Annotated in this window: 45 protein-coding genes and 1 pseudogene (1 of these 46 running past the window's edge); 19 read left to right on the plus strand and 27 right to left on the minus strand. The window is 56.3% G+C overall.

Annotation, left to right across the window (positions count from 1 at the left end):
* The 4 genes and pseudogenes from C5L12_RS29245 to C5L12_RS22595 form a co-directional block, all read right to left on the minus strand.
* Positions 1-70 (minus strand): annotated as a pseudogene (locus tag C5L12_RS29245) (DUF6429 family protein); the annotation flags it as partial.
* Positions 71-292: 222 nt separating this feature from the next.
* Positions 293-3,703, minus strand: coding sequence for a TIR domain-containing protein (locus C5L12_RS22585; protein WP_105374321.1), 3,411 nt, complete (start codon positions 3,701-3,703; stop codon positions 293-295).
* Positions 3,700-5,316 (minus strand): anti-phage dCTP deaminase, encoded by a 1,617-nt coding sequence (locus C5L12_RS22590; RefSeq protein ID WP_105374322.1) that lies wholly within the window; start codon positions 5,314-5,316, stop codon positions 3,700-3,702. The genes C5L12_RS22585 and C5L12_RS22590 overlap by 4 nt, the downstream gene beginning before the upstream one ends.
* A gap of 327 nt (positions 5,317-5,643) precedes the next feature.
* The gene (locus C5L12_RS22595; RefSeq protein WP_065276820.1) at positions 5,644-5,841 is read right to left on the minus strand and encodes a hypothetical protein; all 198 of its coding nucleotides are present in this window, start codon (positions 5,839-5,841) and stop codon (positions 5,644-5,646) included.
* 232 nt (positions 5,842-6,073) lie between these two features.
* Between C5L12_RS22595 and C5L12_RS22600 the strand changes: the two genes are divergently transcribed.
* Complete coding sequence (locus C5L12_RS22600; RefSeq protein ID WP_105374323.1) at positions 6,074-6,607, plus strand: PIN domain-containing protein; 534 nt, start codon at positions 6,074-6,076, stop codon at positions 6,605-6,607.
* A 175-nt stretch (positions 6,608-6,782) separates the two neighbouring features.
* On the opposite strand, the gene C5L12_RS22610 is transcribed toward C5L12_RS22600, so the two are convergent.
* The 5 genes from C5L12_RS22610 to C5L12_RS22630 all read right to left on the minus strand — a co-directional run bounded on the left by C5L12_RS22610 (position 6,783) and on the right by C5L12_RS22630 (position 11,440).
* Positions 6,783-7,571, minus strand: a complete 789-nt coding sequence (locus C5L12_RS22610) for a hypothetical protein (protein WP_105374325.1) — start codon at positions 7,569-7,571, stop codon at positions 6,783-6,785.
* A 39-nt stretch (positions 7,572-7,610) separates the two neighbouring features.
* Positions 7,611-8,417, minus strand: a complete 807-nt coding sequence (locus C5L12_RS22615) for a metallophosphoesterase (protein WP_105374326.1) — start codon at positions 8,415-8,417, stop codon at positions 7,611-7,613.
* A 75-nt stretch (positions 8,418-8,492) separates the two neighbouring features.
* Entirely contained in the window at positions 8,493-10,397 is a 1,905-nt protein-coding gene (locus tag C5L12_RS22620) for an AAA family ATPase (protein ID WP_105374327.1), read from the minus strand.
* Between the two features lie 60 nt (positions 10,398-10,457).
* Positions 10,458-11,054 (minus strand): hypothetical protein, encoded by a 597-nt coding sequence (locus C5L12_RS22625; protein ID WP_245423000.1) that lies wholly within the window; start codon positions 11,052-11,054, stop codon positions 10,458-10,460.
* A gap of 161 nt (positions 11,055-11,215) precedes the next feature.
* Positions 11,216-11,440, minus strand: a complete 225-nt coding sequence (locus tag C5L12_RS22630) for a hypothetical protein (RefSeq protein ID WP_105374328.1) — start codon at positions 11,438-11,440, stop codon at positions 11,216-11,218.
* A 220-nt stretch (positions 11,441-11,660) separates the two neighbouring features.
* Here C5L12_RS22630 and C5L12_RS22635 point away from each other — a divergent pair, with 220 nt between their 5' ends.
* The 9 genes from C5L12_RS22635 (at position 11,661) to C5L12_RS22675 (ending at position 20,583) form a co-directional block, all read left to right on the plus strand.
* Positions 11,661-13,595 carry a KAP family NTPase gene (locus C5L12_RS22635; protein ID WP_105374329.1) on the plus strand — a complete coding sequence of 645 codons (1,935 nt, stop codon included), beginning with the start codon at positions 11,661-11,663 and terminating at the stop codon, positions 13,593-13,595.
* On the plus strand, positions 13,595-14,521 hold the full coding sequence (locus C5L12_RS22640) for a hypothetical protein (protein ID WP_105374330.1): 927 nt from the start codon (positions 13,595-13,597) through the stop codon (positions 14,519-14,521). Before C5L12_RS22635 ends, C5L12_RS22640 begins: the two co-directional genes overlap by 1 nt.
* Complete coding sequence (gene qatC / locus C5L12_RS22645) at positions 14,518-15,852, plus strand: Qat anti-phage system QueC-like protein QatC (protein ID WP_105374331.1); 1,335 nt, start codon at positions 14,518-14,520, stop codon at positions 15,850-15,852. The genes C5L12_RS22640 and qatC overlap by 4 nt, the downstream gene beginning before the upstream one ends.
* Positions 15,849-16,598, plus strand: a complete 750-nt coding sequence (gene qatD, locus C5L12_RS22650; RefSeq protein WP_105374332.1) for a Qat anti-phage system TatD family nuclease QatD — start codon at positions 15,849-15,851, stop codon at positions 16,596-16,598. Before qatC ends, qatD begins: the two co-directional genes overlap by 4 nt.
* Before the next feature lie 194 nt (positions 16,599-16,792).
* Positions 16,793-17,026 carry a DUF3892 domain-containing protein gene (locus tag C5L12_RS22655; RefSeq protein ID WP_105374333.1) on the plus strand — a complete coding sequence of 78 codons (234 nt, stop codon included), beginning with the start codon at positions 16,793-16,795 and terminating at the stop codon, positions 17,024-17,026.
* 352 nt (positions 17,027-17,378) lie between these two features.
* Entirely contained in the window at positions 17,379-17,747 is a 369-nt protein-coding gene (locus tag C5L12_RS22660; protein ID WP_157949103.1) for a hypothetical protein, read from the plus strand.
* Between the two features lie 15 nt (positions 17,748-17,762).
* Positions 17,763-18,716: an MvdC/MvdD family ATP grasp protein gene (locus C5L12_RS22665; protein WP_105374335.1), complete on the plus strand. Its 954-nt coding sequence runs from the start codon at positions 17,763-17,765 to the stop codon at positions 18,714-18,716.
* Positions 18,713-19,375, plus strand: a complete 663-nt coding sequence (locus tag C5L12_RS22670; RefSeq protein ID WP_105374336.1) for a hypothetical protein — start codon at positions 18,713-18,715, stop codon at positions 19,373-19,375. Before C5L12_RS22665 ends, C5L12_RS22670 begins: the two co-directional genes overlap by 4 nt.
* A 179-nt stretch (positions 19,376-19,554) precedes the next feature.
* Positions 19,555-20,583 carry a metallophosphoesterase family protein gene (locus tag C5L12_RS22675; protein WP_105374337.1) on the plus strand — a complete coding sequence of 343 codons (1,029 nt, stop codon included), beginning with the start codon at positions 19,555-19,557 and terminating at the stop codon, positions 20,581-20,583.
* Between the two features lie 32 nt (positions 20,584-20,615).
* Here the strand turns inward: C5L12_RS22675 and C5L12_RS22680 are convergent, their stop codons facing one another.
* On the minus strand, positions 20,616-22,514 hold the full coding sequence (locus tag C5L12_RS22680; RefSeq protein WP_105374338.1) for a UvrD-helicase domain-containing protein: 1,899 nt from the start codon (positions 22,512-22,514) through the stop codon (positions 20,616-20,618).
* Positions 22,496-24,736, minus strand: a complete 2,241-nt coding sequence (locus C5L12_RS22685; RefSeq protein WP_105374370.1) for an ATP-dependent nuclease — start codon at positions 24,734-24,736, stop codon at positions 22,496-22,498. Before C5L12_RS22685 ends, C5L12_RS22680 begins: the two co-directional genes overlap by 19 nt.
* 229 nt (positions 24,737-24,965) lie before the next feature.
* Between C5L12_RS22685 and C5L12_RS22690 the strand changes: the two genes are divergently transcribed.
* Positions 24,966-25,712: a hypothetical protein gene (locus C5L12_RS22690; RefSeq protein ID WP_157949104.1), complete on the plus strand. Its 747-nt coding sequence runs from the start codon at positions 24,966-24,968 to the stop codon at positions 25,710-25,712.
* 388 nt (positions 25,713-26,100) lie between these two features.
* The gene (locus C5L12_RS22700; RefSeq protein ID WP_105374340.1) at positions 26,101-28,518 is read left to right on the plus strand and encodes a DNA cytosine methyltransferase; all 2,418 of its coding nucleotides are present in this window, start codon (positions 26,101-26,103) and stop codon (positions 28,516-28,518) included.
* A 52-nt stretch (positions 28,519-28,570) separates the two neighbouring features.
* Here the strand turns inward: C5L12_RS22700 and C5L12_RS22705 are convergent, their stop codons facing one another.
* Positions 28,571-29,266 (minus strand): hypothetical protein, encoded by a 696-nt coding sequence (locus C5L12_RS22705; protein ID WP_105374341.1) that lies wholly within the window; start codon positions 29,264-29,266, stop codon positions 28,571-28,573.
* A 537-nt stretch (positions 29,267-29,803) separates the two neighbouring features.
* Here C5L12_RS22705 and C5L12_RS28210 point away from each other — a divergent pair.
* From C5L12_RS28210 to C5L12_RS22740, 6 genes are all read left to right on the plus strand, one after another.
* On the plus strand, positions 29,804-29,995 hold the full coding sequence (locus tag C5L12_RS28210; RefSeq protein ID WP_157949105.1) for a hypothetical protein: 192 nt from the start codon (positions 29,804-29,806) through the stop codon (positions 29,993-29,995).
* An 84-nt stretch (positions 29,996-30,079) separates the two neighbouring features.
* Positions 30,080-30,910, plus strand: coding sequence for a hypothetical protein (locus C5L12_RS22720; RefSeq protein WP_105374344.1), 831 nt, complete (start codon positions 30,080-30,082; stop codon positions 30,908-30,910).
* A 31-nt stretch (positions 30,911-30,941) separates the two neighbouring features.
* Positions 30,942-33,242 carry an integrase catalytic domain-containing protein gene (locus C5L12_RS22725; RefSeq protein WP_105374345.1) on the plus strand — a complete coding sequence of 767 codons (2,301 nt, stop codon included), beginning with the start codon at positions 30,942-30,944 and terminating at the stop codon, positions 33,240-33,242.
* Between the two features lies 1 nt (position 33,243).
* Complete coding sequence (locus C5L12_RS22730; protein ID WP_105374346.1) at positions 33,244-34,248, plus strand: AAA family ATPase; 1,005 nt, start codon at positions 33,244-33,246, stop codon at positions 34,246-34,248.
* Positions 34,245-35,093: a TniQ family protein gene (locus C5L12_RS22735; protein WP_105374347.1), complete on the plus strand. Its 849-nt coding sequence runs from the start codon at positions 34,245-34,247 to the stop codon at positions 35,091-35,093. Before C5L12_RS22730 ends, C5L12_RS22735 begins: the two co-directional genes overlap by 4 nt.
* Positions 35,094-35,118: 25 nt before the next feature.
* Positions 35,119-36,105 carry a hypothetical protein gene (locus tag C5L12_RS22740; RefSeq protein ID WP_105374348.1) on the plus strand — a complete coding sequence of 329 codons (987 nt, stop codon included), beginning with the start codon at positions 35,119-35,121 and terminating at the stop codon, positions 36,103-36,105.
* A gap of 204 nt (positions 36,106-36,309) precedes the next feature.
* Here the strand turns inward: C5L12_RS22740 and C5L12_RS22745 are convergent, their stop codons facing one another.
* The 8 genes from C5L12_RS22745 to C5L12_RS22780 all read right to left on the minus strand — a co-directional run bounded on the left by C5L12_RS22745 (position 36,310) and on the right by C5L12_RS22780 (position 46,644).
* Positions 36,310-38,001 (minus strand): glycoside hydrolase family 3 protein, encoded by a 1,692-nt coding sequence (locus C5L12_RS22745; RefSeq protein ID WP_105374349.1) that lies wholly within the window; start codon positions 37,999-38,001, stop codon positions 36,310-36,312.
* Between the two features lie 61 nt (positions 38,002-38,062).
* Positions 38,063-39,565: a sulfatase gene (locus C5L12_RS22750; protein ID WP_105374350.1), complete on the minus strand. Its 1,503-nt coding sequence runs from the start codon at positions 39,563-39,565 to the stop codon at positions 38,063-38,065.
* An 8-nt stretch (positions 39,566-39,573) separates the two neighbouring features.
* Positions 39,574-40,515, minus strand: a complete 942-nt coding sequence (locus tag C5L12_RS22755) for a formylglycine-generating enzyme family protein (RefSeq protein ID WP_105374351.1) — start codon at positions 40,513-40,515, stop codon at positions 39,574-39,576.
* 1 nt (position 40,516) lies between these two features.
* Positions 40,517-42,073 (minus strand): sulfatase family protein, encoded by a 1,557-nt coding sequence (locus C5L12_RS22760; RefSeq protein ID WP_105374352.1) that lies wholly within the window; start codon positions 42,071-42,073, stop codon positions 40,517-40,519.
* Positions 42,074-42,091: 18 nt separating this feature from the next.
* Entirely contained in the window at positions 42,092-43,174 is a 1,083-nt protein-coding gene (locus C5L12_RS22765; RefSeq protein ID WP_105374353.1) for an ABC transporter ATP-binding protein, read from the minus strand.
* 13 nt (positions 43,175-43,187) lie between these two features.
* Entirely contained in the window at positions 43,188-44,057 is an 870-nt protein-coding gene (locus tag C5L12_RS22770) for a carbohydrate ABC transporter permease (protein WP_105374354.1), read from the minus strand.
* Positions 44,050-45,012, minus strand: coding sequence for a carbohydrate ABC transporter permease (locus C5L12_RS22775; RefSeq protein WP_105374355.1), 963 nt, complete (start codon positions 45,010-45,012; stop codon positions 44,050-44,052). Before C5L12_RS22775 ends, C5L12_RS22770 begins: the two co-directional genes overlap by 8 nt.
* Before the next feature lie 108 nt (positions 45,013-45,120).
* Positions 45,121-46,644, minus strand: coding sequence for an ABC transporter substrate-binding protein (locus C5L12_RS22780; protein ID WP_105374356.1), 1,524 nt, complete (start codon positions 46,642-46,644; stop codon positions 45,121-45,123).
* Positions 46,645-46,770: 126 nt separating this feature from the next.
* On the opposite strand from C5L12_RS22780, the gene C5L12_RS22785 reads away from it, so the two are divergent.
* Complete coding sequence (locus C5L12_RS22785) at positions 46,771-47,721, plus strand: LysR family transcriptional regulator (protein ID WP_105374357.1); 951 nt, start codon at positions 46,771-46,773, stop codon at positions 47,719-47,721.
* A gap of 490 nt (positions 47,722-48,211) precedes the next feature.
* On the opposite strand, the gene C5L12_RS22790 is transcribed toward C5L12_RS22785, so the two are convergent.
* The 7 genes from C5L12_RS22790 to C5L12_RS22820 form a co-directional block, all read right to left on the minus strand.
* On the minus strand, positions 48,212-50,335 hold the full coding sequence (locus C5L12_RS22790; RefSeq protein ID WP_105374358.1) for a beta-galactosidase: 2,124 nt from the start codon (positions 50,333-50,335) through the stop codon (positions 48,212-48,214).
* Between the two features lie 88 nt (positions 50,336-50,423).
* Complete coding sequence (locus C5L12_RS22795) at positions 50,424-51,299, minus strand: 2-hydroxy-3-oxopropionate reductase (protein WP_105374371.1); 876 nt, start codon at positions 51,297-51,299, stop codon at positions 50,424-50,426.
* Between the two features lie 7 nt (positions 51,300-51,306).
* Complete coding sequence (otnI, locus tag C5L12_RS22800) at positions 51,307-52,086, minus strand: 2-oxo-tetronate isomerase (RefSeq protein WP_105374359.1); 780 nt, start codon at positions 52,084-52,086, stop codon at positions 51,307-51,309.
* A gap of 10 nt (positions 52,087-52,096) precedes the next feature.
* A complete protein-coding gene (locus C5L12_RS22805; protein WP_105374360.1) occupies positions 52,097-53,794 on the minus strand; it encodes a dipeptide ABC transporter ATP-binding protein in 1,698 nt (565 codons plus the stop codon).
* A gap of 10 nt (positions 53,795-53,804) precedes the next feature.
* The gene (locus C5L12_RS22810) at positions 53,805-54,995 is read right to left on the minus strand and encodes an ABC transporter permease (protein WP_105374361.1); all 1,191 of its coding nucleotides are present in this window, start codon (positions 54,993-54,995) and stop codon (positions 53,805-53,807) included.
* Positions 54,996-55,005: 10 nt separating this feature from the next.
* Positions 55,006-55,992, minus strand: coding sequence for an ABC transporter permease (locus tag C5L12_RS22815; RefSeq protein ID WP_105374362.1), 987 nt, complete (start codon positions 55,990-55,992; stop codon positions 55,006-55,008).
* Between the two features lie 143 nt (positions 55,993-56,135).
* Positions 56,136-57,671, minus strand: the 3' portion of a protein-coding gene (locus C5L12_RS22820) for an alpha-amylase family protein (RefSeq protein WP_105374372.1). Its footprint extends 573 nt past the window's final position; 1,536 of the gene's 2,109 nt are visible here — the last part of the coding sequence; the start codon falls outside the window, past its right edge — the gene reads right to left on this strand; the stop codon is at positions 56,136-56,138.

A 57,671-nucleotide genomic window follows, 5' to 3' on the forward strand; every position in this document is an offset into this window, starting at 1 on the left:
GTTCGTTGTGGAGCGTCAGCCATAACAGGGCCAGGACCGCGTCATCGATTTTGTCCTCATCGATCTCCATTCTGTCATGATATCACGCGCGAGACTTCAAGTCCTGCGGCCCACCTCGGATGGATACCTTTTAGGAGTTCGTTGCTGTTATTAATACCCATTGGTCCGCCTGTGCTTGTAAGATCGTATGGTTCTTGCGACCGATGGCGGCTTATCGATCAGGGTACGGAAGTCAGCCGTAGTAGCACACCTCACGTGCCGACCGTCCGTCCAGGGTTCGCCTCTTACAAATTCAGATGTAGTGCCTAAAAGGCAGAGGAGGTATTTCCCTATCCCCGGTGGCCATCAGGACATCGCCAATCGCATCCGCAAACCTCATCGTTACGGGAAAGCCGTCTGCAAAAATGGCGGAATTAAAGTTCATCTTGGTGAGAGTCATGATGTCCGCGAGCACAGTTTTAATATCTGCGGAAGATTGACCACACAATTCAATACGAAGAGGATTAGGGGTTTCCCGTCCTTGGTAGGTGCCCAAATACGGAATAAACCCAGATGTCCAAAGGAACGCAAGGCGCGGACTCACGATCAAAGAAGTACCACGCAGGACAGGGGTATCTCGATAGGTGAACAATTTGAGGTCGCTGTTCCTCGTTATTCGAACTCCAGTGATGCTGATGGTCGTACCGGTTGGCACGGCAGCCTGGAATCCACGAAGCTCTTCTTGGCTAAAATAAGTACGACCATGGATAAATACCTCCCGTGGAAACGAATCATGTTCGGCGTGGTAAGAACCTAAAGCCTTCTGTACAAGTTTCGTTGCCTCCGTTTCGGAAAGGTGAAACTGCTTGGTATCAGACGAGTACCAGGGACCCATCGCCCCCTTAAATACGATGCCATCACCGGATTCCAGGAACAATTGTGCACCACAACAAGCATTGCTGTCTCTTCGGCTTGGGTCTTGTTTGAAGACCATACCGACATAGCAAACCCCCTCTCGCGCCGTTGAGACTCGCCACGGGCGACCTCCCGCCTTGAAGAAGCTGGCAGCTGCGATATTCCAGCTCACATCCAACGGGGCTTGCATTCGTCTGTTGCCGAATTGGTCGTCGTCGTCAAAGTCGTCGTCGTCTTCCGTGAGCGGGACCGACGGCGCTGGTTCACTGAGGGTCTGTATGATCGATGACTCTCTGAACAGCTGTGTTACGGCCTTCAAGCCCAACAAACGATTTTTAAGCTGATGGTGAAAATCTGTGTGATAGGAAAAAATCTCTGCAGCAGCATTGTCTTCGTCGAAGAGCGAAGGACTAGCCTTGGTAAACCTAGTCGCCGCTCGCTTTGAAAGAAGTAGTGCGGGAGGGTTTGCTTTCGCAAGTGGCACCCGCGAATTTGGTCGGCCAAGCAGGAATACCTCTTCGGGAATGACAACGAACCATATGTCCACCAGCGTGTCGTCTTCGACAATTGCATTGTGAATTTCGGCAACAACGAGGTCCACTGCCTTCGATACAGCCTCGTGACGCTCAGAGATGCGAATTGCGTTCAGGAGGTCGGTCCGCGATACTGGACGGGCCGCCACAGGCTCCTTCAACCACACAGCACCAAAGACCGCGTCGAAGCCTGGAAAAGGAACTTGGCGCGGGCCGCCACCGTCGGACGGCAACACCGGGGAAGCAAAGCGAGCGCACCACTTCTTGAACAGCTCGATGCCTTCGGGCGCACCCACGACACCGACCCGGACCTCCCTCGGATTACGATTGAATTCGACAGGCCCGAAAAGCATCAACCCTTCGCGGGGATCAAGTGACCTTTGACCATGACCAACGACCACGGCTGGCTCGTCAATTGAATGGATCATTGACGGCTTCGAGCGCACATCATGAACCGTCATTGCAGCAGCAATCTCGATGGATTGCAGGGGAGAAACCGGGAGAACCAGCCTGCCTGCGTCATTGGCCATGTTCGTCAGCATTGCATTGAGCAGGTCCCGCCAACGGTCGTTCCACCAGCTCTTACAAAAACCTCGGCGTAAAGAGTGCTGCTTCGCCGCTGATGTGATCGGGTCTAGACCATTCTCTGTAAAAACGACATGAGGTTTAACTCGAACAGAATGATCACTAATGTTCGGTACAATCTCGATGCCAAAGTGCCAGTAAACTCGGCGCTTCTGACTTCGACCCACCAATGTCTTGCGCCGTGACTTCAACGTATGGTCCAGGAACCTAACTTCGTTCTTCTCAACGAAGCCGTTTTTCTCGAACCAGCAGACCCGAGTTGATGAGAGTTCATACTTCTGCATTCCCCGTGAGCCACAAAACTCGTTCCAAGCTTGTTTCACAATGTGCGTTAACGCCCTGCGACTTTCTTGGGCGGTGACCCCCAGCATACCAAGCGCCGAGCCGTCAATTACGGCGTCCGTGGTGGCGGCAGAATGCTGCACAGCGCTGCTCCCTGGCAGCATAGTGGTCAGTTCCGACGGACTCGCGAAACAAAGTTCCCCTTTGCTGACCGCTGAAGTCGCAAGGAAGGGGCGGACGACGAGACTCGTCCTTTCAGACTTTGTTACTTTATAGATTGCGGACGGCCATCTCAAAATCGACAGTTTGTTTTCGACCAATAGATCGTCCTTAGAGAAAGCCTGATCCAAGGGCCCGCTAGGAAAGGAATTTCTCCACCTGGATAGGGAGGTCTGGACGTCTCCTGGCTCCTTGGGCACCCCAAGCTTTTCGAGCGATACAAGCAGCTTTCCAAAGGCCTCACCCAGGTCCTTCGAACCGTCGATGATATTCTTTCGGGCCAGGTTTGCCCGGATATCGGAAAACGGAAGGGCGTCAATCCTTATCGGGATTACGAAATTCTTCAGTTTGCGCTGTCGTTCCACAGACACCGCAAGATTGACCTCGTCCAGCACACCCTGCTTCTCATGGCCAGCCTTTGAAAGCAGCACGACAACGCAAGCTGATCGTTCACGTATAACGTGTTCGATGCTGTCCCAGAAATACTCCCCTCCGATTAGGCGTGTCACATCCGACCAAATTTCGTAGCCTTCAGCAGCCAACCGCGCACCAAGCCATAACGCAATGTTGTTATCCTCGGGATTGGCATGACTGATAAATATCGTTCTCCTTTCCGAAGACGAACCGGCTTGCTCGACCGATTTCTTTCCATCCCAAATGAATACGTCCCAACCTGTCTTGGTCAGGTTCGGAAGCAGAGCTGCGGTTTCATCTATATACCGCTCTTCGAGCTGTGCTTCGTCGACGAAGAATACGACCGGCCCTTCGAGAAATTCTTTTCCTGAATTTAGAAGCTCCAATATCTTCGGTACAAGTAGAGTTGGGTTCAGCGCGGGGTCACGAGCGGATTTTGCGTTAATCGCCCCAGAGACGTCGAAATACCTAATTTTGTAGGCATCAAACAATGCGAATATTGTTTTCCTTGTTAGACCACCCTTCGCGAAGCTCGGAGATTTCCGCAAATCGAAAATGTACCTCGGCTTCACGTTCTCCAAAAACTGCTGAAACGTAGCCGCTGGCATTTCCGAGGCCAGCACAAAACCGAGTGTGATTGCAGAGGCATCTGAAAACAGAGACGCCTGCACGGCAATCTGGGCACTCGATCTGCTGACCGGATCGGGATTACCTTCCGAGGACTTTGCGAAATCAATCAGTCGGAGGTGTCCGGCACGCCGCTTTGAGTCAGTCAATATCCAAAGCCTTTCGTTAAGCTCACTTCGAATTCGGCATAACTGCTCTTGGCAATGTCATATGGCGATCCCCATTCCGGCTCATGAATCTGCAACTGACCAGTCAATGAATTCTTCAGTTCTCGACTCTTCTGGAAAGCGCGACGATACATCCGTGGGGCAACTCCGGTAAAAGGCCGAAATAGCACTTTTCCACCACCATTGACTGACGGACGTTCCCAGGTTCCATCCGAGTCATCAAGTTGAATAGAATCTCCGTGGAGTTTGATAGCCTTGCTCTTTGGATAGGGCTCGATGAACTGCACCTCGTCTACGCCCGCCGATACCAAATGCCGTGCGCAATAGTGGCAAGGGAAAGTGGTTACAAAGACACGACAGCCGACCGTCGAGACGCCCTTTCTGCCAGCTTCAAGCACTGCGTCCATCTCCGCATGAACGGCTCGACTGAATTCTAACAACTCGCCGACCCGGCTTGAACGAAGCGCTTCGACAAGTTGCTCTCTATTCGCGTTACCATCGAATAAATTAGTTAGGTGATCCGCCAGCTCTTCGGAGATTTCGTTCTGCTCCGTCGTATTGCTGCAGAACTTTCTATCCGCGAAGCACCGATAGTCGCCCGATGAGTCGTCAGACTCCTCACCGTATACTCCGCCACCAGCCCTAGGTACCTCATTCTCTCCGGTGGCTACTATGTTTCCGTTACGATCCAGGAGCGCAGCTCCCACCTGACGAGAAAGGCATGAACTGCGCATTGCGGCTCCGCCCGCCGCATGCATTGCTGTTTCTTCAATCTTTGGGCGCTCGATCTGCAAATGTGTCACCAGGCGAACTAACCGTTCGAGATGATCAGGAATATCCCATTTGGGATTTGGCTTCCTTGTATCGCCACCGATGAAGCGGGAGGCCGTGTTGTCGACGAAGTAGTCTGACAAATGAAATGCATCGGAAACGCGCTGCCCATGTTTCTCGCCCGCCTTCGCATCTCTGCGCATGAACTTTTCAGCATCATCGAGTCCGGCGTCGCGATACTTTTTCGAAATTCGCTCAGCTCTCACCGCTTGCTCACATACAACACCGACCAATACAAAAGCCTCACCATAGGCGCGACGTAACAAATACACCTCTGCGGGATGCCTTATTGAATCGAGGATGTACGCACGAGGAGAGCCATCTGGGACCACTGGCTTGGTTTCGTCCAATGGAATACTTTGCAATTCCGCACGCCGCGTACGTATGTTTCGAATCAATCCTCTGGCTACCGCAGCATGGTCACCGTTTTTCCTCATCGCGTCGCCGAGGTCTTGGTAGCGTTCCACCTGCTTCATTTTAGGGTCAGTTTCGGCCGGAAGTTGCTCCCCGTGGTGTTTGGCCCAAGCAGCGATGACGTCGCGCGCCTTTAAAATACTGACGTTCCGTCTTGCATCTCCCGAACCTGCCGTTTCCAAAATATCTCGGAGACTCTCAGCTGCGGTGCTAGTGCCAGAGCCGACATGGCCCACAATACCGAAAACTAGCTCGTTGGAAGCAAGACTCTTTGTTAATTCCTGAGAGGATGAAATGGTCTCAACTCTTGAGCCCAAATTTTCATTTACAGGTTTTAGCCGAGATGCCATGCCTTCCCCCCTTCAAGCCCCTTGCTGAATGAGCAAGTACATCACGTTACCTCAACAACTTCCGGGAGAAACAGTTCATTGCGATCCTTGATGGGGTTTTGCACAAGGATTCGCGAATTTATTGGCATTTCTCCGCTGTGACTTGAGAATCAGCCAAGTTGCCCAGATTGCTTGCTGCCCAAAAGAAATTCCGATGAATAGGAACAATAATTCTAATCGTTTTCATCGCCGCTGAACCCATATGTCGGGTTTCAACGGGAGCCCAGATATTGAAGGGGTTTACTCTGAATTGGCTTGGCAGATTCAAGATTAGAGCCGTCATGCGGCTCAGATTTCTGGACCACCCCCGGTCAGACGCCTACGTGCTTCGAGCGTTACAGTCGCGCGCCTAAACTCGACGACAAACTCGTCGTCGCCGTCTTTCACGACCAGTCTGCCCGCCTTGCGCACACGCTGGAAAAAGCGCTTCAGCTCCTGATCCTCTGTCGAAAGATCAAGGAAATCGTCTGCCTTTTTGTTGCCCATGACATCACCAGATAGCGAGAAATCCTTTCAAGGACGCCCGCTCGCGACAAACCGTATTGTCCTGATCAAGTTCGTACCATTTTCAAAGTTCAATCGGCAAGGGAAAACCCGACTTTTAGTTTAGATGATTATTTATTTCGAATATAAAGTGGTAGGGCGGATAATCACAAGCTTTAATCGAAAATTAACCACGTCAACATCAGCATGACGTGAGATTTGATGGACATTTATCATGCTTGAAACATTTATACTTGATACATGTGTGTTGAGCGAAGCCAGCAAGCGCAAGCCAAATCCGGCGGTATTGCAGTTTCTTGAAACGGTCCCCGATTTGAGGCTCCCCACTGCTGTTTTAATGGAAGTTCAACTCGGGATAACCCAGGTATCCGCTACAGACCCTGTGCGCGCAGTCAGGCTCGGAAACTGGTACCAATGGGTCATGTCTGCCGGTTTTCCAATTCTCGATACAACCCGAGAAGTTGCAGAAATCTGGGGCGTCCTTGCAGCCGACCCACGCTTGAGAAATCTAGTGGTTGGCCATGCACATGCCAAGCGCCCGAGGAACGGCCAGGATGTGCACATCGCCGCTTTCGCCCTGGCTCATCGGTTGCCTATCGCAACAATGAACCTCCGTGACTTCGAACTGATTGATCGCTGCTATCCACTTCCAGGCCTCTACAATCCTTTGGAAGGTCGTTGGCACGTCCAACTAGAACCACTGTTCCAAGAGGTAGAAAGCAAACGAAAAAGCGTGCTCGCTCAGTAGCGGTCAAACGCAACTGCGCACGTATCGACCGAAGTGTGCGTTCCAACAGCCTCTACATCTGCGAGATTCTGAAAACACCCTTTCTGGTCAAAAAGAGCCACCAGCGCACTCGCCTTCCGCTCGATCTTCCTGTGTCCGTGTCCGGACAGCGTCAGCACCGTTGCTCTGAAGGCGGTCATGATGGCCGAGGCTTGAGTCTGCGGACAGGTAGAGACTCCACATACTGCACTTCCCGGTCGGCGGTGTACGGCAGTTCGATACCCCCCTTCCGCATTCGTGCGACGGCTTCTTTCGCAGAAATGCCAAGCCTGATCGTAACGATCCGCAGGCTAAGGGCTCCAGCCGACCACCCTTCCAGGATCGTCCGCTCGTATTCCGGATGTTCTGGCTTGAAGTGACTGTTGTCCCCGTTTCGGAAAAGATCGATGGCCTTCAGAATGCAACGAACGGCCTCTTCGTCAGACATGTAACCGGCTTCGAAACCTGTCACCGAGGGCCAAGATTCTTCGTGCCACCACCTGGGTGACCGTGTGTGTCGTTCGTTGCCACCCAATTCGAAACGCCAGTAACTCCCACGCGCACGAAAATAGAAATGATGTCCGTCTAACCTCCCCTCTGCCTGCACCGGCGTCCAGCCCGACAGGCGGTGCAGTTCAAAATCCCTGAGCCATTCCAGCTCCCCTCGGGTATCAGCTGAGAGATGCAACCGTTGAAGGTCGAAGGGAGCGTCTTCCGGATCGTCAAACTGCAGGCCGAAACCGGCGTTGGCCATGGTGCGGAAAAACTCCGACACTCTGCCTGCCACCCTGGGCGGGGCCCAAATGTCGTCATCGCGAACGTAGCCCGCCGCGTCGGCGAGTTGCTCGACCTCTCGCCTGTCTTCCGCCGACATCTTTTTGAAGGTGATTGCGTAGGTGCAGGAGCCGTTGCTCCAAAGTGGCTTTAGAACCAGCTTGCTGGACATTTCGATTTACTCCTTTGGGTACAGTCCCATCGTTCGGGTTCAAAGCTCGATCACGAAGCCATGGCGATACCCGTTTTTGCCACGTTCAGGCCGATAGCCGAGTGGGTTGCAGATCACCCGAGTGTGCCCCTCGACGTAGTCTTGGAACTGATGGATGTGGCCGTGAATCCAGATATCAGGTCGCCCGTTCTGGATGACTTCAGTGAGATCGCTGGCGAAAGCAGCGTTGGTGGCATCACCCTGGTACTGTTTCAGCAATGATCGTGGAGACGGCGCATGATGCGTTAGGACCACGGTCTTACCAGTCCAAGATTTTGCCATTTCACCTGAGATAAATGCCCTGCTCTCCATATGCCTGTAGATGATCTCGCGGCTCGTGATGAGCCTGGGAATTCCCTCACGAAACGGAGGCGAGCCGTAGATTTCGCGGAAATCGAGCATGCTTCTTCGGCAGAAGTACACGGCGGCTTCAGCACGATCAGGAAGCTGCAACTCATCGTCGATGCCCCACGGAACCCGATAGTCAGTCCAGAGCGTCGCTCCGATGATCCTGACGTGATCGATTTCGAGCGTTTCGTTTTCCAGGAAATGGATGTTGCATTCGCCGGTAACCTTTCGCGCTTGCGACAGGGCACCGTCGATGGTGTTCCCGTAGTAGTCGTGGTTACCAAGTACGATGATGACTGGCATCGTTGGGACGATCCGCCGTTTCAGGAATTCGAGCCCGAATGCGAGGAAACCAGAAATGTCGCCTGCGCAGACACAAATGTCGGCTTGAGGGATGTCGATTTCGGCAGTCATATCGGCGTGCGTGACGTGCATGTCACTGATGATCCATGCTTTCATGGCTGTTACCTTCAAGGATGTGGGGAAAAAGGCGCAGGATGCGATGCATCGTTGGCCGTCAAAGAGTGCGAAGCTTCAGGCCGAGGTCGCTATGCGTGGCAGTGCGTCGAGCTTAGCCGCCATCTTTGCGACCTGATCAGCAGAAACTTTCCCCTTCGCCTCCAGCTCGTCGGCAATAGCCTTCACGAGGTTCAGGTGACTGCGGACAATCTGCTTCGCCCGCTCAAATTCGGTCCGCAGTACATCGTCCACCCAGACAGCGACACAAGGGTCTTGAAGTCGAAGTGTTTCAAGGTCGCGGTCGTTTTTCGCCAGGCTATGACGAAGGCGATTGCCCATGCCCATGCCACTCTGTAGCATCGTGGCGATACGGGTGGCTTGGGCGAGATCAGAGTTCGGGCCTGCGCCAGCTCCATCGCTCACCGCCCCAAGGAGCACCTCCTCGGCAGCAATCCCCGCAAGCAGCACCACAATTCGGTCCCTGTAGGTTTTGACGGTGCGGTATGCGACGTTGGGTACCTCGAAGTATGCCCCACCACCCGGCACCGTCTCACTGTCGTTACGCGTATGATCGATGATCATGGCCCCGTAGAACTTGCCATGATCGAGCGCGACGACTGCAACGGTGTGGCCCGCCTCATGGACCGCGAGTGCGCGCCGCAACGCGCCTGTGATTGGCACCATTTCTGGCAACGATTTCGAAATGTCAGCCATGGTGACATCCCGTTTGGCCCGTCGGGCAATGCGCTTCGCATCTCGGGCCACCTTGGCAAGATCAGCTCCGGAAAACCCGTTGGTGGCTGCCATCAATTTCGGATGATGCTTTCTCGTCAGAACCTGACCGAGCTGTTGCTGAAGGATAGCGATCCTGTCTGATGCAGTCGGGAGGGGAATAGCAACATGTCTGTTCAATCGCCCGGGTCGCAAGATGGCAGGATCGACACGACCGAGAGCATTGGTTGCGCCGATCACGACGACGCCTTCACGCCCGTCGAGCCCGTCCAACAACTCCAAAAAACCATTCACCACCTGCGTGCTGTAGTCTCTGTTATCGGCTGCGAAGGAATTGCGGTCGCCGAAGCTGTCCAACTCGTCACAGAATAGAATGCAAGGCGCACTTTCCTTCGCTTTTTCGAAGTCAGCTCTCATAGCCTTCAGAAGGTCGCCAAGGTGACCTCTTGATTGCCACCTCGCCAAGGATGTCGCGATGATCGGCACGTTGCACTGCCGGGCCAAGGCTGCGGCAAATTGCGTCTTTCCAACCCCTGGCGGTCCTGAAAGCACGATCCCGGTGTCAACTTCCGACCAATCGATCTTGCCTCGCTGCCAGTCGATCAAGTCCTGGGCAAGCTCCATTCCCCAATCCTTCGCTTGACCATAGCCGAACATGTCCTGCAACGACGGCAGGCTTTCGCTCTTCGCACTCGACGATTTGGCATCGAGGGCAGAAGCCTCGGCTAGGCGCGCCAACGCGTTCCCGATTGTACGGCCTCGCCGCAATGCCGCCCAAACATGCAGTAGCGGATAAGACATCGCCTCTTCCGCTTCAGAGGGACTGATGTCGATCTGATAGGCAATGCGGCATCCGATCCGGAAGTCCATTGTCGAGATCGGCGGGATGTCGACTTCGACGTCAACTTTCAAGAAAACTTGAAAAGGAAGTTCGGCACCCTGTTCCCTGAAAATGAGAAGGCGGCGCTTTCGGCTGAAGTCCCCGTCCATCCTCTTGAGAATGGTCCTTGGCTTATCGGTAGCCGCGATCATCATGTAGGCCATGTCGTCTCGATCCGAAGAAAATCGAAGCAAGAGATTCTCGGCGCACGGGTCGTAGTCTTCGCCAGATCGGTCTGACGGAACGTTCAGCAGGACCACACTGTCAGCGCCTCTGATAAAATCAGGGGCCTTCCTGAGTGCCCGTTTAAGCGTGCAGTACAACGCTGCGTCCTGCGGTGTTTTCAGGGAATGCTTTGTTTTAGGCACAGTTATCCTCCTCGCAGCCTGAGGCGCGAATTTTTGAACAGGGAATTTTGTGGTGATGGGTCAGCCGCGATAGCGGCGAACAACGGTCTCTGGCCCGATAAGTGCGGTGTCGAGATCGATCTCGATCAAACGCGCGGCAGCCATATTTGCCAGACCACGTATCGGCATGATCTCTCGGAATACGGTGAGGCTCTCAGCCAGGGTCAGGGAAGATTGTTCATCCAGAACGGACAGCAATCTCACCCGGTCCCCCAAGCTCACTTCACCGCCCGAGCATTGAAGCAGGTCTTTGCAATTCTTCAGACGGATCGGATCGATGTCTCCACGCGACATGGTCCGGTATGTGAACCCTTCACGGATGATTGCCTCGGCCACCCATGGGGGTGGGCGTCGCTGCCCAACGGCATCGATGACCAGGATGTCGAACTGACGTTCGGCGACAAAATCCGGAGAATAGGTATCAAACCCATGGCGCAGCTTCAGAGAACGGCAGTTCCAGCTCGAAATTTCGTCGTCGAATTCCAACAAGCATGCTACATCACGCGCCAGTTGGTCCCTGGCGATGAAACGGCCTACGCAACGGTTGAATTTGGGCTGAGAGAGAATGGTTTGCGACGTACGGAACGTCTTGCCAGAAGGCAACGACTGAATACTCATCTACACAACTCGAATATACACGCAATTGACGACAGCCTCTCGCGAGGCGGTGGATCAGCGGGATATCCGTATGATGTGTAGGGTCGCGTTTTTCATGGGAAGAACGAATAGGGAACAATATCGAGCGTGTCAATGGTCTTTTTTGGAAGAGGCGACACTGGCTATTTCTCCACGGAGTTCGCCAGAGCCTTCTTCAATTCGGCCATGGTTAGACTTTTCACATGCTCTGGGCTGTAGAGGACCACGTCACGATCCACCTTCAACGCGGTCCTGATGTCTACACTCGGCTGCAGCTTCAGCCGTCCCAGTATCGCACCAGTCGCCGGGTCGGAAACGCATATGCTGACGATTGCGCCTTGTATCGCTTGAAGAACTGGATCGGCCATTTGCTTTGTGTCTCCATGCTGCCTGCATTTGTGTCGATGCAACTGGGATTGGCTATCGTCAAATGTCGACGACATCCCGAAGCTATCACAACGAGTACCCAGCTCGAACAATCGTCTCATTCTGTGGATGAACGTAGACTAAAACACAAATACGCTCTGACTGCGCTTGCATCGGTTGCAATCAACAGCGACGCTCACCCTCTCATTGAGGATGGCTGGGATGTGGGCGGACGTAGAAACTGGTCGTGATTTCCTGAATTTCAATGTCATGGCGAGTTTGGTCTCGCAGATGATCCTCGACGCGAAAGGCCAGGCACTGAGCATTGGCATCTCGGGCGGCTGGGGCGTTGGCAAATCGTCAATGGTGAAACTTGTCGAAGCTGATCTGAATGCTCGGATTAAGGAAGCGCAAAAGCAAGACACCGGAGGGGCCAAAGGAAAGCAGTCACTACTCTTCGTCAATTTCAATGCTTGGCTCTATCAAGGACACGACGACGCGAAGGCGGCCCTCATGGAGGAAATCGCTGACGCTCTAACGAAATGCGCAACGGAACAAGAAACGAGCGTTGAAAAAGGCGTCAAACTTCTCAAGCGCATCGATGTTTTTAGGAGCCTCAGGTTTGTGGGCGAACTCGCAGCGACCGTTTACACTGGCGTGCCAGTCGGGGCGCTCGCACGCGCCGGAAAAGGCGTTTACGATAGCCTCACCGACGGCGACATTACCAGTGACGACTACGACTCCGCCTCTTCAACGATAAAAGAACACGCGGAATCGGCGCAAGGTCTGCTTAAACCGTCCGAGAAGCGCCAACAGACTCCTCCTCAGATGATCCACGCAATTCGGACCGAGTTCGAGGAGCTACTGGATGATCTGAAGGTAACTTTGGTGGTGTTTGTCGACGACCTGGATCGTTGTCTTCCGCCGACAGTGATCGGGACACTTGAGGCGATGCGCCTCTTCCTCTTCATGAAGCGGACAGCCTTCATTATCGCGGCTGACGACAAAATGATCAAAGAAGCGGTTCGGGTCCACTTTCCAGGCACCAAGGTGGATGATGACATCGTCATTAGTTACTTCGACAAGCTCATCCAAGTTCCGCTCCGAGTCCCGCCGCTCGGCACGAATGAGGTGAAGGCTTACCTGATGATGCTCTTCGTCGAGAATACTGTGATTTACGAGGACAGCGCCACCGATAAACAAGCAAAGGAACAGGTTCGAATTGCCGTCAACCAGCGCCTCGCCACCAGTTGGAAAGGGGAGGCTGTAGATGCCGAGTTTGTGCAGGGACTGATCAAGCAGTGTCCGGAATCGCTGAAAGCAGAGCTTGAGCTTGCTGACCGTCTTGCACGCCAGATGATTATTTCGCCCAAAGTGAACGGAAATCCTCGCCTTATAAAGCGCTTCATGAACACCTTATCCATCCGGCGAAGCCTTGCGAAGGTGCAGCATATCACTGTCAACGACGCAATGTTCGCAAAGCTCATGCTGTTCGAGCGATTTGCCTCAGCAACGTCATTCAATTCGCTAACCGAACTGATTAGCACCGCATCGCACGGAAAATCGGAAATCCTTCGTGATCTTGAAGCCGACGTTCGTAAGGGCGAAGCTATCGATGAAGGGCGCTGGCCACCAGGATGGAAAGAAGACGCAAAGCTCATTGAAGACTGGCTGAAACTTCCGCCCGACTTGGGAGGGATCGATCTTCGAGGGGCACTTCATGTAGGTCGGGAAAGCGCCCCGATTATCGCTGCCGAGAACAAACTGTCAAAAAGCGCGGCATCACTTCTCACTCAACTTCTGGCCCTGAAGATTCAACCGACACAGTCGGTCAAAGTACAGTTCACCACAGTTACACCTGACGAGCGGGCGCTGATCATGACCAGCTTGTTGGACAAAGCGAGTGCTGAGACCGAATGGGGAACGCCTTCGATACTTTATGGGCTTGGCGCGATGGCGGAGAATGACGTCGTACAGGCTGAACGCTTGATCGTGTTCTTCGGGAATGTGCCCTCTTCAGCACTCAAAGCTGGCCTCATCCCGCGACTGGCCACGTCCGAGTGGGGAAAGAAAGTTATAGTTGGGCTGGCAAAGCGTCCCGATCTTCCGACCACCGTCAGCAAAGCCGTAGCTGCCGAATTAAAGGCGGGCAAATAATGGGCACGTCGAAGACGAGTAGCGGTCCCGGCAAAAATGTCCCTCTGGTGCCGAACTGGGTGGGACCAGATGCTCCAACGCCACAAGTACCGTCTAAGCCTTTGACGCAGCCAGGAGATGGCGGTTCGCCGTCGCCTTCACCAAAGCCACCAGAAAAGCGACCTGATGGACCGGCTCCTCCCAAAAAGCCGAATGAGGCACCCCCAGATCAGGGTCAGGAAAACCCAACACCGACTGACCTAGCTCCCGCACGGAGATTCACGTCAGCCCGTCGCGCAATCGGCAACTTTGCCAAGACAGGTGATAGCCGTAGTCTCCGGAGCGCACTCGGCAACTATGTGAAGAAGGGATACGGTGGGTCGGCAACGACTTCCCGTCGAATGAGTAAATCCTCTTCTGCTGCCGCAGGGGTGTTCGATATCTTATCTCGGGGCGATGGCGCTCCTACTGTCGACGGTGAGAAATCAGAACTCGATGTTTCGACCTTGGCGGGCCTATCGCACAGTGAGGTTGCCGAACGGATTGCGGAGGCAGTCAATCCTGGTGAAGTGTCGCTCGACGATGCCGGTGTACGCGAAGCGATTGCCGAGGCCGTCAGTTCGGTTCTCAATGAGAACGAAAATGCCGATGTCACCAATCTCCCGCCTGAATTGGCGGAGGAATGCTTCGTCAGAACCCTGTCGTACTCCGCCTTCAATATTCTGGTTGCTGACATTGGTGCCTCCGTCCAGCGAGCGGCTCATGGTAGCGCTGTTCTGGCAAATGACCGGCTCAAGGAAATCAGCGACTTCGTTCGGGAAGCGTACCGGACGCAATACGTGAAGGTGAAGGCAATCGGCTCAAAAATCAGCCGCAGCACATCGGCGAAAATCGCCCGCGACGTCACTGCCCAGGTTATGGACATTTTCGAAAGCTATCTCGAATGAAGATCGCAGCGCTCCGACCCGATCAGCCATCCCCCTCCGGCATTGATCATCGCATCAGCATATTCGAAGGTGATCTAGGCGCTCTGAGCCGGACATCTGGCCACGCAGGATTATCCGTTGCCAGCGAACTCTTCAAATGGGCGGGGCGGTCGCCATCGACAATGGCATGGGATTTTACTGCATTGGCGCTCGGCGTGGTGGGTGCTGACCGACTGGTGAACCGAGCAACCGTCAGCCCTGATGGCTGGACCCGTGAGATCGAACTGACCGTCGGAGTCAGCGACCCTCATCGATGGCAAGTGCTGTCCGAAAAGATTTCGGCAATGCTCTCGTTCCTGACGGGTGACTTCTGGAATCTGACCTTTGTTGAAGGCGGATATCATCCAGCTCCTCCCAAGAAGATCGCTGGTTCACGACCGGAAACCTGCGTGGCTCTCCTGTCGGGCGGCCTGGACAGTCTTATTGGTGCCATTGATATGGAAACCAAGGGTGTTGATCACCCAGTATATGTATCGAATAGGGTTCGCGGTGACGTGGCCAAACAAGAGAAGTTTGCCGCGCGAACCGGTGCTGGACAGCGACTTCTCTCGCTCAACGCTGATCCGAGGACTTCAGGCGTTGCTGCCGAAATCTCTCAGCGCCCCCGTTCCATTGTGTTCATCGCGTTTGGAGTGCTCGCTGCTACGCTCTTGGATAAATATGTTGCTGGTGAAACCGTCGACCTTCATACGCCGGAGAACGGGTTTATCAGTTTGAATGTGCCTCTCACGACGATGAGGAGAGGTAGCCTCAGCACGAGAACGACGCATCCGAAGTTCATTGAGATGCTCCAGAGCCTACTCGACGAACTTGGCATAAAGGTCCGGCTTTGCAACCTGTACCAGTTCAAAACAAAGGGCGTGATGATGGCGGAATGCCGAAGCCAAGAGCTTCTGGCCGAACTGGCTCCAATATCGATGAGTTGCGGACGCGCTGGGCGCAGCTACACGCATTGTGGTCGGTGCCTACCTTGCCTGGTCCGTCGATCTGCATTCTTGAAATGGAGTGGGCGGATCGATGGAGATACCACAGCCTATATCCATCCCAAGGTGGAACTCACCGTGCAGGGTCGCATCAACAACGAGTTTCATGGTAAGGCGTTCGCCGAGTATGACGACGTCATGCAGACGTTGACCGCCCTCGACTATGTAAATCGGCATGGCGCTCGCCGTTGGATTGGTCCGGCGATTGGAGCAACATCCTTCGGCGCAAAGGCTGATGAGTATCGGAAAGTGGCCGAGGACGGTCTCCTGGAAATAGGCGAGTTTCTCGAAGCGACCGGACTCCGATGATTGACATACATTGCCATCTCGATCTCTACCCTAATCCTGGACGGGTGATCGCGGAGGCAGATGCACGTGGTGCCTTTGTTCTGGCAGTTACCACCACCCCAAAGGCTTTTCTCGGGAATGTCAGGCTGACGGAAGGCCGAAAGCGAATTCGTGTCGCTGTGGGCCTCCATCCCGAACTAGTAGCAAGCCGTTACCGAGAGGTCGATGACGTTCGAAAATTTATGTCGCAGACCAAGTATGTGGGAGAGATTGGCATCGATGGGTCGCCAGATTATTCGTCGAGCTTGAAACTTCAGATCGAAGTGTTTTCGACAATTCTGAAGGACGCCGAGGCTCATGGGGGTAAGATTCTGTCGATCCACTCTCGCGGAGCGGCGACGGCGGTGCTGGACGGCATCGAAAAGAACCTCATTACAAGCATACCTATCCTCCATTGGTTCAGCGGTACGCGGAAGGAATTGGATCGAGCCATTGAGTTGGGCTGTTGGTTTAGCGTGGGACCAGCGATGTTGCGCGGCCGGAAAGGACGCGAGTTACTGGCTTTAATGCCTCGCAATAGGCTTCTAACGGAGACCGACGGGCCGTTCACCTCCGATGGGGGCATTCCGTTTATGCCTTGGGACGTAGAAGCGGCTTTGCCTATTTGGGCGGACGCTTGGAGTTGTTCGATCAGCGAGGTTGATCGCAGCATCCGCCTGAACCTGCGCAAGCTCCTGTCCACTCTTGACCAGCCACACGCCGAATAATCAAATACCGCTTCCGCATGTCTCAGCCCTCGAATATACTTTGACGTAGAAGACAATCTCCGACAAGCTTAAGGTGTAGCGGCGGGACATTTCTCGTTAATGCAGAAGTACATAACGTAGCGGAAGAAGTGGCTACGCCAGCAATCCGAGAACTTTGGATTGCTGGGGGTCAATCAGGCGGCCGGAGATACGAGATGGCACCAAGAAAGGTAGTCGATGCCCGTGCGGATCGTGAAGGCGACATCACGCACGTAAAGCTGGATGGAAACAAGAATTTCACACCGCTGAAGAAGGCAATGGAATTGGCGGATCGCGGCGAAATTTCCAATGCGCATTCCGTTCGCCGCAGCAATGCGAAGCCGCATTTGCGAACTAACCCGGACGGAAAGAAGACCAATAACTTGGACGACATGGCCGGTGACGATTAACATCGAGATTCAACCTGCGCGTCTGATTTGTCGGGATGGGGGGCGATTTTCATGGTTGGCGGATGGGATAAACATCCAGGTCCAGACAATGACTTTGCGCCAAAGCCTTGGACAACTACTAAATGGGTGGTCTTCTTCCTTTCCGCCTTTGTTGCCATAGTTGGCCTAGCGTATCTCAATTGGCCGTGATCGATATCCATCAGATATCCAATACGGAGATGCCATGGAATTTCTCTCTCGGGAGTCTGTCGCATTCGCCTGTTGACGAGCACCTAGTTAGAAACGCTTTCCGTTGAGTTTCAATGCCATTTCAGTTGAATGGCGACTAACGAAATCTTCCTGGAGTTCCATCGTGCATAATGAGACCTTCGGTCACCGTGCGTTTCTAACGCGGTACGCTTCCCCGAGAACTGCAGGCGAACCCATCCCTGGGCAATACTCTCATGACTTTGGAATGTGGGTGGTTGCAAGCCCCGACGGAAATGTCCCGCTCATCGATACCAAGTCTGATTTGATCGAAATCACGACGAAGACCAAGGTTGAGCAGGAGAGCGACGACACTCCTGCGCCGTTCCTTGAAATACAGACGAAGACTGAAACCCACGTCGAAGGAGACGATCAGGTTCAGCATAATGCAACTCACCTCCTCGAAATCACGACAAAGACTGATGCGCAGATGGAAAGTGATGATACGTCACCGCGCGTTCATGGCTTTCTATGAAGGCCCTGTCTGTCAATGATATTGATCCTCACCAATGAAAGGGACCTAACAACTGACTTCGTTATTAGGGAGCTGAAGCGACGAGGCCGGGATCATTTCCGGCTTAATACGAACGCAATCGCCGACATGTCATTTGCGCTCGACCCAATCACCATGTCGCTGGTAGTGTCCTCGCGAGAGAGAAGAGTCCAGATTGATCATGTAAGGGCCGCTTACTTTCGCAGGCCTGAACTCCCAGATTTGAATAAACTGGACCATGACATGGGGCAGAGAGCGTACGCGTCGACAGAATGGTCAGCTCTGCTGAAGTCGCTCTATTTGTTGGTCGGAAGCAGATGGCTCAGTCATCCCCGCGACATCCTCATCGCCGAAGATAAGCCGTCGCAAATATATCTGGCAAAAAGGCTCGGGTTCAATGTACCGGATACGGTCATTACGAACGACCTGGATACCGCTCGCACATTGTTGGCCCAAGGACCGATTGTCGGAAAACCTCATCGGCAAGCAGTCGTCGAGATCGAAGGGTCCGAGCATGTAATGTTCACGAGCCGGATCGATGCAATTGCAGAGGAGGACCGTGAAGCTCTTCAGTATGCCCCAGTGATTTTCCAGAGGCTCATACCCAAAAAATTCGACATCAGGGTAACCGTCGTCGGCGAACAAGTATTCTCCGTGGCAATCCATTCGCAGGAATATGACGAGGCGTCTTTGGATTGGCGACGCGGCTCAAATCCGAAAATCAGGCACGAGGTAATAACCCTTCCCGGCGACATCCAGTTGGCCTGCGCAGAACTTGTCCGGCAGCAGAAGCTGCGCTTCGGTGCCATAGACCTCGTGCTTGGCGAGGATGGTCAGTTTTGGTTTCTCGAATGCAATCCGAATGGACAGTGGGCCTGGATTGAAAATCGTACTGGGCTCCCTATTGCGGCAGCAATCGTAGACGAGCTGGAGAGGATTGCAGCGGTATGATCGGTGTCTTCGAGTTCTTTTGGCCAAGGCTTTCGAGGCCAACAACCGTGCAGCTTGAAGACCAAGCCAGCAAGCAGACGCGTGACCTGCAACTTATCAAAGACGCGAAGTGGGATACGCACACCGAGATAGCGCTTGAATGCGCCCGGGCGCTACACGAACAAGAAACCGAACGGAAGAGGTCATCTGAAAGCAAGGCGTCCATTTACCTGGCGGTGATTGCAGCAATCTTCCCCGTCCTGGTTTCCTTGCCAAAGGACCTCTACGGAGACGAACTTCCCGACATGAGCGCTGGTTGGCAGACTGTGCTTTTAGGGCTCTTTATTTTGGGCGTTGTATACCTCGTAAGAAGCGGAATATGGGCATTCCGCACCCTGGCGGTCTCGACCCACAATCGTATTGATGCGACGGACATTGTTCACCTCTGGGGGGAGCCAGACGCCAATAGCGCTCTGATACGCGATTTGCTGGCAACGACGCGAATGAACCGCGACGGAGTGAATGCAAAAGTGGCCTTTATCAAAATGGCCCATGCTTTCTTGCTGAGGACATTCATCGCATTCGCCATCCTTCTCCTGGTCGCAGTGCTAAGGCAGCCTATAACAAACCTCGTCGACGTAGCTGTGCCGATGGTGCGTGCCGCTGTGTGCGGCTCATAGCCGTACGCTGTCACAAATTGACTGTTGATTCTGACTTCAAATGTTCCGGGTGCCCTGGCAGGTGGGATAACGGCTGCATCCCCAAAACTGGCGTCCTGCTCGCTTTCCACGCCTTGCGGTCCGCAGTTTGGGAAACAGCGGAGCCCTATCGGCTGTAGTGTCAAAAGAGGCGGTTTCCGATGAAAATTCTCCTAACGTCCGACATTCATGACAACCTCGTTGCCGTAGAAAGGATGCGAGCGCAGGAAACCAACCAATTCGATGCGGTTATAATCGCGGGCGATATTGGCTCCTATAAAGCTCAAGAAATCTTCGATGTCTTCAGCTCTTTCGAGTGTCCGGTCCTCTACGTTTACGGAAACTGGGACCACAAGCTCGAATATGACACGTCATTTGGAGCCAACTGTCATCACTTGCATCTCAACCCTTTCTCTCTGGGAGACATCGCATTCGTTGGCTTTAGTGGATGCACCGCGAGCTGGGGGAGAAACCCTTTCGCAATCCATTTGCGCCAAGAGATAGATGGCCAACATCCGGGTATCGTATCTGAACTCAGCGCCGCACGTTCCCATCAAGACCAAGTCACGTCTGTCATTGAAGCAGAGTATGCATCTGCACTTGAAGAACTGATGGCCAGCTCTCGCCGAAAGCCTTCCCGAGCAAAAATCGCTGTTCTCGATGAACAACGCCGCGTGAAACTGTACGCCGTCGGGGATGAGGTTGCCAGATTGAAGAATTCCGAAGCGTTCAGTCGCTACGAAAATGACCTGTCAGGAGTAACCGTTGCCGCGCAAAACTTGAATCGCACCGCTCTCGCTGATCTCCTCAAGGGGACAAACCGGCAAGTCTCCAGAACAGTCGTTGTAACTCATGACCGGCTATCGAAAACCCAGGAAGGTTTCAGTGGTGTTCCGGTGTTTCTCTTTGGTCATCGGCACGGTTTCAATGAAACGAATTTCCAGGGCGCTCAGTACGTGAACGTCTCTGTGCTCGACAACCGGCTGCTTTTGAGGTCGCGTGCGGTTGCTGACGCAAGGCGAAGAAGGGAATTCAAGAACCTGAACACAGGCAATTACGGTGTGATGGAATGGACGCAGCAACTCGGATTTACATTCCGTCGGGTGGACCTGGAAATTTATCCGAGTTGGCAAGACGAGTGGGAGGTGGAGGAGGATTTCCGAAAGCAGGGAGCACCGTTTCTAGCCTAGACCTTCACAACGAACTACTTCCATTCGTGCATCTAAACTTCCAAAACGTTCTCTTTTCCAAACCACGCCTCAGCCCGTTTCAAAACAGCAGGTGTAGGATTCTGGAAATAGACTGCCAGCGCTTCTTTGGCCCGAGTACAGCAGACATAGAATAGCTTTCCGGTCCGCTCTATCACGCGTTCCGTACCGCTTCCCTCGAACAAGTATGTAAAATTGTAGTGATTCCACCCACCGGCATCCAGCACGACGAGGACACGCTCAAACTCCCGTCCCTTAATTTTATGCTGTGTGGAAAACGTAGTGCGTCCTTCAAGGTATTCATAAAGCTTCTGAAAAGATGAAAACGGGACCCCAGTAAGCCGATCAAAAAGGTAGCGTTTTTCCGCGCGGAAGTTGGCAAATTTGTCGTCTTTGATGCAAAGTCCGTTGTCGTGTGCGAAGTCGATTACATCCAGGATCGGACTGTCTTTCATTGTGCCAATGTCTTCGACGCATTTTTGAATGCGTAGCTTGTCCTGAGCATTGGACACGCGAAATTCAGTTTTTCGCAAAAATTCATTGAACCGGCGCTGTTCATAAAGGTGGACGACAGCCTGAATCTTGAAGACGTGCTTCACGAAATCGCACCGCTTCGATCCCTTTCGAGCTATTTCCTCTTCTGTCTGCTTCTTGTCATCGATCAGTTGATCTTTATCGACATAAAGTCGCCGGAAGTGGTGGAATTCTATCTCGTTCGCGTACTCCAACAGCTTTGGATTGGCGTCGATGAATGCCTGCATCCCCGGCGTCGGGCTAACCGCGCGTAGAGCACTACCCGTCTTCCCCTTTTGAAGGGAAGCGACGACCTCACCGAACGTTTCGAATTGATAGTCGTTGAGGTTACCGTTTGTTTTAATGAACTTGACGATACGATTTCTGAAGGAAAGGACGCCATCCTTGTCGTAGATTTCCATCAAGTCACCAAAACCTGCCTGTGGCGCGATCAGATTATGCGTGAGGTTCAGCTCTTTCGTTTCCACAACACCTGAGAAGTCCCAACCTAGGTGGTCGCGGACTTGCTGCAGCCGACTGCCATCACCAGTTGAGTGATAGAACCTGATGATCCCGTCCTTGACCTTACCCTGAATCATGTTGGGCGCATTGAGGTCCTTCGATGCACCCTGGACGATACCGTCTGATCGCAAGTTGTTGGCGAGTTCATAAACTAAGCGCGGATTCCTACGGTTTTGCTGTTTCCTAACTTCGTCAACGGTCCCGGCGACTACGTAAGGCTGAATCGATCCGACTCCTTCCTCGTAGATCGATTGCATCGCATCGCCGAAAAAGCCGCAAACACCTTGCCGCGTACTCAGCGGGAGCCAATCGAGAAGAATTTTGACGACCTCCGGCGCGGTATCCTGATACTCGTCAACTAGGATGTACCGATAACGGTTGCGAAGAATGTCGCGAATTTTCGGGTAGGTCTCAAACATGGCATGGGCGACAATGATGACCTCGTCGTGCGAAACGATCCCCTCACCCAGCAGCGAAAATTCTTTGTACTGGACTTTTTTTCCAGCGAACATTTCCTCGGACACAACGATTGTTCCGGGTTCCAACTTAGGTTCATTTCCGCTCAGCAACGCCACTAGGACATTTCGGAGTTCCCGCTGAAACGGGCTGACCACGTCCCAAAGAAAATCATGGATCGTTCGAACGGTGAGGCGCTCGTTGGAAACACGCGATTCCACTTCGCGGACAGCAGCGTTCGTAAAGGTGATACATGCAACGAATGCGCTAGGATCGGTGCGGAGCAGCTCTCCGATTACCTGGACAAGCGAGTACGTCTTGCCACTTCCGGCCCCACCGCTGAGCAGGAAATTCTTCCCGGCGGCTACAAGTTCCAGGGCCTCGATCACTTCCGGTTCAAGCTTCACCCCGCCTTGATCCATCGAAGGCCCTCCTCGATGTAACCAGGGATGTTCCAGTTGTGAAATTCAAAGGAAAATTCCTTTGGTGGACCCAAGGGAGACGCGACGTTCGAGGTCGAGGTCGCACTATTCAAAAGGATTTCGATAGCGAACGACGGTTTTCTGGTGATTCCATTTTCGGCCATCTCGAAAGACGACCCACCGGCGAGATATTTTTTGAGGTGTTTTTCTACCAGGCTAGGAAAACCGGCTTTCTGAATGCCAGGCTCTTCCGTAGTCGAGTTGCTGATAAATACTCGGTTTAGGTGGAAGAACGCATCTTCAAAACTGCGAGCGTGGTATTCATTTCCGTCCCCGTCCTTTTCCAAAATCTGATAGGCGCAGAGGACCTGCCCTTCAACCTTAGGCCCCCACTTGCCTGTTGCAGGGTCCTTCCAAACCGCCTTTTGTTCAAAGTTCAGGCCAAGGAAATATGAGATGTCGGGCCCCACGCCATGAAAGAACCGGAGCGCGGCGTTTGTCGTGTGAGTGGCATTTTCTATCTCGTGCGCTCGAACGATCTTTTTCTGCTCACCCTGCTTGTTCATCACTGGGACGCCGAGTTCGTCGAACTCAAGCGCCTCTTTCGCCGAATCAATGTCCGTGATGATCAGCGTTTTCACCCCGATGAATTGGAGGAAGATTTCATAGATTTGAGAGTGCGCACCGACCTCGATAACTGAGATGTTCTGTGAAAGCAGGGCGAGAGGCGGGAGTATACCATCCTCATACGCCTTAGCCGCGTCGGCCTGATCGATTTTGCGCATCATCGCCGGAAGCAGGATGCGTTCAGTATCGCCCTCAACAAGGATTGCCTTGTCCGCGAAAAATAGCTGCGACCTGTTGAGGGTCAAATATTGCTTCAGAAAGGCGTAGTGCCCTCCTTTCCCCGCCGACTTGTAGAGGTCGTCCAACTCTTTGAGACTGCGCGACTGAGTGTAACCGTCAACGCGTTTGAAATATTTGATGTCATTAAAATCAGACTCGGCGACGATGTGAGAAGAATGCGTCGAAAGAATCGTCTGCAACGGCCGCGAGATGCCATCGGCATTGCTGATTGCTCGCCCCACGAGACGTTTGATATTCGCAATAAAGATTGCTTGCATCTGCGGATGCGTATGGGCCTCGGGCTCTTCGATAAAGAGCAGATTGATGTCAGCCGGTCGAGGCTTCTGGCCGCGTTTGAATTCGTTGAGGATGATTTTGATCTCGAAGATAATCGAGATCAGGTTAAGGTAGCCGAGGCCGTTATAGTTTTCCGGTAAGGTGAGATCGAGGCCTTGACCATACATAACCGTCGTATTCTCCTGCAGCAGATCACGATGCTGCAGGGTGGACCTAATCTTTATCTCTGTATCACCTTCCTTAATGCCGCCGAAACTTCGGACGTCGGAGATGACCCCCTTGAACAAGTCTGCATAAATGCCGTCCAGCTGATCGTCAGTATTACTCAGGGCTTCCTTGAAGGTTTCGAAAACTTCTTCATCCCCAGCATCGGACGCCATAGCATTGTAGATTTTCGCCGACATCGCCGAAAGGCTACGATCTGATTCTTTATTCGAAACCGATCTGCGCGCATTGATCCTCTTGAACGAGATGATGTCGTCGAACCGAACCGCCTCGTTGAGCAGGTCTACGTAATCGTCCTCCTGCACCGTCCCAGTGATATGATCGAAACGAACACTGCGCCGGGCAGGTTTGAAATACTTTCCTTGCTCTTCCCTCAAAAATTTCCGCGCATCCTTTGCCTTCTTGCCATCCTTTAGCTTCTTATCTTTGTGCTCCTGAAATGCGCGCTTTATGGAAGAAAGGTTCTCAGGTGAGAGCTGATATAGGAAATCCAGAATGATCCATCGGTTCTCAGGATCGAGGTCCATGATGACGGCATTGCCGACATTCGCTAGGTCGTCGTGGTCATCGTATTGGATGAACAACCGCAGCGATATTCCACAGAATGGATATGGCTCATCCGGCTGCACCTTCTCTTCGAGAAGGTCGATCAAATGCTGCTGGAAGTCGGTATTGAAATCATCGAAATCAAAGCGTGGGAGCCCGCTGGTCGCTAGAAACCTCTCAAGGGCCAGCAATAGAGATGTTTTTCCAGAGTTGTTTTTGCCGACAATGATCGAAAGGTATTCCTCCAGGTCTACCTGGAGGTTTTGTAGTGATCGGAAATTTTTGATGCAAATCTTCGTCAGCTTCACGATTTCACCTGGCATTTATCGGTCGGTCACACATTCTTATCGAACCAAATTGATTCGCGTAAAAGGCGAAAGCCATCCGCATAATAACACCATAAATGCGAGTTGCATCCGACCTGAATACCGGCCGTGCAAGTTTTCGCGCAACCAAGCTCGCGACATTTACACCAACGGTCCGCCGAACTGACGTGAATGGGCGCACAAAATTAGCTGAGTGGGTATGGAGGCCGATTTGATCACACTAAATTTTCTGAACTTGACCGACAATGAACTAGATAGGCCGATCTATCGGATAATGAAGCAGGAGCATGTAATCGGTTTGTTTGCGGACAAAAAGAACGTCCTCAGCCAAATTCATAACTGGAAAGATAAGTTTGAGAACTTTCAGTTGTCACTGGGCGGCGTCCTGGACGGCGAACGATTTGATTTCGGCTTCAAAAATGACTTCGTTGGTCAGTGCTGGACTCGGGAGTATCTGTCCGAGGCCATGTGGGGCATATATGCTAATGACCCTAAGCAGCGCTTTCTCCGTATCCGCTCAACTCCCCGTAAACTGCTAACCGGGCTGGCCGACGCCCACCCTAAGATGCCGCAGGACACCTGCTTTCTTGGCAAGGTCGCGTATCACAAAGAAAAAGACTTGAAAGCGTTTCTGGGTGGCGGGCCGCTATCCATGTCGGCAATTAGTTTTGCCCGCACCCTGCTCTTGAAGCGGTACGCATTTAAGCACGAAAGTGAAGTGCGGCTGCTTCACTTTGGCAATGCAAAGGATTGCGACAAATACGGTCTCTACCGCTATGAAGTCGATCCGCACGCCATGGTCACGCAGATTATGGCTGACCCAAACAGAGATCGGGCCAATTGGCTAGCGGACAAGGCGGCGATCACAGCAGCGACTGGTTTTACCGGCGAGATCAAAAGATCGAAGGCTTATGACCCGCCGGATTGGGAACTGCCAGTTTACAAGTCTGGCTGCTAATTGAGAATGCAGGCCCGCAAGATGAGCCAGTCCACACGGGACCCCATTTGTGCTTATGGGCCATAGGCCCGCCCACGCGAATATCGGCTCGTTTTTGACGCTGAACCAGGTTCGGGTTTTCAAACCCTTCGGACCTTCAGCTTCCGCGAAATGCGTCAGTGGTATCAAACATCTCCACTGCGGCTTGCGTGCTAACCCAACCCACATCCCTTTGGTCAAGTCCGCGATTTTGTTCACCGACCTCCAATCTTGGGGCGGCCGCCTTTGCTTTCATCAGCTATCACACCACATGAAAAATTCCTTTCGATTGGTAAGATTTTAGCTTTTTAGTTCGCGCAGAAATTACGTCAGCTGTGGGACTTTCCTGAAATGAAACAGGAAGAGCATCATGGCCGGTAGCCATTCAGAGGATAGTGAACGTCTTGAGCTTTCAGAGATAACTGAAGCAGACTTGCAAGGTCGAACTGACGTTGACGCTACGCTTCGTCAGACTCGTATCCGCATTCTTCAAAACAGAAGGCAACTCGTGACCACGCTGGCCGCCCTGGCAAAAGACGTGGATGAGTTGCTCTCTCTTCCGGACACTAAAGAAAAGCGAGCCGAGACACCCGCCGACCGCCAAGACCCTGCATCAGTATACAATAAAGACATTTCTACCGCTCAGGTGACCGCCCATCTTCTTGAGACGGGCCTGACGCCACGAGACCTCAAACTGTTGAGAGGCTTCTCGAAGAAATTATACGCACACAGAACGCTTTTAATCGCGAACGCGGTTCATTTTGACACCATAGCTGCGTTGATATCTTCGAATAAGCGGACCCGCGCTGAGGGACTGGCAAGGATTTCCGCAGGCGCGACATTAACTAGGGAAAACATCAAGGAAATCAGTAAGGAATTCCGGCGCATCAGCACTTCTGAAAATGAGCGGCAACACCTAGCCTACAGGGGACGGCTGACCATGAGAGCTAGTGAAATCGCAAAAGAGAAGGTTGAGGTATTTCGTACGGCAGTCTCTAAGTTTCTCAACACATTCAAGAAATTCCACCATCTCTCACGGCTGCTCCCGACACAGCGAGAAGATTGGGAAGCAATGGCCACCGCATTCAGTTTCGACCCTGATCACATCGAAACAATGCACACCGAGGTAGTTGAAGAGGCGAAATCGCTGTGGCTGCTGTTCAACGAGATTTTTCCTGAAGTTGGGGTACCGTCCCAAAATTGGGGACAATTGCAGCCGGATTCCGCCGATCTCCTTTTAGCAAAAGCGCATTTCATTCTTCAGCATTGTTCATATGGGGATTTTTCCTATCTCACTTCTGAGATATCTTCGTTCTTGAAGTTGGATGGGATTAGCACTTTGCGGCTTCTGTGCGAGAGGCCGGATTTCAGCCCAACTAAGGTATTTCCGATAAATGATGCTGAAGGTAATTTGATCGGCACATCTGACATGCCGCCACCAGCTAACTTGGATGAAATCGACGAAAAGAATCCAATCCGGAGGTTCACAGCAGTCGAGATATTCTCTTCCTGCGGAGCGGGTGCCCTAGGTTTAGAGGCAGCGAGTTTTTACGTAGCAGCGGTTTGCGATGAAAATCCTCAAGCGCAGAGAGCGATATCCGCAAATAGACCAGACTGGGGTATCGCAGATACAATGACTTGGGAAGGAATCCGCGAGGCGATTCCTGCCAAGCTCAAGGGCAAGCGCATTGATGTGGTTTGCGGAGCTATCCCGGGACGTCCGTGGGAACGAAAACAGGGCGGTGCGGCAGACAGCAGAAATGAATTGCCCAAAGTCCTCTCTTTGTTGGCCGACATACAACCGGACGGAATCTTTTTTGAGATTTCAGAGGATTTTCGGTCTCCTCGCAATGTGCTGTACCACGACCAGTTGATCCAGGATTTGAGCGACTTGGGTTACTTGGCCGACATTTACAGGTTCGACGGCGAACAGTGCGGCCTCGGCCAGAAGCGCCGCAGGGCCGTCATAATCGGTGTAAAACGCTCATTGAATAGGCCATTGATACCACCACTGATCCACAAACCTGTTCAGCGCTCGCTGGATTCAGTCCTGAGGAAATATTTACAACGTGAACAGGCGTACGCGGTTGATCGTGTCACCTATGATAAATGGAACCGCGTTTTTGGACACTCCACAAAACCCGCCCTTAGCCCGGACCTGCACACGATTTTGAACTCGAACTCTCCTGTCCTCAGGAAATGGAGGGATGTCGGCTTCGAATGCGACTATTTGCTCACGCCAAACAAAAGGAGAAGGCGGGACGAAGATGTCGATCAAACAGTTAGGATCAATATTCCGGTACTTAAGGCCCTTCAAGGCATACCGGTGGAATGGGAACTAACCGGCACCGAGCTTGAGCAGTGCGAGCAAGTCTGCGCTACAATTCCTCCAGCAATAATGAGGGTCCTCGCGCAGGCGATGCATGCGATACTGATGGGGCAACCGGTGGACCTTTCCGCCTCTATCGACGAGCCGATAAAGAAAGCCTACCAGTCCGACTTGTGGGTGGCCCCCGATCCAGACACCGGTAAAAGATTCCGAAAGCCAGCGCCTTACGGTCTCCGTCCTATTCATCTCCATGATGATCCGGCACAGGAAGTAATGCGACGCTACCGTATTGAGCAGGAAATCGAGCGGGGGCCCTTCGACCAAGAAACTTTTGAGGAGACCTCAAAAGTCTACACACGCCCAACAGCGGCGATAAAACAACTGGCTCGGCTTAATCAAGCACGAAAAAAGGCATTTTTGAAAGAAATTAAAACCGAAAAAAGAAGAGAGCCAAGATAAATGATGGAGCATAGGCACGTCTTCACAATTTAAGGCGGCATCTACTATTGATCTACGGCACATAATCACCTTGGTCACTCTTTAAATCCGGTGAAATATTTAATACGCTCCTCTTCACGAACGACGATATAATTTCAATATCATCGATTTCGTAATATTTTGACTCCATTACAATTACGCCATCCAGCTCTATTTTGAACCTGTCACCAAACATGAGAACCCAATTTCTTCCTAATTTATCATTAAAACTCAGGACCTCCAATTCACCTATACGATTACATTCGACGGGCAATATTACTAAATGCGCCAAAGATTTTCTGACTTCTATATATGCTTGGAATAAAGTAGATTCATATGTTGCCTTGGGGTGCTCTTCCGTCAATATGAGTTTGTAGGCTCGCAACTCCTCTTTCAATATTTGCAGTGACTCGATGTCGGTACCTTTCAAGTAGTAGTCTGAAAGCCCTGCGAAATTCACGAACGTCCAGTCGCTGTCAGGCAACGCCTCCATGTCAAAGCTTGCGTACTGTATCGAAAAGCCTTTCCAAAGGGAGCCTGGCTCCTCCGGCTGATGTTTGGTGCGCATGACGAACCGGATCGGGCTAACCATGGTGCCATCGGGAGTTTCAAATTGGATCGTCGGATATCCCATCCATTCACGCATGCGGGCTTTCAGGCCGAGTTCATCCAGCAAAGGTCCCAGTCCCTGTTGGACATCACCGAAGACTTTCAGTTTTGGAAATTGCATGTGCGCACCTCACCTATTGGTGAGGTCAATGCTCCATGACTCACATGCAAGGCACCATCAGCTCCGCCGACACCCCCGAGAAGCAACAGGCGTTAACTATAATCCACACTTTAATAGAATTTTAACTATTTCGACTCGACATCTAAGAAAGTCATCGGCATCTTTTCTACTGCGCCAACCAAAGGGCAAACGCACCATGTCACTGTTTCGAATATCTAAGACCTGCGACAACCGCGCTTAGTATGTTCACGGGCACTTTGTGCCTGAGTGACTGCCCTGAGCGCTGCGCGCTCATCAGGCTCCGTAACAAATTTCTAGAAATAGCTTTCGCGAAGGCGTGACCCACGCGGCCGTACCCGTGATCAAAAAAAACGATCCGGAATACATTTCCAGGCATTTTCTGTGCTGCCATCAGCGCGACCTGCTGCATTTTCCCCTCAACGAAATCGACCGGACACCGGGGCAACCAATGACCTACCCGAGTGGATGGGCGATTTCGGACTGATCTGAGCACAACAACAGTCTGGAGAAATAGCCGTGAAACAACGGAACGAACTCGTGCGCCCTGATCGTAGCGAAACGTACGATGAGGATTGGATGGCCCAACTGGAAGAAGGCCTTCATGAATTGACGCCCTACGGTGACATGTTTCGCACTGATGACGAGACGCCCTACCGCCTCTTCCGTGCATACGACCGCCTTCGCGCCTCCTCCCACCGCCCCGATTGACCAACATCCCAGTGAGGCAAACCCGTGCGGTTTGTCCTCGCGGGTAACCGTCACCGCGAATTTTGTAGCTTTGGAGTAAGTACCATGCGTCACATCAATAAAGTCGCGAAACATCTTTACCTCAAGCGCGTAAGCTTGGGAGAGCTGTCATTCCCGGGGCGTGATCTCGCCCACGAGAACGTGCCCCCTACCCCGACGACCTTCTTCAACTACCGTGCGGCGAGTAGCCCCTTGCCCGGTTCCAAACCGGCATGGTGTGAACCCAACCATGGGCTCGCAGTCCGTACCCCGGCGCTCAAGCAGGCCAAAACCGCACGTGGCCACACGGAATACCGCGACACGGTCGTATATCACGAAAGCGAGCTTGAGCATCGCGTAAGCACGGTTCTGCAGACCTATCGGGGCCTTGCCCGGCTGATCTCGCAGTACCCTAAGGTGGAATACGCGGATGATGATGGCGTCATTCACCAGCACACGTTCGACTACTTCATCGAACTCGATGACGGAACGCGTATCGCTGTCGCGGTAAAGTATGAGCGCAAGCGCACTGAGATGCTCGACCTTCTCGACCGTATTTGCGCAAGCGACATCACGGGCATCAGCAAATCCGGGAAACGCGTACCGGGCATCGCCGACGGCGTTGCTCTGGTCACCAACACTCTGGCCACTCATGAGGCTTTCGACAACGCCTACTTTCTCTTGTCCTCGCGCATCCAGCACGACGACACGGAATGCGTCGCGCTCCACGACATCGTGCAGAAGATGCCTAACACCTTCCGTTTCGGTCAGTTGCTAACCAACTGCTGGCCCCGTGCCAAGCGCCGGACCGCCATCTGGCGCTTCCTCGACCTTGGAATTCTTGAGCCGTTGGCCGCAGGCCGCATCGACGAACTCTCCTGGCTCCGCGCCGTCTAAACAACATCGATCAAACCTGAAAGGACATCCTATGGACTTCCGTCCGGTACCTGCACGCCAATTCATCCATTCTCTGATCGGGATGGGCCGCAAGGACATCTATCATGATGAAGTCCGCAAGGAGGACTTCATCCCCGTGATGCGCGACGATCTCGGCTATCTCATGCAGGCCGAAAATGATGTCGAACGTAAAATCTTTCTTACCCATCGTGAGATTTACGCGGCTCTCGACACAAACAGGGCCGTGATCAAGTACGGCTACAACAGCGTGTCCCAACAAGCCTTGCGCGCAGCATTCGGGGACGAGAAATTCGAAGATCGCCCGGAGAAGGACCAGACGATTGCGCTTTGGCGCGAGAAGATGCTCGGCATGTTCGATGTGGAATGCGAAGCCCTGGGGAAGCGTCTCCCGTTTACCGAGGCAGCCCTCAAGTCGAGGCTTATCGCTTATCGCAAAGCTATTCTCCATGAGATGATTGATCTCGGCGATGAGGATGAGGACGAGGACAACGGCCAGAGCGAGGGCAGGAAGAAGATTGCTGGCGATGCCGACAAAAACAGCACGGCTGCACCTCGCGCTGACAAGTTGCAACTCCTCAAGTGCTTTCCGGTGCCGACAGCCAAGACCTTCAAACGTTGGTATGATCGCTACTACGGCAACGACATGGACGTCATGGCGCTGCTCCCGCGTCACCACGGTCCGGGTCCGAAACTTTTCACGTACAAACCACCGGCGGTCGCCTTCGCACACAAGATGGCTACCGGCTACTTGGATCGCGCCCGTCCGACTAAAGCACACACTTACCGCACCTACCTCGCGGCGCTAAAGGAGCACAACGACGGGCATCCCCCGCACCGCCAGATTGACAAGGTATCGCGCAAAAAATTCGAGGTCATGATCTCGAAATTTGACGCCTTCCATGTTGCTGCTGCGCGTTTCGGCGAAAAGTTTGCCGTGCGTAAGTTCATGGCCATCCGCCGTAGCTTTAGCGTGGTCGCCCCTGGCCAGCGCATCGAGATGGACTTCTGGAATGTCGATCTCATCTCGCTACTCGTTGAAACCGGCATCTGGAATATTCTGCCTCCTGAAATTCAGGAGAAAATTCCGCGCAAGCGTATCTACTTTGGTGCCGCCATCGATGTAGCTACCCGCTATATCCTGGCGTTCAAAGCTAGCCTGACGCCCAATGGTGCCTCTGCCGTCGCCACGATCCGCATGATCATGAGCGACAAGCGTCACCTGTCCACCTATGTGAACGCCCAGACTGCCTGGGTCGGAAAACTTCGTCCGTGGTTCATTTCCCATGACAACGGAGCAGAGTTCATCGCAAAGGCGACCCAAGGGGTTCTGCGCCGTGGCCGTATTCGTGCAACTCGTCCCCCGGCAGGCCAGCCTACCTGCCGTCCCTTCATCGAGCGTCTTTTTCACACCATTGGTATGCTCATCGCACCGTATTTTGACGGTCGTACTTTCCACAACGTAGTAGCAAAAGGCGATTATGATCCGCAAAAACACGCGACCTTGCTCGTTGAAGAACTGATCAAAATCTTCATTTTCGCAATCTGCGACATCTACCACAACAAGCCGCACGAGGGTCTCGGTGGCAACACGCCTCACAACGCGTGGGTAGAAGCATGCAAGGAGTATGAGGTCCACTATCCCCCGGCTCCCACCGAAATGCTGCACATCTTCGGCACCAAAACAACGCGTCGCATCGGTCCCTACGGTGTTACCTGGATGGGAATTAACTTCGACCACCCCGAGCTTCAGCGCATGCGAGCCAAGGATGGGGAGGTCGACGTCTTCATCAAGTTTGACCCCGAATGCGCAGCCCACATCGCATTCAAGTCAGACAAAGGGTGGCTGATCGCTCGAAATACGGTCGACCTCGACGACAGCGTCAGCCTCGCAGAATGGATCGCTGCTCGCAACGAGCTTCGTTCTCACTTTGCCACGGCAGCCGAGACGGGCCTGAACGTTATGTACGACGCCATCAATCGCCTGCGCGCGGTCGGGATGGCAGCGACCCTTCGTGCAGGCCTGTCGCCCCGCCTCCCCACTGCTGCCGACTACGCGAAGTGGGAAACCGAACTGTTCAGCACCTGGAACGTGGTCGCCTCTGACGACACTCCCGCGCTGATCCAGGAAGGCCCCCTGACTGACGATCCGCTTCACCTCAACACTGTCGTCAATCGCCCCGAGCTGTTCAGCAAGGACAAGATGGAGATTGAGCAGTCTGAACAGGAGGCATTCCAGGACGACGATAGCGACGAGTTGCCCGACGCTCCCGTGAGCACGACCAGCTTCGATCTTTACAACGAGGAATACTAATATGACCAAGACCGCTGAAGAACTGCGCGCAATTCGTATTCAGGAGGACCGCCGCTTTGTGGAGCTTCCTGCGATCAAAAGCCTCCGTAACCGCCTCAATGAGTTCTACGAGCACGCGCAGGATTGCCTGGGAGGAGGTGGCAGCCGTCGTCGTTTGTTCGCCGTAATCGGTGAGTCCGGCACAGGAAAATCGACGGCGCTTATGCAGGCGCTGAATGAAATGGACGGTCTCCGCCCGTACAAAGGCGAGAACGGGGAACTGAGGATTCCTTTCGTTCACGTGGAAGTTTCCAAGACCTCCACGAACAAAGACGTGGCTGTTCAGCTTCTCAAACAGCTCGGCCAGGATGCTGATCGAAACGCAAAGGAGGACTTGCTTTACGAGACGCTGAAAACCCAACTGCGGGAAGCAGGCACTTTGCTCCTCCACATCGAAGAGGCACAGCATCTTCAGAAAGGCGGCACCGCTAAGGCCGTGCGAAATCTTCAGGATCGCTTCAAAAGTCTGCTCGTTATCCCTGACTGGCCTCTGCACCTCATCCTTAGCGGAGTCGAGGAGCTTTCTGAATTGTTCATGGGCGATCAGCAGTTGGCCAACCGTTCCCTCGTGATGCGCTTCGAGCCGCTGAAATTCCCGGGCGACATTAGCCTCGCTAAAACCATCCTCAATGACGTAGCTTTCGAGAACTGCAAGCTGAAGCTCGAAAAGTCCTTGGAAACCGACGATTTCCTCGGACGCCTCATCCAATCGACCGGAGGAGGTGCAGGAACGATGATCGAGATGGTCCGTAGCGCGTCATACAAGGCCCTTTCGAAGGGGCATGCAAAGCTCGACCCTAAGGATTTCGAATTTGTCTATAGCCGGACGAGCGGAAGCCTCCCGCAGGATAACATCATCACAGCCAAGAACTGGGGCAATATTGATCGTGCTAATGCCTTGGCCGATCTCGCCCCGACCAAAGACAAACCGAAACACAGCAAAAAAGTTAAGGGAGGCAAAGAATGAGGTTGCGTGTGACCGTGGATTATCATGACGGGGTGGAACCCCGTCTTAGCCTGGCGGCCCGTTTGGCATTTGCCAATGGGTACCCTTCCCTACGCGACTTTTTGGCCGTCAACAGCCTGAGCCTTAAGGCGTTGGAAACCGGCCAACCAAAAGCCATTGCTATGCTCGCGGACTGGGCCGGGATCGATGTTGAGCGCCTGAAAGGTAACGACATCAAAAGCGTTGGCGTGTCTGACGTCTGGCAACTTGGTGAGGCATCTATGAGCCGGGACATGCGCCCCGGCAAAACCCATCGGTACTGCCCAAAATGCGTGATGGAGGATATGGAATGCGGATCGGGTCGTTCGGGCGCTCGTCCATTTGTGCGGATGTCATGGCTTACGAGAGCGGTACAGCAATGCACTTCACACTGTACTGAAATCGTTGAAGCCGACGACCCAAAGGGACAACGAGACTTTCCTCGCTACGTGGAAAAATACCTCCTGGAAATCCAGCAACAGGCCTCTGCAATCGCCGATGCCGTCCCCACATTTGTTGCCGAGTACGTCGAGACGCGAATTCGAGGCGGGTCCAGCAACGAGTTTCTGGACACACTGGCCACCCATGTCGCGGTCGACCTCTGCCGTAATCTTGGTCGCTTTGAAATCGAACATGCACCCAATGAGCAGCTCCCGGACAGCTCTTGGCAGGTCGAGACCATGCGCGGTTTCACGAGAGCCTCCGCCGGTCCATCGGCAATCGAAACCGTAGTCGCGGATGCCGTTGATCGTGAGCGACCGATTGCGCTGGAGATGAACGCTTTTTTTCGGCAAGCTTCGTCTTTGGCTGCGTCGCAACAAGGATAAGCCCGAGTTCAACTCGGTGGTTGAGTTGTTCCAGGGCATCGCGGAGCGCAATCTGCCTATCGGCCCGAGCGATCTTTTCATTTTGCCGACCACTGAGCGCCGCCTTCACTCGGTACGATCTGCAAGCATCGAGTATGGAATGATGGAAGACCGCATCTACCAGCTCATGTTGGACGCAAGTCTGGTCGAACCAACAGAACTCACCAGTGGACGCATCTATTTCGATGCCCAAAAGGGCCACGATATCATCATGGCCGCGCTCGACACTGTGACCACTGCCGAGATGGCGGTGGACCTCGACGTAGCGATTGACCGTGTTCGCGCGATCCTCGACGCAGGCCTCATCCGTCGCGTCGAGGAATTCACGGACGATACTCGCACCTATTCCCGAGTAAGAAAGGCTGATTACGAAAATTTCAAATCCGCGATCAATGAACGCGCAACGTCCATCGACGAAGAAAACGAACACGTACCCCTTTCTCAAGCGGCGCGTCAGGCGACGTGCACTATCGAGAAAATCCTCGAATTGGCATTGGAGGACAAGGTGTCATTGTTTCGTGTTGATCCTCGCTTCCTGTCAGGCCTCATGGTCGATCCCGCTGAAGTAGCGCGCCATATCGTGGTCGCGCGGAAAAACGAAGCGGCCGTCAGCAGTGTCACGATTTATGATCCCGACGCACCGTATCCCACACTTCTTAATCGTCGCGAGGCTGAGCGACGGCTGAAGACGGCGAGTGGCACTGTGCGCGAGCTGATCCGACTGCGACTCGTCGAAACGGCATTCGCGTTTAGCCCTGTGACGCAACGTTCCCAAAACTATGTCACCGTGGCCTCTGTGGATGCTTTCGTGAAGGATCACATCTCCCTTGCGATGCTGTCTGATCAGGCCAACATTTTTCCCGGCAAGATGAAAAAGCAACTCGACGCCCGAGGGGTTAAATCAGCCTTTGAACCAACCGGTAGGAACTCACGATACTATCGTATCGCAGACGTTCGAGACTTCGTCGGATAGATAACCCACCATCGTAATGGTTTTGAAAAAGCTCGCTTCGGCGGGCTTTTTTTATGCCTTGCGTTCCCCCAGTGTCAGACTTGGACAAAGGTAACGGAGCGTCCAGCCCATACATTCTTGACAGCCAGCGTGAAACAGTAGTGAAATCAATTAGGGCGACGGTCGATTGCGATGAATCAAAGGAGCGCAATCAGCTGCGGTGTCTTATATCCGAGCCTGGTCCTGTCCGCAGAAGGCGTCTACAGGACTTTTTCCGAGGAATGGCGCAACGCCTGTCATACAGTTGAGCACCGCTTCCTGCATCTCGTCGGAAGTGGCATATGCATTGATGACGGCTGGCATCCGCGGCGCATCGTAAAGATAATAGGGATAGCCGAATGAAATCAATGCCGTGGGCACTTGGTACCAGGGCCGTTTCATTGCCATTCGAAAATCACCCATCAGTCGCGCCCAGTCGAGAAAGATGTGACCGCGGGTCAGAAGCGTCTCTTCTGCCAAGAGATAAAGGACGAGGTCATAGAGTTCCGGACGCCAGTCATCTCCCGGCGAAAACAGAGTGACATTGAAGCCGCGTTCCCGCATCATCGCGGGGAGCGCAAGCGGGATCGGATCGCCGTGGATGGGCGAGACGATACCACCGGAGATAACAAGCACACGGCGATGGGTCTTTGGAGTTAGCGGAAACAATCCGCTGACATCCTTCACCAGCGTAGGCGCCCGAGCAAAGGCTTCTTTTGCGGTCGCCTTTGCCTGCGGCCTTGCAATACGGCCAAGCCGCTGCTGCCGCGATTGCGGTTGTCGGCGATGCAGACCAAGGGCGGCCTTGAGCCCCAGAACACGCGTCAACGCTTCGTCCAGGCGCGCATGAGAAAGCCTTCCATCCTTGAGCGCCTCCTTGATATTGGCGATATCCCCCGGCAGGTCGCCAGTGAACAGCACCATGTCACAGCCGGCTCTCAGCATCTCGACCTTCGCCGGTGCCGCCGCCATGTAGGAGGTGGCCCCCGCCATCTCTGAAGCATCTGAAACGATCAGGCCGTTAAAACCGAGCCGTCCGCGCAGCAGTTCGAGATTGAGCAAACGCGACATCGAGGCCGGCCGGTAGAGTTCCTCCAGTCCCGCGTCGGGAACAAGCGAGCGAACGAAGGCGGGCATCGCGATATGTGCCGACATGACGGAAAGCACATTGCATGAGATGCCGGCGCGATAAAGCTTACCGAAGGTCGCGTCCCATTCTTCCATCGACAACGGGTTGACGGTCGTTACCAGATGCTGGTCACGGTCGTCGTATCCCTCCCCGGGCCAGTGCTTCAGGCAGGCCGCGATGCCGTGCTGCTGCAGCACTTCGATCTGCACCAGCGCATGACGTTCGATCAGCTCGGGATCGGCTCCGAACCCGCGGGTTGCGACAATCGCGGAGCGGAAGGCGGCATTGATATCGACGACGGGCGTGAAGGACCAGTTGGTGCCGACGGCCTGCGCCTCATCGGCAAGCAGGCTGTACACGCGCCGCGTCAGGTCGATATCATCGGCGGCCGCCAACGCCAGCGGGTTCGGCACCTGTGTACCGAAGGGAACCGACATGCGCGACCCTTCGAGGTCGGCTGAAACCAGGAGCGGAATATCCGCCCTCTCCTGGATTGTTTCCAGAAGTTCCAGTTCGTCATTTCCGCTCTCGGAAAAGAACCGGGTCACGCCGCCCGGGCGAAGGTGATCGAGCTCCGATATCCAGGGCGCGGCTGGCCCGTGAAGCCCGAGGACGAACAGTTGCGCGATCTTGCGGTCAAGGTCGCCGCTCAGTGCTTCGGCCTGCTCGGCAACCCAGGCAAGGTCTTTCGCTTGCAGGTTAAATGGCGGCCCGGTCAAAAGATGGAGCGGATATTTATCGGAAATCATCACGTGTTCTCTGTCATAAGCCGCTGACTAATCTCGTCTTGGCTTTGCCTGTCCATCCGTCTCAGAGCCCTTGCCAGTCATAGCTTTCTGCGGGTGCATCATGGGCCTGCATATAACGCCTTAGGCCCTCGTAAAGCCGCGCTTCCACATTCGCGTCGCGTATGGGTTTCTGCTGCTGCGGGTCCATCTGAAGATCAAAGAGACGAAAACCCTGGTCGAGGAATGAACCGCCGAGATTGGGCGGTCGTCTTGCCTCGCGCGTCGCGTCGATGCGCAGCAGTGGCATGCTCTTCGTAAAGTTAAAGGGCGGCGCCATCCTCGCCGTGGCCATCTCGGCGGCCGTGAATGGTTGAACCATATGCTGCGGCATCAATGTATATTCGCAAAGGCCTTCGCCTAACACATCGGGCGGGTAGTGCAGCATCACGTACCGGCCATCGGTCACGCCGATAGGCCCGGCAAAGAGACCGAATGCGATGATCCTGTCGTCGCAGGCCTGGCCGGCTACAGCCGAGAGAAGTGAGCGCCCGGTCACATCAGTTCCAGGCGGGATACCGAAAACATCGAGGATGGTTGGCATGATGTCGACGGTCTGCGTCAACACCTGCAAGCGCTGGCCCGCTTGTTCGGCATGCGCAGGATGATAGACGATCAGCGGGATATGCGACATCTCTTCATAATACGGCATCCGGCTCTTGCCCCACCAGCCATGTTCGCCGAGCAAGAAGCCGTGATCGGTGGACAGTATTATTGCCGTGTCATTCCACATTTCATTGCTGTCCATGAAATCGAACAACCGGCCTAGATATTCATCGAGCATGCGGATCTGGGCCGCATAGTTGGCACGGATCTCAGCGATCTCATCATCCGTCTCGTTGACCGGCACGTAATCCGGCCAGTTCAGCACCCCGCCCTTCCAGTTGCTGTCGCCTTCGCGCCGGAAGCGCGACGGGGCATGAAACGGCTCATGCGGATCGAAAAGCTCAAGCTGCAGCATCCAGTTGTCGGCGGATTTGTTGGCCTCGAGAAACCCGAAAGCCGATGCGAAACAGCGCGGAGTGGGGAGGTCGCTCTCGTCCTTCTCGTAAAGACGATTGATCGCATGGACGATCCGCCCGGGCTTCTTCTTCGGATCATAGTGACGCTGATCATACTCCCCGGCGAACTGGGCCAAAGGTGGTTCGACCACGGCCTTCCAGGTGTCGTATTCCTGGCCTCGAATGAAATCCCAGCTATCGTAGCGGGTGTTGTAGCCCGAGCCGCCATTTTGAAAATAATGGAAATGGTCTGTGACAAGGTGCGAATAAATTCCCTTCGCACGGAGCATTTCACAGAAGCTGGTGTCATAGGGTTCCATCGGCCCCCATGAGCGATGAAAAAAGTTGGCGCGGCCGGTCTGTATGTCGCGGCGCGCCGGAATGCACGGAAGGCTGCCCACATAATGGCTGTCGAAGGTGACCGAGCGTGCCGCGAGGCGATCGAAATTGGGAGTTTCAATCTTGCCGCCATAGGCGCCAAGGGCGCTGCGGTTGAGTGAATCGAACAGAAGGAAGATCAGACGCATCACTTACCTCAACCGTCATAAAATACCCGAAGGCCGGAATTGCACGCCCCGCTGTCCGCCACGAGTGCGAGACGAGCAGCAATCCGATAGCGATAGCAATAGCTGATATGACAAAGGAAACTGCCGCCCTTCATCAACTTCTGACCGAGGGTTCGGGAAGTCTCGTTGCGTTGTGCGGCGAAGCGGCTCGCCGAGCGTATCCGGAACGGTTCGACGGTCCATTCCCAGACATTTCCGGCCATGTCAAAAAGGCCCGCGCCGTTTGGCGGAAAAGCCGTGACCGGCGACGTGCCGATCCATCCATCGGCCAGCGTATTTTCCTCCGGAAATCGCCCCTGCCAGATGTTGCAGGGCATGAATGACCTGTCGTCCGGCTCTTTGTCTCCCCACGGAAATTTCGGATCGGGGAGTCCGCCGCGGGCGGCATATTCCCATTCCGCTTCCGTTGGCAGCCGTCCTCCGGCCCACTTGGCAAAGGCGTTGGCGTCCTCCCAGGAAATGTGGCTGACCGGATGGTCCGCCCGATCCGCTACCGAACTTCCGGGACCCATGGGCGAATGCCAGCAGGCGCCATCGATCTTGACCCACCAGGGGGTCTCTGAGCGCGAAGGTGCGACCGTCTGCGGCTTCGGGAGGAGACCCCGGAAGACCAGGCCCCACCCGAACCGCTCGGATTCGGTGACATAGCCCGTCTCCGCCACGAAAGCGGCAAAGCGGGAATTGGTGACAAGGGTGGCGTCGACAGAAAATCCCTTAAGCTTGCGCTCCCGGTAGACCCCTTCGCCATCGAGCGGAATTGACGGGGTTCGCGTGCCGGTATGCGCCCTGGCGGCAGGAAAGGCCACGCGTGCCGGTGCCCGCGCATCGGCAATGTCGAGGGCGACGGCATGTGCGCCGCCCTCTTTCTTTTGCCGCCGGACATGGCCACCTGTTGATCCGCAGCAGCTCATGTCAGGCCGCTTTTGCAGCTCGGGCCGAAAGGGCTGCCGCCGTGTCATGCTCCGGCACGTCGCCGATATCGGCCATCTTGCGATCCAGCTTGGCGATCATCATCTCGAACACGCCGGCGTAGGCGGGATCATCTGCAAGGTTGTTGATCTCGGACGGATCCTTTTCGCAATCGAACAACTCCCATTCGGGTGGCGCCCCGTTGGGGTGTGCGCCGAGCTGGCCCAGGTCGTCATTGTACCAGTAGATCAGCTTGTAGCGCTGGTCGCGCACACCGTAATGGGCCCAGGCGCCGTGGATGATGTCGTTATGCATCCAGTAGCGGTGATAGGCGAGCTGGTCCCAGTCTTTCGGGGTATTGCCTTCGAAAACGGAGCGCAGGCTGGTGCCCTGCATGTAGGAGGGCTTTGCGATCCCGGCATAATCCAGGAAAGTCGGGGCAAAGTCGACATTACAGGAGATGTCCCTGGTGATGCGGCCCGCCGGGATGGAGCCCGGAAGCCTGGCCAAAAGAGGCATCTGCAGGCTTTCCTCGTACATGAAGCGCTTGTCGAACCAGCCATGCTCGCCCAGAAAGAAACCCTGATCGGAGGAGTAGATGACCAGCGTATTGTCGGCGAGGCCGGCTTCATCGAGATAATCGAGCAGGCGGCCGACATTTTCATCGATCGACTGCACGGTTCGCAGATAGCGCTTCATGTAACGCTGGTACTTGAACTCGGCGAAGGATCGCGGGTCGTCGAACGTGTAGTTCTCCCCCGTCTTGGAGTCGATGACGGTGATGGTCTCGCCTTCCATCAATTCCGGTACCTTGCGAATGTGCCAGCCATCCACCATCAGCTCGCCGGCGACACCTTGCGGACCTTCAGGCTGGACGAGACCCAGGTCTTCCCAGTTCATGTCATGTCTGATGCGCATCCTGGCCGCCTGGGCGGCTTTGGCGCGATTGGCATAGTCGTCGTTGAAGGTCTCGGGCAGCGGCAGATCTTCGTCCGCCCACAGATGGTCCCATTTGGGATGGGGGATGAAGTTGCGATGCGGCGCCTTGTGGTGGCACATCAGGAAGAAGGGGGCGTCATCTTCCTTCTTCCGTTGGATGAAGTCGATCGACATATCGGTGATGATGTCGGTTGCATATCCGGGGATCCGCTTGCGCCCCTCCGGCGAGATGAAGGCCGGATCCCAATAATCGCCCTGGCCCGGCACAACTGCCCATTCGTCAAAGCCGGTCGGCTCGTGAACCGGACCTTCGCCGAGATGCCACTTGCCGAAGATCGCCGTAGCATATCCGTTTGCCCTCAGCGTCTTGGCAACGTTCGGCCAGCGATTGTCGATATGCGTATCCAGCGTCGTCACGCAATTTACGTGGTTGTGCGTGCCCGTGAGGATCGCGGCGCGCGAAGGCGTGCAGATCGAGTTGGTCACATAGCAGGCGTCGTGACGCAGCCCCTCATTGGCAAGCCGGTCGAGATTGGGGGTATTGTTCAGTCCAGCACCATAGGCGCTGATCGCGCGGGCCGCGTGATCGTCGGAAAGGATGAAAATAATGTTGGGGCGCATTCTGTCTTTACTCCTTCATCAGGCCTCGGCCGCCACCGGGTTGCCGGCCATGGCGACGTCCCGGAGCACCCTTCCCTCTGCATCAAAGAAATGAACCTTGCCGGTCAGGGCGAATTGCAAACTGTCCCTGACGCGGACAGCGGCGCCGGGTGGAAAGCGGGCCACGAGTTCCTGTCCCCAAGGGGTACGGAAATGAACGAATTCGGCGTCGCCCAGCCGCTCGACGACACTGACCTCGCCCGCAATCGTTCCGGCACCTGGCCCGGCCCTCTCCAGCGCATCGGCCCGTACGCCGAGCGTTGCGACGGCATTGGATTGAGATCCTGAAAGCCTAAGCGGGCGGCCATCCGGCAGCTTGTCGCCCTTCACTTCGACGAAATTCATCTTCGGCGAACCGATGAAGCCGGCGACGAAGATATTGTCGGGGTCCTCGTAGAGCTCCATGGGCGCGCCGATCTGCTCAACCCGGCCATCGCGCAGCACCACTATCTTGTCGGCAAGTGTCATTGCCTCGACCTGGTCATGGGTGACATAGACCATGGTGGCGCCCTGGAGTTGGCCGTGAAGCTTGGCGATCTCCAGGCGCGTGGCGACACGCAGTTCGGCATCCAGGTTGGATAACGGCTCATCGAACAGGAAAACGTCCGGATCCCGAACGATGGCACGGCCGATGGCGACACGCTGACGCTGGCCGCCGGACAACTGCCTGGGTTTGCGGTTGAGCAGTGTTTCAATCTGCAGGATCTTGGCGGCTTTATCGACCTTGGCCTTGACCTCGCTCTTGGCGACACCGTTCATGAGCAGGCCGAAACCCATATTTCGTTCAACCGTCATATGCGGATAGAGCGCATAGGTCTGGAACACCATCGCCGTGCCGCGCTGGCTCGGATCGAGGTCGTTTACCCTGCGATCACCGATCGCGATCGTCCCGGCCGATATCTCCTCAAGGCCGGCGATCATCCGCAGAAGCGTTGATTTTCCGCAACCCGATGGACCGACGAAGACGCAGAATTCGCCCTCTTCGATAACGATATCGACCCCGCGGATAACCTCCACCGCGCCATAGCTTTTTTTGACGTTTGTAAGTTTGACACCAGACATGAAGATCTCCAGATCAGCCTTTGACCGCGCCCGCGAGGCCGTCGATGAAGTAGCGTTGAAGGAAGAGGAACAGCAGCACGATGGGGCCGATGGCGATCGTAGACGCGGCCATCATCCCACCCCAGTCGACAAAATGCTCACCCTTGAAGGAATAGATGCCGACGCTGAGCGTGCGCATCGCCGGATTGGCAAGCGTGATGACGAGCGGCAACAGGAAGTCGTTCCAGGCCTGCAGCGACTGCATGACCACGACAGTCACCACGATCGGCTTGGCCAGCGGCAGCATGACGTACCAGAAGGTCTTGACCGGTCCGACACCGTCCATGCGGCTGGCCTCTTCCAGCTCCCTCGGCATTTGCGTGAAATAGCCGGCAAACAGCAGGATGAAGATCACGATCGAGTGGCCGCAGGTCGCAAGCATCAAGCCCCAGAGCGATTGGCCAAGGCCAAGTGTGGTGAGCAGCTGGAACACGGGAATGATCGTGTAGCCCTGCGGAATGAAGAGGGTAAACACCATCAGCCCCATCAGAGGCCATTTTCCGGGAAACTCCCGGCGTCCGAGGACATAGCCACCGAGCGCTGCCGCGATCGTGGTGATCAAGACCGAACCGACCGTCACGAACAGCGTGTTGAAGAAATAGCGCTGCATGTTGGCCTCGGTCCAGGCGCGGCCGTAGTTCTCGAATGTCGGTCGATTGGGAATCATTCCCGGGTTGGTGAACAGTTCCGAATTGGGCTTGAACGAAGCGGCGATCATCCAGATCAGAGGGTAGATCCAGATCACGCACATCACGGCAAGCACAATCGAGGTGATGAACCGCTTGCGCCTGGGTGTGAAGATCGATTGCCGCATGCGGCCTGGGGGCAGAGCGGCATCAGACATTTTCTGCCTCCTTGCGACGGACGCGGCGCACCGCAATGACCTGGAGAATGGTAAGCGCCATGATCGAGAGGCCGAAGATCACGCCTGCAGCAGACGCATAACCGAGGCGTGGGAACTGCCCCGACGACGGTGCGAAGGCGGTGCGGAAAATGTAGACCTCCATGACCTCCGACGAAAAGAACGGACCTCCCTGCGTGGTTGCCTGGATCAGCGGAAATACGTTGAGGGCGCTGATGGCCGAGATAAGTCCGATAACGACGGCGAATGGCGCAACAATCGGCAGGACGATGTGCATGATGACCTGCCACGTTTTCACACCGTCGAGCTTGGCGGCCTCGTAGAGTTCGTCCGGAACCGTTTGCAACGCCGCAAGCCAGTAGACGAGGGTGATGCCTGTCCATTTCCAGACGAAAATGCCCGCAAGGGTCCACAGCACCATCTGCGGCGAACCGAGTAGATCGACCGCGCGGGAGACGAGATGGGTCTCGATCAGGAAACCATTGATCGGCCCGTTAAAGGGACTGAGCATCAGCACCATCACAATTGCGATGACGGCGACCGGTGAGACGACGGGAAGAAAGATCATGGCTCGGAAGACGGTCGCAAGCTTCAAAAACTTGTTGTTCAGCACAATCGCGAGCATGAGACCGACGATCATCTGGAACGGCACCGTCGCCAGCATGAACAGGAATGAGCGTTTGAAAGCCGAGTAGAAGAACTCGTCGTTCAAGAGCTCGGCGTAGTTTGCAAGGCCGATGAATTCGGAATGTGCCCCGAAGCCGGTCCAGTCCAGCGTCGAATAGTAGAACGAGGCAATCATCGGCCAGAAAATGAACGCGCCGAACACCAGCATGCCGGGAATGAGGAACAGGTAGTCGATCCGCGATTTCCAGATCCTTTGGCCGAGCGTGGCGCCCTCAGCGCCGCGCTCCAGTATATGTGAAATTGCCGCCATGGCAGCCTTGCCTTTTTCGTTGCTGTAAAGGTCGTCCGGGACATGAGCCCCGGGACCACCGGGAGGAGACGCTAGCGAACGTGGAGCCAGCCGGACCTTCGCGCGAAGCTAGAGCTTGGCGTAGTCTGCGGGACCGAAGTCACGGGAAGGGTCCCAGTTTGCGAAAACGAAGTCGTCGCGACTGACACCCGCACCGGCGGCCTTCGCCTTGGCAATCGCTGTGTCGAGGGCTTTGTTGCGGGCATCGGACGCCTTTTTCAAGGTTGCCTTCACGCCACTGAGCTGGCCCGAGAAAAGACCCTGGACCGCCTGGGCCAGATTAGGCGTAGGATCGACATAGGCCGCAGCCACCTTGGAAAGACCGGGTTGGCGGACAAGCGGATTGGGCGCGACGCGCACGCGATCTTCGGCCATCTTCAACATGATCTTCGCCCGGTCGCTGAGTTTGGCGAGCTTGATCGATTCCGGGAAAATGGCGGGGTCTGCCGAACTGGCGACATTGGCATAGGCCACCTGGCCTTCGACGGTCCCCAACCAATGGAAGATGTCGCCGGCATATTGGGGATTCTTCGCCTTGGCATTCAACCACATCATGTTCGCGGAGTTCGGCAGTTGCATGACCCAGATCGGGTTGTCGAGCGACGCCTCGTCGGGCGCCGGTCCCGGCGAAACGCCGAACTTGAAGCTCGGCGCCGTGGCCTCCCAGATCGGCACATTCCACGGACCCTGGATGATCATGCCCGCGGCGCCTTGGGTGATGAATTCGCGGGCCTGGGGAGCGATGATGGTAAGGCACCCCGGAAACACGGAACCGTCATCGCGCATGGCGAGCAGCAGTTCGACGCCGGCGACGTAAGCATCGTGGTCAAAGGCAAACTGGCCGGTCTTGAGGTCCATGCCCTGCAGCAGGCCGGTGTTGCCCACGGTCGCGCCGCCGCGCTGGGCCAGCATCGTTGCGACATCTCCCCAGCGTTGCTCCTGGGCACCGCCGATGATGAAGCCGAAGGACCGACCGCCGGAGCCTTCGGTCATTTTCTTCGCTGCATCCCGCATTTCCTCAAACGTCAGGGCGCGATCGGCACCGATCTTATCATAACCGGCAGCGTTCATCATATCCTGGTTGAACAGCAGGGCGTTGTTGAAGCGGCGCTCGGTGGAGAAGGGAAAACCATAAGTCCTGCCACCGAAGACGTTGACGCCCTCAACGAACGCGCCGTCGGGATAAGCCTTCTTCCAGGTGTCGAAATCGGGAATCAAGTTGTCGATCGGCTGGAGCCAACCTTCCGCGATGGCGACCGATGGCTCCATGCCGATAGGAAGGTTAAAGGTGTCCGGGGCTGACTGGTTGCGAATGCCGAGCGGCAAGACCGACGAGATTTCCTTCCACGGCAAGCCGTCATAGACGACTTCAATGCCTTGGATCTGCGCGTACTTGGCCAGGTATTGCTTGAAGAATTCGCCTTTCTGGCCACCGGAGTCGAGCCACCGAAAAGGCCCAATTGCAGGCTTGAGACCTTCCGTTTTGACGAGGTTCTGTGCGAAACCCGGGCCGGCGCCGAGGCCGAGCCCCAGGAGCGCGGTGGTTTGCAGAAATGCGCGGCGCGAAAGGCCACGGGAAAACGTGTTTGTCATGATCTTCCTCCCACCCGCTCGGATCATCCTCTTCCCTTGCCAGAGCGGTTATTCTTGAGACTAGTCAAATTTGTTATGCAGAGATAATGCAAATAGTCTCAGGCGCGATTAACGGAGTTTATCGCGATGCTCGATCAGATCACCCATCTATTCCGGTTGCAGGTCATCGCGGAGGCGGGCAGCCTGCGGCGCGCCGCGACCCTTCTCAATGTCACCCAGCCGGCGCTTACCCGCTCGATCGCCCAACTTGAAAAGCATTTCGGCCAGGCTGTGCTGACCCGCCATTCCAAAGGGGTGTCGCTGACGGAGTTTGGAGCGCGCGTAATGACGGCAGCCAGCCGTCTCTCTCGCTATTGGGAGATCGCGGAAAGCGATCTTGCTCACCCATCAAGCGCCATGAGGGGTCGCCTGCGTTTGCGCGCCGGTCCGCTCTGGCGCGCGGTGGTACTGCCGGAGATCATCAGCGAATTGCAGAACACGTTTCCTGCTGTCGTGATCGAGATCGGCAGCAGCCTCAGGGGCGAAACGGCCGCGGATCTCTCAGAGGGCCGCATCGACGCGGTGTTTGGAGGAATCGAGATGCCGGAGGGCCCGGGCCAACGGCTGAGACAGCTTCAATTCACGACGGTCTACGATCGTGTCGTGGCGCGCGAAAACCACCCGATCTTCAAGGCCGGGGATGGGAAAGGGAATTGTACGCCCCAGCGTCTGCTCGATTATCCCTGGATCGTCTACACGGCAGATCCGGTCTATGAACTTGAGACTGTCCATGGCGCCATAGAACGGCTCGGCCAAGCGCCGGATATTCGCGTGCGGTCGGAATCCCTTGTCGCGGTGATCGGCTTCCTGCAACGCGGAGACTATCTGTGCATGTTGCCCGAGGCCGCCGTCGCCGGAGCAAATTCACCCAAAATCCTTCCCGTGCCTGTCGAATTCGGAGGCCGCATGATCCGCTCGGGCATCATCTTTCGCGAAGAAATGTCGGAGTGGCCTCCGATGGTCGAACTGCTGAAGCTATGCGAGCGGCATTTTGGCAAGCAACACGGGGCGACGGCGTCAAAGGCAATACCGACTTAAAGCGTTCATTGCTCCTCTCTCATAGAGGATTTCCTCCTCGTCATGCGCCCGGCTCTTCACCTTCAAGATCGATGCCGAAGAAATCGAGGAATGGCCGGGAAGTAGCCTCCGCACTCGGCATCGTTGCGCCATACTGTGGCTGTCAAAAGTCGCAATCGGAAGAAGATCCATGAAGGAAGTTAGCACAGCCGGCCTGAATGAGATCTCCAGAGGTCTCGGCATTGCGTCTTAGTACGCAGAGCGCGTTCTGGACGCGCGACGCGGAAAGCCGGCAATGGGCGAAGCTTCTTCGCCCGGCAGAATCGCATCCCCTCCTCCTTGCAGGCAGCCGGCAATTCCGCGGCCCTGTAGTGTCTCAAGGCGATGGAAGCCGTTGGCAGGACGACTCTCACGAAAGAGACAACTCAAGAGGCCCGATCGTGTCAGGCCGTTTCCCCTCGGGCAACCGGCAGTGGCTTCCGGTCGCGACGGCGCTACATCGCCAGCACCGTCAGCTCTTCTGAGCTGGAACGAGAGGCAGGATTACCACGTCGCGCGCCGGCACCTGGACAGGCCCTCCATCATAGGTGTAGCCCGCCGGCCAGAGGGCTGGGCCGGGCTTCGGCGCTCCGTGACCTTGCGCCGGTTCGGCCAACGTTGTCTGGGACTCCCGTGTGGGATTGACCAGCCAGAGGAAGTTCCCGGTATCGCCCTGGTGGATGCGGGCAGAAAGCGCGCTGTTCGACAGCGTCACATGCCGCCGCACCTCACTCCAGTCGAGGAGCGCAGCAAAGAAGCCGGCATTGGCACTGCCGTTGGAGCGATAATAGGCCACGGACGGGTTGGTGCCAATCAGCAGGGTTCGTCCCTTCCCGTGAGCGTGTTCGACAACTGCGAGCCGACCGTCCGCGAAATAGCCGCGCGCAGTACCTCCTTCAAGCCGATAGGATTGCAGGAAGCCGCCACCCTTGACCGCGACATCGCCGAAATCCAAGGCAATGCGGTCGCCGATATCCGGCATGAACTCGACCTCCTCCTCCCGGGCGCCGAAGACGGTATCGAGGCCCAAGTTCGGCTGGACCTGGCCGACATGGCCGCGATCGCCGAAATAGCCGGGGCAGGCCTCGGCAATCAGCGTACCGCCCTTGTCCACCCAGGCCGCCAGTCGCCGCGCCTGCTCAGACGTGAACATGATGGGGTAGGGGAAGTAGAGGAGGTCATAGGCGTCGATGTCGTCGATATGGACCCAGTCCGGCTGAAGCCCTTGGTCGAGGAAGCCGCGATAGGCGCCCCACATCGCAGCCGGATAGGGCTTCTCCTTCCGCTCCTGATTGAGCAGGTAATCCCATTCCTGGGTTTCCGGCACGACCAGGATGCCGATCTCGCCGCGGACGGGCTTTGCCTTCCAGAGCGCTGCCTGTTCCGGCGCATTGGCCCATTTTGCCATCGCGCTTGCGATTTGCGAGCGCGGGGTGCGGCTGCCATCCATGCCATAGGAGCCGAAGGCGCCGAACAGCGGGCCGTCGAGCAGGGGCCGCCAGCGCAGGTTCAGCACGCCGCGCGCGCCGCCCGCAAGCGAGATCATGCTCCAGATGCGAATGTCCTCGGGCTCGGCGACACGGCCATCCTCCTTGTCGCGGCCGATCACCTGGGGCTGCAGCCAGAGCGGCCCGCCCTGGCGCTCGGCATGCCAGAAGGTCTTGCCGCGCGCGGCGGCACGGTTGATATCGACCCCATACCAGCTTTTCCACGGCTCCGTGCCCTTGCGCGCCTGGATCCAGGTGAAACCGTAGACATCGACCTTGGAGGCGGCGAGCCAGTCGTCGCAGCCATTGGCCGCCATGTTGGGGATCGCGCCTGAAATGCCGTGGGCGGCGATGACGTTCTTCTTGTCGACCGCCCGGATCGTATCGATGCGCCACTGCATCTGACCATAGAAGTTGTCACGCTTGAACTGCAGCCAGTCGATGCATTCGGGATAGGGAGCCATATGGATCGGCGGCTCGATATCGTCCCATTCTGCATAGCTGTAGCGGTGCCAGGCCTTGGCGAGCGCTTTCAGGCTCCCATACTTGGCCTCCAGCCACGTGCGGAAGGCTTCCTTGGCATAGCTGCTATAATCCACGTCAGCGGAATAGTTGCATTCGTTCCAGACATCGTAGCCGTAGATGGCCGGATGGTCCTTGTAGCGGGTGGCAAGCGCCGTCAGGAAGGCGCCGGCAGCTTCCTTCACTTCGGGGCAGTTGAGGGTCAGCGCGCCGGCGCCGCCGCCATTGTTGGAGAAGCCGCCCGTGGCGGCCGAAACCCCCATATAGGAGCCGAGCTTGCTGCCATCGGCATTGACCTGCAGCGCGTGGGAAAACTTGCGCACGGCCCAGTCCGGCACCGCATGGATCAGTTCCGCGATGACCGTCTTCAGCCCGTTCTTGGCGGCAAGATCGAGCTGGCGGTCATATTCCTCCCAATCATAGACACCGGGCGCCGTCTCGATCGCACCCCACATGAACCAGTGGCGGAAGATGTTGAGCCCGTCCTGCGCGGCGACGGCATAATCGCGCTCCCAATGCTCCTGGGGCGGGTTCGACTTGCGGAAATAGACGGCGCCATAGGGGAATTGCAGGTCTGTCATCGGCATGGTCTGTCCTCTCGAGTAACAGGGCAAGGCTTCGCCGTCCGGAGAAACTCCGGTCACGTCGGCTAGGCCATCGCGCCCAGGATTGCGGTCAGCAGGCTCCGCCTGAGATGAGGTCCAGCGTGCGGATCAGCGCGGAGTGATCGCGATCGCCATCACCCATGGCGATGGCGGCATTCATCAGCTGCTGGGTGGCGGCGGTGTTGGGCAAAGCGAGATCAAGCGCGCGGGCCGCATCGACCGCGAGCGTCAGGTCCTTGCGGTGCAGGCGGATGCGAAAGCCGGGATCGAAGGTCTGCTTGACCATGCGGTCGCCGTGAACCTCAAGGATGCGAGAGGCGGCAAAGCCGCCCATCAGCGCCTCGCGCACCCGGGCCGGATCGGCGCCGGCGCGGCGGGCAAAGAGCAGCGCCTCGGACACGGCCTCGATGGTAAGCCCGACGATGATCTGGTTGGCCACCTTGGCCGTCTGACCGTCACCGGTGCCGCCGACAAGGGTGATGTTCTTGCCCATTTTTTCAAATAGCGGCCGTGCGCGGGCAAAGGCCGCCTCGCTGCCGCCGACCATGATGGTGAGAGAGGCGGCGCGGGCGCCGACCTCGCCGCCGGAAACCGGCGCGTCGAGATAGTCGCAGCCCAACGCCTCGATCCGGCGGGCAAACTCCTTGGTGGCCACGGGCGAAATGGAGCTCATGTCGATGACGAGCTTTCCGGGCGACAGGCCCTCGGCAACGCCATCCTTGCCGAACAGCACCGTCTCCACATCAGGCGTGTCGGGCAACATCAGGATGACGATGTCGCAGGCGCTGGCCACAGCGCTTGCGCTTGGCGCCGCCTTGGCCCCCTTGTCCACCAGATGCTGCGACACCGGCTTGACGCGGCTCAGATGCAGCGCGTGGCCGGCATCGATCAAATGTTCCGCCATGGGGCGCCCCATGACGCCAAGTCCTATGAATCCGATATTCATCTTGCCCTCATCCAAGGAAAGGTTTCATCCAGCCGAGACCTTCGCTGGTGCCGGCGCGCGGCTTGTATTCGCAGCCCACCCAGCCGTCGTAGCCGAGGCGGTCGAGTTCGGAGAGAATGAAGCCGTAGTTGATCTCGCCCGTGCCCGGTTCGCCCCGGCCGGGATTGTCGGCGATCTGCACATGGGCGATCCGCTCCTGCAGCCGCGCGAAGGTCGGGATCAGGTCACCTTGCATGATCTGCATGTGGTAGAAATCATATTGGATATAGAGATTGTCGGAGCCGACCCTCTCAAGGATCCGCTCGGCATGGTCGGTCGTCGACAGGAAGAAGCCCTTGATGTCGCGCAGGTTGATCGGCTCGATCAGCAGCCTGACGCCAGCATCGGAACAGCGCGCGGCGGCATATCTGAGATTGTCGACCAGGGTATCTTCGAGAACCGCGAGATCGGCGCCATCAGGCACCAAGCCGGAAATCACGTTGACCTGCGGGCATTTCAACGCCGCGGCATAATCGAGCGCCTGCGCCACACCCTGGCGAAACTCCTCAACCCGATCCGGCAGGCAGGCGATACCCCGCTCGCCGCCGGCCCAATCGCCCGAGGGGACGTTGAACAGCGCCTGGACGAGGCCGCTGGCGCCGAGCGCGTCTGCGACCTTTTCCTTGGGCTCGGCATAGGGCCCGAGATATTCCAGCGCGCCGAAGCCATCCCGCGCGGCGGCGGCGAAGCGCTCCAGGAACGGAAGCTCCTGATAGAGAAACGAAAGGTTGGCGGAAAATTTCGGCATGCGGATATCCTCAGGCAGGCGTGGCGGCAACGAAGCGCTGGCGGTGCATCATGCGCTTGTCGCGGGGATCGGGATTGGGAACGGCGGAGATGAGGCTGCGGGTATAGGCCTCCCGCGGCGCGGTGCAGATCTGCTCGGCATCGCCGATCTCGACGATCCGGCCGCGATGCATGACGGCGACGCGGTCGCAGAAATAGCGCACCACGGAAATGTCGTGGGAGATGAACAGGAAGCTCAGATCCAGCCGTTTGCGCAGGTCGAGCAGCAGGTCGAGGATCTGGCTGCGGATCGAGACGTCGAGCGCAGAGGTCGCCTCGTCGGCGATGATGATGCGCGGATCGAGCGCCAGCGCCCGGGCGATGCCGATGCGTTGGCGCTGGCCACCGGAAAAGGCGTGGGGGTAACGTTCCATGGCTTGCGGATCGAGCCCGACCAGCCGCATCAGCTCGGCAACCCGCTCCTCCAGCGCCCGGCCCCTGGCGAGACCGTTGACAACAAGCGGATCGCCGATCACCTCCTTGACCGTCATGCGCGGATTGAGCGAGGCAAAGGGATCCTGGAAGACGAGGCGGACATCCCGGTGGAAGCGCCGCAGCTCCTTCCTGCCAAGCCGCGTCACATCGGTCTCCACGCCCTGTCCATCCCGATAGAGCACGCTTCCCGAGCTGGGCTCGACCGTGCGCAGGATCAGCCGGCCGAGCGTGGTCTTGCCGGAACCGCTTTCGCCGACAATGCCGAGATTTTCGCCGGGATAGAGATCGAAGCTGGCATCGTCGACAGCCTTGATGGCATTAGGGCCGTTGGAGCCGAAAGTCTTGCTAAGATTGCGCACGGACAGCACCGGTTCCGGCCCGGAGGTCACCGCCGGCGGCCGGGCTTCTGCGTGGCGCGTGAGCTTCACCGTCGACGCGAGCAACTGGGAGGTATAGGGATGCACCGGCTGATGGTAGATCTGATCGACCGGACCCTGCTCGACGAGGCGGCCGAAACGCATCACGGCAACTTTGTCCGCCACTTCCGCCACCACGCCCATGTCGTGGGTGATGAGCAGCATGGCCATGCCGCGGCTGACCTGCAGCCGCTTGATGAGGTCGAGGATCTCCGCCTGCGTGGTGACATCGAGCGCGGTCGTCGGCTCGTCGGCGATCAGGATATCGGGATTGCCCGCCAGCGCCATCGCGATCATCGCCCGCTGCCGCATGCCGCCGGAATATTCGAAGGTGTAGCGGTCTGCCATCTTTTCGGGAGCCGCGATTTCGACCTGCCGGAGCAGTTCGATCATGCGTTCGCGCGCGGCTTTCGCGTCCAATGCCGAATGCAGGCGGATCGCCTCGATGATCTGCGAGCCGATGGTGTGGACCGGCGACAGCGAACTCATCGGTTCCTGGAAGATCAGCCCGATGCGCCGGCCGCGGATGGCGCGCATGGCCGTGCTGTCGGGAGACAGGGCGGCGATGTCGGTGACGACGCCCTCCGTGGTCAGCAGGATGCGCCCGCCCGTTATGCGGCCGGGGCGATCGACGATCTGCAGCAGCGAGCGGGCCGTCACGCTCTTGCCCGACCCGCTCTCGCCGACCAGGCACAGCGTCTGGCCCTGTTTCAGCTCGAAGCTCACCTTCTCCACCGCATGGAGGATATGGGTGCGCAGGCGGAAATCGATCGAGAGGTCTTCGACCGAAAGAACGGTGTCATCTGTGGGGGCAACCATACCGTGCTCCTCAGTTGTCATAGGGATCGGCCGCGTCGCGCAGGCCGTCGCCGAAGAAGTTGAAGGAGAGGACGGCGACGACCACCGCAAGCGACGGCCAGATCAGCAGCCAGGGCGCGGTCGCGACCGTGCGGATGTTCTGGGCGTCCTGCAACAGCACCCCCCAACTGACCACCGGCGGCTTCAGCCCGATACCCAGGAAGGAGAGCGAGGTCTCCGCCACGATCATGGTCGGCACCGCAAGCGTCACGACGGCAAGGATGTGGCTCGTCAGCGAGGGCAGGATGTGGCGGAAGATCAGTCGCGTCTCGCTCGACCCGTCGAGCCGGGCCGCGGTGACGAAATCCTCGCTGCGGAGAGCCAGGAAGCGGCCCCGCACCTCGCGCGCCAGGCTAGTCCAGCCGAGCAGCGAGACGATGATGGTGATGACGAAATAGACCGTGAGCGGCGACCATGTCAGCGGGATGGCTGCCGCCAGTCCGAGCCACAAGGGGATCGTCGGCATGGCGCTCACCACCTCGATGACGCGCTGGATCAGCATGTCGACCCAACCGCCGTAGAAGCCGGAAATCGCCCCAAACACGACGCCAAGCACCAGGGAGACCCCGACCCCGACAAGGCCGATCGACATCGACACCCGGGTGCCATGGACAAGGCGGGAGAACACATCGCGTCCGAGCCGGTCGGTGCCCAGCAGATACATCGGATCGGCCGGATTGAGCGGCCCGATCAGATGGCGGTCCATGGGGATGAGGCCGAACAGGTGGTAGGCCGGACCCTTCACGAAGAAGCCGATCGGAACGACCTTCGTCTCGTCGACGACGAAGGTGCGCCTGAGCGCCACCTTGTCGATCTCCACGCGATAGCCCTTTACATGCGGCCGGAAGTCGCTGCTGCCGTCGGGATTGGTAACGAAGAGGCTGATCGCCTGGGGCGGCGCATAGGTATATTGCGGCTTCGACGTGGTCGGAAGGAAGGGCGCCAGGAATTCGGCGAACAGGCCGACCAGATAGAGGATCAGGATGACCGCGCCCGCGATCATCGCCACCTTCTGGCGCAAGAGCTTGCGACCGATCAGCCGCCAGGGACCGATGGTTGCCGTGGAGACCGTCCCCCCCTGCTTCAGCGGACTGATCGAGGGGCCGTCGGCGACCACAAGGGGCCGGTCGATGCGAGGCCCCAGATTTTCTTGCAGCGTCATGGTCGCCTCCTCAATTGAACCGGATGCGCGGGTCGAGGATCGCCAGCAGCAGATCCGACAGCAGCATGCCGACGAGGGTAAGCGCGCTCAAAAGCAGGATGAAGCTGCCGGCGAGATACATGTCCTGGGAGACGAGCGCGCGAAACAGCAACGGCCCGGCGGTCGGCAGGTTCAGGACGATGGCGGTGATCGTCACTCCCGATACGAGATGGGGCAGGACCCAGCCGATGGCCGAGACGAAGGGATTGAGGGCGATCCGCACCGGATATTTGAGGATCACCTTGTATTCCGGCAGTCCCTTGGCGCGGGCGGTCACCACATAGGGCTTGTGCAACTCGTCTGTCAGGTTAGCCCTCAGTATCCGGATCAGCGCTGCCGTTCCCGACGCTCCGATAATGATAATCGGTATCCAGAGATGGGCGAGCAGGTCCCAGAGCTTGGCGAGGCTCCAGGGGGCCTCCGCATACTCGGGCGAGAAGAAGCCGCCGACGCTCTGGCCGAGATAGCGATAGGCGACATACATCAGCGTCAGCGCCAGGATGAAATTCGGCACCGCAAGGCCGATGAAGCCGAGGAAGGTGAAGACGTGGTCGCCGATCGAATGGCGGCGAACGGCCGAATAGATGCCGATCGGCAAGGCCACGATCCAGACGAACAGCAGGCTCAGGAGCGAGATCACCAGGGTGGAACCCATGCGCGCCCAGATCAGGCCGGAGACGGGCTGGTTCCATTCGAAGGACCAGCCGAAATCGCCGCGGCTCAGGATGCCCCAGATCCATTTGACATATTGGATATAGAAGGGATCGTCGAAGCCGTAGATCTGCTTCAGCCGCTCGATTTCGTCCGGATCGACCGCCTGTCCGCTGTCACTCATGGTCGCGATCATCGAGCTCAGATAGTCGCCGGGCGGCAGCTGGATGATCAGAAACGAGATCAGCGACATGCCGAACAGGGTCGGTATCATGTAGACAAGGCGCTTGAAGATGTAGCCAAGCATCAATTCATTCTCCTCCACTCGAACACCTGCGGACCTCACCGCCGGCGCTCCTCCGCTCCCGGTCAAGGCACCATCGGGGAAATCCCGGGAGGTTCCTGACCTCGGGGCCCTCCAGCCCCGAAGCGCTTCGTTTGCCTGTCGCCTCAGGCCCAGGCAAGGTGCAAGACCTCCAGCCGCTCGATCCCCGGCACCACGACGACGGCGCGGCCGTTTTCGATCCGGACCTCGGCGGCGCGATCGGCAACGACAAGCCAGGCCCGCCCCAGCGATTTGCCCTGGGGAATGTCCACCGAAACGGTCTGCGCCGCCAAGGGCAAGTTTTCCCGGATCGGTCCCTTCATCATCATGGGATTGGTGAGGTTGAACAGGCTGAGCGCGAGGCCTTGCTCGTTCTCCCGTAGCGCAAGGTCGATCACGCCGGGCCCTTCCACCGTGACGCGGGAGGTTTTTCCGAGCGCCCAGCGCACGGCATTGGCGATCAGGCGCCCATGATCGATGGCAAAGACTTCCCAGAAGATCTCGCCGATATTCCAGGGGATGTAGACCGTGCGGCCGCCCTTGCCGGTCTCGCGAGCAATCACGGCGGCACCTTCAGGCGCCTTGCGCGGATAGACTTCCTCCATCGGCAGGTCGGGGAAATCGGGCACATAGAGGAAGGGCGTGTCCGCCCCATCAGTGGGTTCGACATGGATGAGCCGCGTGCCCCCCATGATGCGGGCCGCGCCCTCATAGCCCTGGTTGACGGGATGTTCGCCCGATAGCGCCACATAGGTGTTCTTGACGATGCCGCGCGGCCCGGACTGGTAGCGGGCGGCGAGAACATCCGAGAGGCCGAATTCCGTTCGCAACTTGCCGAACTCGTCGCGCAGGGAGGTCTCGTAGGCGGCGACGACGCTGCCGCCGCGCGCCACATAATCGCGGATCGCCTTGACCTGGGCGTCCGACAGGCAGGCAGCATTGGCAAGCACGATCACCTTGAAGCGGTCGAGCTCGCTCGCCGTCAGCACCTGATCCGACAAAAGCTCGAAGGGCAGCCGGGCCTCGACCAGCGCGTGATAGAAGCCGAGATCGTGCTTTTCGGCATTGTGCCTGTCTTCCGGCGCCCAGTGGCGCAGGGTGGTGGACGGATCGATGACGGCGATTTCGGCCGTCGGGGCCATGTCGGCCAGGACAGGCTCGATCGCCGCCTGCAAGCCGAAGGCGGCCGCCACGGGCTCCACCCAGCGCTCGTCCGGCACGACGCCGTTGAACTTGGTGAACCAGGCGCTGAGGCCATGGGCGGTGCCGTTGTTGATCCACAGCTGGATCTCCTCGGCTGAGGTTACGGCATCCTTCCACCGATAGGCTTCTTCCGGGCCGATCGAGGTGATGAGGATAACGGGCCGATCCGGGAAGGTGGCGCGGATACGCTTGCCGTTGCGCCCGGCCGACCAGCCGACCTCCAGCCCCTTGCGACCCTGGTGATCGACGACGAGAAAGGGGCAGTGTTTGGTGATGACGGACAGGTCGAACTCCATCAGCGAAGCGCCGCTCATATTGGGAATGAAGCTTGCATGCGGGCGGATCGCCTTCACCGCATCGTCCCATTGGGCGATGACTTCGGTGAGCACGCGCCGGCGCCATTGCAGCCAGGCCTGCCAGGCTGGATCGTCCGCATCGGCGATCTTCGGCAGGTCGTA

Origin of the sequence: Neorhizobium huautlense, from assembly GCF_002968575.1 — a bacterium.
In the GTDB taxonomy this organism is placed as follows: Bacteria; Pseudomonadota; Alphaproteobacteria; order Rhizobiales; family Rhizobiaceae; genus Neorhizobium; species Neorhizobium huautlense.

What these genes read in the sequence shown, in the direction of transcription:
- C5L12_RS22590 (WP_105374322.1), bottom strand. Translation starts at nt 5,316, where the DNA reads ATGGCATCTCGGCTAAAACCTGTAAATGAAAATTTGGGCTCAAGAGTT.
- C5L12_RS22595 (WP_065276820.1), bottom strand. Translation starts at nt 5,841, where the DNA reads ATGGGCAACAAAAAGGCAGACGATTTCCTTGATCTTTCGACAGAGGAT.
- C5L12_RS22600 (WP_105374323.1), top strand. Translation starts at nt 6,074, where the DNA reads ATGCTTGAAACATTTATACTTGATACATGTGTGTTGAGCGAAGCCAGC.
- C5L12_RS22610 (WP_105374325.1), bottom strand. Translation starts at nt 7,571, where the DNA reads ATGTCCAGCAAGCTGGTTCTAAAGCCACTTTGGAGCAACGGCTCCTGC.
- C5L12_RS22615 (WP_105374326.1), bottom strand. Translation starts at nt 8,417, where the DNA reads ATGAAAGCATGGATCATCAGTGACATGCACGTCACGCACGCCGATATG.
- C5L12_RS22625 (WP_245423000.1), bottom strand. Translation starts at nt 11,054, where the DNA reads ATGAGTATTCAGTCGTTGCCTTCTGGCAAGACGTTCCGTACGTCGCAA.
- C5L12_RS22630 (WP_105374328.1), bottom strand. Translation starts at nt 11,440, where the DNA reads ATGGCCGATCCAGTTCTTCAAGCGATACAAGGCGCAATCGTCAGCATA.
- C5L12_RS22635 (WP_105374329.1), top strand. Translation starts at nt 11,661, where the DNA reads ATGTGGGCGGACGTAGAAACTGGTCGTGATTTCCTGAATTTCAATGTC.
- C5L12_RS22640 (WP_105374330.1), top strand. Translation starts at nt 13,595, where the DNA reads ATGGGCACGTCGAAGACGAGTAGCGGTCCCGGCAAAAATGTCCCTCTG.
- qatC (WP_105374331.1), top strand. Translation starts at nt 14,518, where the DNA reads ATGAAGATCGCAGCGCTCCGACCCGATCAGCCATCCCCCTCCGGCATT.
- qatD (WP_105374332.1), top strand. Translation starts at nt 15,849, where the DNA reads ATGATTGACATACATTGCCATCTCGATCTCTACCCTAATCCTGGACGG.
- C5L12_RS22655 (WP_105374333.1), top strand. Translation starts at nt 16,793, where the DNA reads ATGGCACCAAGAAAGGTAGTCGATGCCCGTGCGGATCGTGAAGGCGAC.
- C5L12_RS22665 (WP_105374335.1), top strand. Translation starts at nt 17,763, where the DNA reads ATGATATTGATCCTCACCAATGAAAGGGACCTAACAACTGACTTCGTT.
- C5L12_RS22670 (WP_105374336.1), top strand. Translation starts at nt 18,713, where the DNA reads ATGATCGGTGTCTTCGAGTTCTTTTGGCCAAGGCTTTCGAGGCCAACA.
- C5L12_RS22675 (WP_105374337.1), top strand. Translation starts at nt 19,555, where the DNA reads ATGAAAATTCTCCTAACGTCCGACATTCATGACAACCTCGTTGCCGTA.
- C5L12_RS22680 (WP_105374338.1), bottom strand. Translation starts at nt 22,514, where the DNA reads ATGGATCAAGGCGGGGTGAAGCTTGAACCGGAAGTGATCGAGGCCCTG.
- C5L12_RS22700 (WP_105374340.1), top strand. Translation starts at nt 26,101, where the DNA reads ATGGCCGGTAGCCATTCAGAGGATAGTGAACGTCTTGAGCTTTCAGAG.
- C5L12_RS22705 (WP_105374341.1), bottom strand. Translation starts at nt 29,266, where the DNA reads ATGCAATTTCCAAAACTGAAAGTCTTCGGTGATGTCCAACAGGGACTG.
- C5L12_RS22720 (WP_105374344.1), top strand. Translation starts at nt 30,080, where the DNA reads ATGCGTCACATCAATAAAGTCGCGAAACATCTTTACCTCAAGCGCGTA.
- C5L12_RS22725 (WP_105374345.1), top strand. Translation starts at nt 30,942, where the DNA reads ATGGACTTCCGTCCGGTACCTGCACGCCAATTCATCCATTCTCTGATC.
- C5L12_RS22730 (WP_105374346.1), top strand. Translation starts at nt 33,244, where the DNA reads ATGACCAAGACCGCTGAAGAACTGCGCGCAATTCGTATTCAGGAGGAC.
- C5L12_RS22735 (WP_105374347.1), top strand. Translation starts at nt 34,245, where the DNA reads ATGAGGTTGCGTGTGACCGTGGATTATCATGACGGGGTGGAACCCCGT.
- C5L12_RS22745 (WP_105374349.1), bottom strand. Translation starts at nt 38,001, where the DNA reads ATGATTTCCGATAAATATCCGCTCCATCTTTTGACCGGGCCGCCATTT.
- C5L12_RS22750 (WP_105374350.1), bottom strand. Translation starts at nt 39,565, where the DNA reads ATGCGTCTGATCTTCCTTCTGTTCGATTCACTCAACCGCAGCGCCCTT.
- C5L12_RS22755 (WP_105374351.1), bottom strand. Translation starts at nt 40,515, where the DNA reads ATGAGCTGCTGCGGATCAACAGGTGGCCATGTCCGGCGGCAAAAGAAA.
- C5L12_RS22760 (WP_105374352.1), bottom strand. Translation starts at nt 42,073, where the DNA reads ATGCGCCCCAACATTATTTTCATCCTTTCCGACGATCACGCGGCCCGC.
- C5L12_RS22765 (WP_105374353.1), bottom strand. Translation starts at nt 43,174, where the DNA reads ATGTCTGGTGTCAAACTTACAAACGTCAAAAAAAGCTATGGCGCGGTG.
- C5L12_RS22770 (WP_105374354.1), bottom strand. Translation starts at nt 44,057, where the DNA reads ATGTCTGATGCCGCTCTGCCCCCAGGCCGCATGCGGCAATCGATCTTC.
- C5L12_RS22775 (WP_105374355.1), bottom strand. Translation starts at nt 45,012, where the DNA reads ATGGCGGCAATTTCACATATACTGGAGCGCGGCGCTGAGGGCGCCACG.
- C5L12_RS22780 (WP_105374356.1), bottom strand. Translation starts at nt 46,644, where the DNA reads ATGACAAACACGTTTTCCCGTGGCCTTTCGCGCCGCGCATTTCTGCAA.
- C5L12_RS22785 (WP_105374357.1), top strand. Translation starts at nt 46,771, where the DNA reads ATGCTCGATCAGATCACCCATCTATTCCGGTTGCAGGTCATCGCGGAG.
- C5L12_RS22790 (WP_105374358.1), bottom strand. Translation starts at nt 50,335, where the DNA reads ATGCCGATGACAGACCTGCAATTCCCCTATGGCGCCGTCTATTTCCGC.
- C5L12_RS22795 (WP_105374371.1), bottom strand. Translation starts at nt 51,299, where the DNA reads ATGAATATCGGATTCATAGGACTTGGCGTCATGGGGCGCCCCATGGCG.
- otnI (WP_105374359.1), bottom strand. Translation starts at nt 52,086, where the DNA reads ATGCCGAAATTTTCCGCCAACCTTTCGTTTCTCTATCAGGAGCTTCCG.
- C5L12_RS22805 (WP_105374360.1), bottom strand. Translation starts at nt 53,794, where the DNA reads ATGGTTGCCCCCACAGATGACACCGTTCTTTCGGTCGAAGACCTCTCG.
- C5L12_RS22810 (WP_105374361.1), bottom strand. Translation starts at nt 54,995, where the DNA reads ATGACGCTGCAAGAAAATCTGGGGCCTCGCATCGACCGGCCCCTTGTG.
- C5L12_RS22815 (WP_105374362.1), bottom strand. Translation starts at nt 55,992, where the DNA reads ATGCTTGGCTACATCTTCAAGCGCCTTGTCTACATGATACCGACCCTG.